Annotated in this window: 49 protein-coding genes, 1 other RNA gene and 1 pseudogene (2 of these 51 only partly in view); 34 read left to right on the forward strand and 17 right to left on the reverse strand. The window is 71.8% G+C overall.

The genetic code is table 11. The annotated features are described in order from the left end of the window. The 12 genes from ACT80S_RS03645 to ACT80S_RS03700 form a co-directional block, all read left to right on the forward strand. Positions 1-826 carry the 3' portion of a TolC family outer membrane protein gene (locus ACT80S_RS03645; RefSeq protein WP_377412743.1) on the forward strand. 536 nt of this gene lie to the left of the window's left edge, so only the last 826 of its 1,362 coding nucleotides appear in the window; the start codon falls outside the window, past its left edge; the stop codon is at positions 824-826. A 164-nt stretch (positions 827-990) separates the two neighbouring features. Then, on the forward strand, positions 991-2,058 hold the full coding sequence (locus tag ACT80S_RS03650; protein ID WP_377412746.1) for a glycosyltransferase family 4 protein: 1,068 nt from the start codon (positions 991-993) through the stop codon (positions 2,056-2,058). Positions 2,059-2,126: 68 nt separating this feature from the next. After that, entirely contained in the window at positions 2,127-3,017 is an 891-nt protein-coding gene (gene argB / locus ACT80S_RS03655; RefSeq protein WP_377412748.1) for an acetylglutamate kinase, read from the forward strand. Between the two features lie 63 nt (positions 3,018-3,080). Further along, the gene (locus tag ACT80S_RS03660) at positions 3,081-3,785 is read left to right on the forward strand and encodes a response regulator (RefSeq protein WP_377412750.1); all 705 of its coding nucleotides are present in this window, start codon (positions 3,081-3,083) and stop codon (positions 3,783-3,785) included. 41 nt (positions 3,786-3,826) lie between these two features. Further along, positions 3,827-5,212 carry a sensor histidine kinase gene (locus ACT80S_RS03665; RefSeq protein WP_377413870.1) on the forward strand — a complete coding sequence of 462 codons (1,386 nt, stop codon included), beginning with the start codon at positions 3,827-3,829 and terminating at the stop codon, positions 5,210-5,212. 80 nt (positions 5,213-5,292) lie between these two features. After that, entirely contained in the window at positions 5,293-5,943 is a 651-nt protein-coding gene (gene slmA, locus ACT80S_RS03670; protein ID WP_377412752.1) for a nucleoid occlusion factor SlmA, read from the forward strand. A 129-nt stretch (positions 5,944-6,072) separates the two neighbouring features. After that, a complete protein-coding gene (locus tag ACT80S_RS03675) occupies positions 6,073-6,705 on the forward strand; it encodes a TetR/AcrR family transcriptional regulator (protein ID WP_377412756.1) in 633 nt (210 codons plus the stop codon). Between the two features lie 48 nt (positions 6,706-6,753). Further along, complete coding sequence (locus ACT80S_RS03680) at positions 6,754-8,550, forward strand: acyl-CoA dehydrogenase C-terminal domain-containing protein (protein ID WP_377412758.1); 1,797 nt, start codon at positions 6,754-6,756, stop codon at positions 8,548-8,550. Continuing rightward, complete coding sequence (locus ACT80S_RS03685) at positions 8,547-10,946, forward strand: 3-hydroxyacyl-CoA dehydrogenase/enoyl-CoA hydratase family protein (protein ID WP_377412760.1); 2,400 nt, start codon at positions 8,547-8,549, stop codon at positions 10,944-10,946. The genes ACT80S_RS03680 and ACT80S_RS03685 overlap by 4 nt, the downstream gene beginning before the upstream one ends. Positions 10,947-10,964: 18 nt before the next feature. Beyond that, positions 10,965-12,173, forward strand: coding sequence for an acetyl-CoA C-acyltransferase (locus ACT80S_RS03690; protein WP_377412761.1), 1,209 nt, complete (start codon positions 10,965-10,967; stop codon positions 12,171-12,173). Between the two features lie 29 nt (positions 12,174-12,202). Then, positions 12,203-12,967: an enoyl-CoA hydratase gene (locus tag ACT80S_RS03695; protein ID WP_377412763.1), complete on the forward strand. Its 765-nt coding sequence runs from the start codon at positions 12,203-12,205 to the stop codon at positions 12,965-12,967. A gap of 43 nt (positions 12,968-13,010) precedes the next feature. Then, a complete protein-coding gene (locus tag ACT80S_RS03700; RefSeq protein WP_377412765.1) occupies positions 13,011-13,484 on the forward strand; it encodes a VOC family protein in 474 nt (157 codons plus the stop codon). Positions 13,485-13,554: 70 nt separating this feature from the next. Here ACT80S_RS03700 and ACT80S_RS03705 read toward each other — a convergent pair whose 3' ends face one another. The 3 genes from ACT80S_RS03705 to ACT80S_RS03715 form a co-directional block, all read right to left on the reverse strand. After that, the gene (locus ACT80S_RS03705; protein ID WP_377412767.1) at positions 13,555-14,073 is read right to left on the reverse strand and encodes a helix-turn-helix domain-containing protein; all 519 of its coding nucleotides are present in this window, start codon (positions 14,071-14,073) and stop codon (positions 13,555-13,557) included. Between the two features lie 204 nt (positions 14,074-14,277). Beyond that, entirely contained in the window at positions 14,278-15,372 is a 1,095-nt protein-coding gene (locus tag ACT80S_RS03710) for an AI-2E family transporter (RefSeq protein ID WP_377412769.1), read from the reverse strand. 27 nt (positions 15,373-15,399) lie between these two features. After that, entirely contained in the window at positions 15,400-15,855 is a 456-nt protein-coding gene (locus ACT80S_RS03715; protein ID WP_377412771.1) for an acyl-CoA thioesterase, read from the reverse strand. Positions 15,856-15,897: 42 nt separating this feature from the next. Here ACT80S_RS03715 and ACT80S_RS03720 point away from each other — a divergent pair, with 42 nt between their 5' ends. The 7 genes from ACT80S_RS03720 to ACT80S_RS03750 all read left to right on the forward strand — a co-directional run bounded on the left by ACT80S_RS03720 (position 15,898) and on the right by ACT80S_RS03750 (position 23,556). Continuing rightward, positions 15,898-17,733 carry an ABCB family ABC transporter ATP-binding protein/permease gene (locus ACT80S_RS03720; protein WP_377412774.1) on the forward strand — a complete coding sequence of 612 codons (1,836 nt, stop codon included), beginning with the start codon at positions 15,898-15,900 and terminating at the stop codon, positions 17,731-17,733. 9 nt (positions 17,734-17,742) lie between these two features. After that, complete coding sequence (locus tag ACT80S_RS03725) at positions 17,743-18,687, forward strand: LysR substrate-binding domain-containing protein (protein ID WP_377412776.1); 945 nt, start codon at positions 17,743-17,745, stop codon at positions 18,685-18,687. A 93-nt stretch (positions 18,688-18,780) separates the two neighbouring features. Next, positions 18,781-20,202, forward strand: coding sequence for an aspartate ammonia-lyase (locus ACT80S_RS03730; RefSeq protein ID WP_377412778.1), 1,422 nt, complete (start codon positions 18,781-18,783; stop codon positions 20,200-20,202). Positions 20,203-20,315: 113 nt separating this feature from the next. After that, positions 20,316-21,215: a transporter substrate-binding domain-containing protein gene (locus ACT80S_RS03735; protein ID WP_377412780.1), complete on the forward strand. Its 900-nt coding sequence runs from the start codon at positions 20,316-20,318 to the stop codon at positions 21,213-21,215. Between the two features lie 104 nt (positions 21,216-21,319). Continuing rightward, a complete protein-coding gene (locus tag ACT80S_RS03740; protein WP_377412782.1) occupies positions 21,320-22,042 on the forward strand; it encodes an amino acid ABC transporter permease in 723 nt (240 codons plus the stop codon). 89 nt (positions 22,043-22,131) lie between these two features. Next, positions 22,132-22,800: an amino acid ABC transporter permease gene (locus ACT80S_RS03745; protein ID WP_377412783.1), complete on the forward strand. Its 669-nt coding sequence runs from the start codon at positions 22,132-22,134 to the stop codon at positions 22,798-22,800. Between the two features lie 18 nt (positions 22,801-22,818). After that, positions 22,819-23,556, forward strand: a complete 738-nt coding sequence (locus tag ACT80S_RS03750; RefSeq protein ID WP_377412785.1) for an amino acid ABC transporter ATP-binding protein — start codon at positions 22,819-22,821, stop codon at positions 23,554-23,556. A gap of 32 nt (positions 23,557-23,588) precedes the next feature. On the opposite strand, the gene ACT80S_RS03755 is transcribed toward ACT80S_RS03750, so the two are convergent. The 5 genes from ACT80S_RS03755 to ACT80S_RS03775 form a co-directional block, all read right to left on the reverse strand. Continuing rightward, positions 23,589-25,289, reverse strand: coding sequence for a SulP family inorganic anion transporter (locus ACT80S_RS03755; protein ID WP_377412787.1), 1,701 nt, complete (start codon positions 25,287-25,289; stop codon positions 23,589-23,591). A gap of 205 nt (positions 25,290-25,494) precedes the next feature. Next, positions 25,495-26,523 (reverse strand): DctP family TRAP transporter solute-binding subunit, encoded by a 1,029-nt coding sequence (locus tag ACT80S_RS03760; RefSeq protein WP_377412790.1) that lies wholly within the window; start codon positions 26,521-26,523, stop codon positions 25,495-25,497. Positions 26,524-26,562: 39 nt separating this feature from the next. Beyond that, positions 26,563-27,861 (reverse strand): TRAP transporter large permease, encoded by a 1,299-nt coding sequence (locus ACT80S_RS03765; protein ID WP_377412792.1) that lies wholly within the window; start codon positions 27,859-27,861, stop codon positions 26,563-26,565. Continuing rightward, entirely contained in the window at positions 27,858-28,409 is a 552-nt protein-coding gene (locus ACT80S_RS03770; protein ID WP_377412795.1) for a TRAP transporter small permease, read from the reverse strand. Before ACT80S_RS03770 ends, ACT80S_RS03765 begins: the two co-directional genes overlap by 4 nt. 252 nt (positions 28,410-28,661) lie before the next feature. After that, positions 28,662-29,627 carry a class I SAM-dependent methyltransferase gene (locus tag ACT80S_RS03775; protein WP_377412797.1) on the reverse strand — a complete coding sequence of 322 codons (966 nt, stop codon included), beginning with the start codon at positions 29,625-29,627 and terminating at the stop codon, positions 28,662-28,664. 130 nt (positions 29,628-29,757) lie between these two features. Here ACT80S_RS03775 and pyrC point away from each other — a divergent pair, with 130 nt between their 5' ends. From pyrC to ACT80S_RS03795, 4 genes are all read left to right on the forward strand, one after another. Next, positions 29,758-30,792, forward strand: coding sequence for a dihydroorotase (pyrC, locus tag ACT80S_RS03780; protein ID WP_377412799.1), 1,035 nt, complete (start codon positions 29,758-29,760; stop codon positions 30,790-30,792). A gap of 62 nt (positions 30,793-30,854) precedes the next feature. Continuing rightward, positions 30,855-31,595, forward strand: a complete 741-nt coding sequence (locus ACT80S_RS03785; RefSeq protein ID WP_377413872.1) for a DUF3025 domain-containing protein — start codon at positions 30,855-30,857, stop codon at positions 31,593-31,595. A gap of 105 nt (positions 31,596-31,700) precedes the next feature. Continuing rightward, positions 31,701-32,570: a protease HtpX gene (htpX, locus tag ACT80S_RS03790; RefSeq protein ID WP_377412801.1), complete on the forward strand. Its 870-nt coding sequence runs from the start codon at positions 31,701-31,703 to the stop codon at positions 32,568-32,570. Positions 32,571-32,682: 112 nt separating this feature from the next. Then, positions 32,683-34,413, forward strand: coding sequence for a cation:proton antiporter domain-containing protein (locus ACT80S_RS03795; protein ID WP_377412803.1), 1,731 nt, complete (start codon positions 32,683-32,685; stop codon positions 34,411-34,413). Positions 34,414-34,431: 18 nt separating this feature from the next. Here ACT80S_RS03795 and ACT80S_RS03800 read toward each other — a convergent pair whose 3' ends face one another. Both ACT80S_RS03800 and ACT80S_RS03805 read right to left on the reverse strand, forming a co-directional pair. After that, positions 34,432-36,075, reverse strand: a complete 1,644-nt coding sequence (locus ACT80S_RS03800; RefSeq protein WP_377412805.1) for an NAD(P)/FAD-dependent oxidoreductase — start codon at positions 36,073-36,075, stop codon at positions 34,432-34,434. A 68-nt stretch (positions 36,076-36,143) separates the two neighbouring features. Next, entirely contained in the window at positions 36,144-36,869 is a 726-nt protein-coding gene (locus ACT80S_RS03805) for an RNA pseudouridine synthase (RefSeq protein ID WP_377412807.1), read from the reverse strand. A 50-nt stretch (positions 36,870-36,919) separates the two neighbouring features. Between ACT80S_RS03805 and rnpB the strand changes: the two genes are divergently transcribed. Continuing rightward, positions 36,920-37,256, forward strand: an RNA gene (rnpB, locus tag ACT80S_RS03810) — RNase P RNA component class A. Between the two features lie 61 nt (positions 37,257-37,317). On the opposite strand, the pseudogene ACT80S_RS03815 reads toward rnpB, so the two are convergent. From ACT80S_RS03815 to ACT80S_RS03825, 3 genes and pseudogenes are all read right to left on the reverse strand, one after another. Further along, a pseudogene (locus ACT80S_RS03815) lies at positions 37,318-38,319 on the reverse strand (M48 family metallopeptidase); the annotation flags it as partial. After that, positions 38,309-39,502, reverse strand: a complete 1,194-nt coding sequence (locus ACT80S_RS03820) for a YjgN family protein (RefSeq protein WP_377412809.1) — start codon at positions 39,500-39,502, stop codon at positions 38,309-38,311. The pseudogene ACT80S_RS03815 and the gene ACT80S_RS03820, both read right to left, overlap by 11 nt. Positions 39,503-39,556: 54 nt before the next feature. After that, entirely contained in the window at positions 39,557-41,191 is a 1,635-nt protein-coding gene (locus ACT80S_RS03825; protein WP_377412811.1) for an MBL fold metallo-hydrolase, read from the reverse strand. A 28-nt stretch (positions 41,192-41,219) separates the two neighbouring features. On the opposite strand from ACT80S_RS03825, the gene ACT80S_RS03830 reads away from it, so the two are divergent. Beyond that, complete coding sequence (locus tag ACT80S_RS03830; RefSeq protein WP_377412813.1) at positions 41,220-42,215, forward strand: tripartite tricarboxylate transporter substrate binding protein; 996 nt, start codon at positions 41,220-41,222, stop codon at positions 42,213-42,215. 49 nt (positions 42,216-42,264) lie between these two features. On the opposite strand, the gene ACT80S_RS03835 is transcribed toward ACT80S_RS03830, so the two are convergent. Next, positions 42,265-42,804 carry a carboxymuconolactone decarboxylase family protein gene (locus tag ACT80S_RS03835; protein ID WP_377412815.1) on the reverse strand — a complete coding sequence of 180 codons (540 nt, stop codon included), beginning with the start codon at positions 42,802-42,804 and terminating at the stop codon, positions 42,265-42,267. Positions 42,805-42,881: 77 nt separating this feature from the next. Between ACT80S_RS03835 and dapF the strand changes: the two genes are divergently transcribed. The 3 genes from dapF to ACT80S_RS03850 are packed head-to-tail and all read left to right on the forward strand — an operon-like array spanning position 42,882 to position 45,369. Next, positions 42,882-43,739: a diaminopimelate epimerase gene (gene dapF / locus ACT80S_RS03840; RefSeq protein ID WP_377412817.1), complete on the forward strand. Its 858-nt coding sequence runs from the start codon at positions 42,882-42,884 to the stop codon at positions 43,737-43,739. Then, positions 43,736-44,428 (forward strand): DUF484 family protein, encoded by a 693-nt coding sequence (locus tag ACT80S_RS03845; protein ID WP_377412819.1) that lies wholly within the window; start codon positions 43,736-43,738, stop codon positions 44,426-44,428. The genes dapF and ACT80S_RS03845 overlap by 4 nt, the downstream gene beginning before the upstream one ends. Before the next feature lie 11 nt (positions 44,429-44,439). Further along, positions 44,440-45,369, forward strand: coding sequence for a tyrosine recombinase XerC (locus ACT80S_RS03850; protein WP_377412821.1), 930 nt, complete (start codon positions 44,440-44,442; stop codon positions 45,367-45,369). A 1-nt stretch (position 45,370) separates the two neighbouring features. Here the strand turns inward: ACT80S_RS03850 and ACT80S_RS03855 are convergent, their stop codons facing one another. The 3 genes from ACT80S_RS03855 to ACT80S_RS03865 form a co-directional block, all read right to left on the reverse strand. Beyond that, positions 45,371-46,168 (reverse strand): hypothetical protein, encoded by a 798-nt coding sequence (locus tag ACT80S_RS03855; RefSeq protein WP_377412823.1) that lies wholly within the window; start codon positions 46,166-46,168, stop codon positions 45,371-45,373. Beyond that, on the reverse strand, positions 46,165-47,124 hold the full coding sequence (locus ACT80S_RS03860) for a hypothetical protein (RefSeq protein WP_377412825.1): 960 nt from the start codon (positions 47,122-47,124) through the stop codon (positions 46,165-46,167). The genes ACT80S_RS03855 and ACT80S_RS03860 overlap by 4 nt, the downstream gene beginning before the upstream one ends. Before the next feature lie 166 nt (positions 47,125-47,290). Then, the gene (locus tag ACT80S_RS03865; RefSeq protein ID WP_377412827.1) at positions 47,291-48,469 is read right to left on the reverse strand and encodes an ABC transporter substrate-binding protein; all 1,179 of its coding nucleotides are present in this window, start codon (positions 48,467-48,469) and stop codon (positions 47,291-47,293) included. Positions 48,470-48,528: 59 nt separating this feature from the next. On the opposite strand from ACT80S_RS03865, the gene ACT80S_RS03870 reads away from it, so the two are divergent. From ACT80S_RS03870 to hslU, 6 genes are all read left to right on the forward strand, one after another. Next, positions 48,529-49,713, forward strand: a complete 1,185-nt coding sequence (locus tag ACT80S_RS03870) for a class I SAM-dependent rRNA methyltransferase (RefSeq protein ID WP_377412830.1) — start codon at positions 48,529-48,531, stop codon at positions 49,711-49,713. A 69-nt stretch (positions 49,714-49,782) separates the two neighbouring features. Then, on the forward strand, positions 49,783-50,835 hold the full coding sequence (locus tag ACT80S_RS03875) for a CobW family GTP-binding protein (protein ID WP_377412833.1): 1,053 nt from the start codon (positions 49,783-49,785) through the stop codon (positions 50,833-50,835). A gap of 758 nt (positions 50,836-51,593) precedes the next feature. Then, entirely contained in the window at positions 51,594-52,355 is a 762-nt protein-coding gene (dksA, locus tag ACT80S_RS03880; protein WP_377413875.1) for an RNA polymerase-binding protein DksA, read from the forward strand. 31 nt (positions 52,356-52,386) lie between these two features. Continuing rightward, positions 52,387-54,069 carry an STAS domain-containing protein gene (locus tag ACT80S_RS03885; RefSeq protein ID WP_377412836.1) on the forward strand — a complete coding sequence of 561 codons (1,683 nt, stop codon included), beginning with the start codon at positions 52,387-52,389 and terminating at the stop codon, positions 54,067-54,069. A 52-nt stretch (positions 54,070-54,121) separates the two neighbouring features. Beyond that, positions 54,122-54,673, forward strand: a complete 552-nt coding sequence (gene hslV / locus ACT80S_RS03890; protein WP_377412839.1) for an ATP-dependent protease subunit HslV — start codon at positions 54,122-54,124, stop codon at positions 54,671-54,673. A gap of 7 nt (positions 54,674-54,680) precedes the next feature. After that, positions 54,681-55,726, forward strand: partial view of an ATP-dependent protease ATPase subunit HslU gene (hslU, locus tag ACT80S_RS03895; RefSeq protein WP_377412842.1) — the 5' portion only. 262 nt of this gene lie beyond the right edge of the window; only the first 1,046 of its 1,308 coding nucleotides appear in the window; the start codon lies at positions 54,681-54,683; its stop codon lies off the right edge, out of view.

The raw sequence follows: 55,726 nt of genomic DNA on the forward strand, positions 1-55,726 counted from the left end.
CGCGCAGCGCAGCCTGCAGGCCGGCGTGGGCACGCGCACCGATGTCGACGACGCCCGCGCGCGCCTGGACATGACCGTGGCCCAGGAGCTGGAGCTGACCCAGGCGCTGGACCTCGCCCGCCGCGAGCTCTCGCTGACCATCGGCGAGCCCGCCGGCGCGCTGGCCGCGCTGGACCCGCGCAAGCTGGTCCTGGCGCCGCCCGAGCCCGCGGGCATGGACGCCTGGGTCGAGCGCGCCGAGACGGCCAGTCCCGAGCTGCGCGCGCTGCGCGCCCGCCTCGAGGCCTCGCGCGAGGAGGTGGCCAAGGCCAAGGCCGGCCATGCGCCCACCGTCGACGCCTTCGTGCAGCGTTCGCGCAGCGAGAGCGAGAACGTCACCCGCATCAGCAGCATCTACGACCAGCGCCAGGTCGGCGTGCAGGTCAACATTCCCCTCTACCAGGGTGGCTACGTGAACTCGCAGATGCGCGAGGCCATCGCCCGCCGCGACCAGGTCGAGAGCCAGCTCGAGGCCGCCCGCCGCGACCTGGGCGTGCGCGTGCTGCGCGAGTTCCGCGGCGTCTCCGAGGGCGTGCTGAAGGTGCGCGCGCTGGAGCAGGCGGTGCGCTCGGCCGAGGAGCTCGTCACCTCCAACCAGCGCTCCTTCCAGGCCGGCGTGCGCACCCGCGTGGACATCCTGAACGCCGAGCAGCAGCTGGCCACCGCCCGCCGCGACCTGGCCCAGGCCCGCTACGTCTACCTCGCCTCCAAGGTGCGGCTCGCCGCCCTGGCGGGCCAGGACAGCACGGCGGCCATCGCCGACGTGTCGAAGGCCCTGGCGCCCTGAGGTCCCGAGGGCCGGCCTGGGGTGGCCGGCCCCGTGCGGCCAGCCCGGCCAGCCCGGCCACCCCGGCCACGCCGGATTCCGGCCGCGCCCGGGGCCTGCGGCGGCCCGGCCCCCGCGGCCCGGCCGGCGGTGCGAAAATCGCCCGCTCTGCTCCAGCCCGCCGCATGCTCCTTCCCCTCATCCTCAGCTGCGTCATCGCCTCCCTGGCGTGCGCCTTCCTGCTGAGGTTCGGCGCCGCCAGCGCCTCCCGCTACAGCCTCGCCATGCCCCAGCGCTTCCACGCCGGGGACGTGCCCCGCATGGGCGGCGCGGCGATGCTGCTGGCCTGCGTCGGCGGCTGGGCGCTGCTGGGGCTGCCGCCCGGCGTGGCGCTGGCCTGGTGGGCCGTGGCGGTGATCGCCGCCGGCACCGGCCTGGCCGAGGACCTCACCCTGCGCGTGCCGGTGCGCTGGCGCCTGCTGCTCACCCTGCTGGGCGGCGCGGTGGCCACCCTGTCGCTGGACCTGCACATCGGCCCGCTCGGCCTGCGGGCCCTGGAGTCCCTCTGGATCGCGGCGCCCTGGCTGGGCACGCTGCTGGCGGTGGTGGCGGTGGGCGGCCTGCCCCATGCCTTCAACCTCATCGACGGCTACAACGGCCTGGCCGGCAGCGTCGCCCTGATCTGCTGCGGCGCGATCGCCCTGGTGGCGCTGCAGCTGGGCGACGCCCAGCTCGCCGGCATCGTGCTGGTGGCCGCGGGCGCCACGGCCGGCTTCCTGGCCTGGAACTACCCCCGCGGCCTGATCTTCGCGGGCGACGGCGGCGCCTACCTCTGGGGGGCGGTGATCGCCGTCGCCTCGGTGCAGCTGGTGCAGCGCCATGACGCGGTCTCGCCCTGGTTCCCCGCGCTGCTGCTGATCTACCCCGTGTGGGAGACGGTGTTCTCCGCCTACCGCAAGCTGGCCCGCGGCCAGTCGCCGGGACTGGCCGATGCGCTCCACCTGCACCAGCTGGTGTTCCGCCGCATCGTGCGCGGCGTCGACCACGAGGACCCGGCCGTGCGCATGCGCCTGCGCAACAACCGGACCGCGCCGTACTTCTGGGCCCTGGCCCTGCTGGCGGCCGTGCCGTCCACGCTGTTCTGGCGCTCGACGCCCGTGCTCATGGCGTTCTGCGCGCTCTTCATCGTCTCCTACGTGGCGGCCTACCTGAGCATCGTGCGCTTCAAGGTGCCCGGCTGGCTGCGGCGCTGAGCGCCTGGCCGGGGTGCCGGGGCTGGCACAATTTCGCATCCTTTTTCCGTCCGCCCGACTGCCCTCCCATGCCCGACGCCACCCCCATCGCCCCCCGTGACAAGGCCGAGATCCTCGCCCAGGCCCTGCCGTACATCCGCAAGTTCCATGGCAAGACCATGGTCATCAAGTACGGCGGCAATGCCATGACCGACCCGGCCCTGCAGGCCGCCTTCGCCGAGGACGTGGTCCTGCTCAAGCTGGTGGGCATCAACCCGGTGGTGGTGCACGGCGGCGGCCCGCAGATCGAGACCGCGCTCAAGCGCCTGGGCAAGAAGGGCGAGTTCATCCAGGGCATGCGCGTCACCGACGCCGAGACCATGGAGGTCGTCGAGTGGGTGCTGGCCGGCGAGGTGCAGCAGGACATCGTGGGCCTGATCAACCAGGCGGGCGGCAAGGCCGTGGGCCTGACCGGCCGTGATGGCGGCCTGATCCGCGCGCGCAAGCTGCGCATGGTCGACCAGAACGACCCGACCCGGGTGCATGACGTCGGCCAGGTCGGCGACATCGTGCGCATCGAGCCGGCGGTGGTGAAGGCCCTGCAGGACGACCAGTTCATCCCCGTCGTGAGCCCGATCGGCTTCGGCGAGCACAACGAGAGCTACAACATCAACGCCGACGTGGTCGCCGCCTCCCTGGCTACCACGCTGCAGGCCGAGAAGCTCCTGATGCTGACCAACATCCCCGGCGTGCTCGACAAGCAGGGGCAGCTGCTGCCCGAGCTGGACATGCCCCGCATCGACGCCCTGGTGGCCGACGGCACCATCTCCGGCGGCATGCTGCCCAAGATCGCCGGCGCGCTGGACGCGGCCCGCAGCGGCGTGAACGCCGTCCACATCATCGACGGCCGCGTGCCGCACGCCCTGCTGCTGGAGATCCTCACGGACCAGGCGTTCGGCACGATGATTCGCGCCGCTTAATTCAAAATGACTCTTTTCTGACGCCGACTCGTCTGCTACTGTAGTGCGAAAGGAGGGGTGGTCATGAGACTCCTGCTGGTGGAAGACGATGTCATGGTGGCCAGCGGCATCAAGCTCGGCCTGACCGACGCGGGCTATGCGGTCGACTGGGTCGGCAGTGGCGAGCGGGCGGAGGAGGTGCTGCGCACCGACACCTTCGACTGCGCCATCATCGACATCGGCCTGCCCAACATGGACGGGCTGGAACTCACCCGCCGGCTGCGCAAGCCGGAGACGGCCAACGCCTCGATGCCGGTGATGATCCTCACCGCCCGGGATGCGCTGCACGACCGCGTGCAGGGCCTGGACCTCGGGGCCGACGACTACATGGTCAAGCCCTTCGAGCTGCCCGAACTGCTGGCCCGGCTGCGCGCGCTGCTGCGCCGCTCGCAGGCCGCCACCTCCTCGGTGCTGAGCTTCGGCCCGATCGAGCTGGACACCGCGACCCGCCGCGCCGGCGCCCGCAAGGACGCCGAGACCTTCGTGCCCATCGAGCTCGGCCCGCGCGAGTGGAAGGTGATGGAGTACCTGCTGCTCAACGCGCCCAAGCCCGCCAGCAAGGAGAAGATCCTGCAGGCCCTCACCGGCTGGGACAAGGAGATCACGCCCAACGCGGTCGAGGTCTACATCTCGCGCCTGCGCGGCAAGCTGGAGCCGCACGGGGTGGCGCTGCGCTCGATCCGCGGCTTCGGCTACCGGCTCGAGACCGTCGAGACGCCGACGCCGTGAGGGCCACGCCCGTCGCCGCGGCCGGTGGGGGCGGCGGGCACATGCTGCTGGGCCTGCGCCGGCGCCTGCTCATCATGATCATCGGGCCGCTGCTGGCCCTGGCGCTGCTCAACGCCTGGTTCGAGTACGAGTCGGCCGACAACGTCGCCGAGCTGCAGGACCAGCGGATGGCCGAGCTGCTGCCCCTGCTGGCGGACTCTGTCATTCCCAGCCCCAGCGGGGGCGAGCACGCCTCGGTGCTGCTGCTGGTGCCGGCGGTGGAGCAGTTCCTCGAGGCGCGCCGCAACACCTCGGCCTACGCGGTCATCGACGCCGACGGCCGTGTCATGCACGGCAGCGCCTGGCTGGCCGGGCTGCCGCTGGCGTCGTCGGGCACCGAATTCCATTCCGAACCCTACGCCGGGGTGAACTGGCGCATTGCCCGCGAGCGCCAGCAGACCGTGGTGGGCGAGGTGGTGGTGGCGCTGGCCGACGGCTCCAACCCGCAGCAGCAGTGGCTGCGCTCCATCCTGTTCAAGGTGCTGCTGCCGCACCTGTTCATGGTCGCCGCCGCGGCCTTCACCGTGCGCTGGGCGGTCGACTGGGCGCTGCGTCCCCTGCTGGCGCTGACCGACGTCGTCACCCGCCGCTCCCCGCACGACCTCAGCCCCATCGATGACCAGTTCTCGCCGGTCGAGGTGCGCCCCATGGTGGCCGCGCTCAACCGTCTGCTCGGCCTGGTCGATGCGCAGGCCGAGAGCCAGCGCCGCTTCATCGCCGACGCGGCCCACCAGCTGCGCACCCCGCTGGCCGGCCTGCAGGCGCAGGTGGAGGCCTGGGCCCAGGCCGCCCGCCGCATCGCGCCGCCGGGCGGGCCGGGCACCATGCTGCTGCCGGTCGAGCAGATCGAGAAGCTGCGCGGTGCGACCCGCCGCACCTCGCAGCTCGCCAACCAGCTGCTCGCGCTCTCCCGGGCCGACTCGCGCGTCATGGCCGCCCAGCCCATGCAGCCGGTGGAGCTCAAGGCGCTGTGCGAGTCCATCCTGGAGGCGCACCTGGACGCCGCCAGCGCCAAGTCCCTGGACCTCGGCCTGGAGGCCGCCCCCTGCAGCGTCCCGGGCCACGAATGGCTGCTGCGCGAGCTGCTGGCGAACCTGGTCGACAACGCGGTGAAGTACACCCCGCCGGGCGGCACCGTCACCATCCGCTGCGCGCCGGTGGGGCGGGGCGCCTCGCTCGAGGTGGCGGACGACGGCCCCGGCGTGCCCGCCCAGGAGATGCCGCACCTGATGCAGCGCTTCTACCGCGTGCCCGGCACGCCGGGCGAAGGCAACGGCCTGGGCCTGGCCATCGCGCAGGAGATCGCCCGCGTGCACCGCAGCCAGCTGCGCCTGCACCAGGGCGCCGGCGGGCGCGGCCTGAAGGTGAGCCTGCTGCTGCCGGGGTGAGGTCTTTCCCAGGTAAGCGGGCGCTCGCTCCTGTCATCTGGCTGTGCGAGAATGCCGCGAACCCATCCGCTGAGCCCGCCATGTCCGACGCCGAAACGCCCAGTCTGCCTGCCGCTTCCGACGACGCTCCCGCCGCGGCCGAGCCCGCGCGCAAGCGGCCCAAGCCGGGCGAGCGCCGCGTGCAGATCCTGCAGGCGCTGGCCACGATGCTGGAGCAGCCGGGCGCGGAGCGCATCACGACCGCCGCGCTCGCCGCCAGGCTGTCGGTCAGCGAGGCCGCCCTGTACCGGCACTTCGCCAGCAAGGCGCAGATGTTCGAGGGACTGATCGATTTCATCGAGCACAGCGTCTTCTCCCTCGTCAACCAGATCCAGGAGCGCCACGCCAGCGAGCCGGCGCGCGCCGCCGCGGCCATCGCCGCGATGCTGGTGCAGTTCGCCGAGCGCAACCCCGGCATGACGCGGGTGATGGTGGGCGACGCCCTGGTCTTCGAGAACGAGCGCCTGCAGCAGCGCATGAACCAGTTCTTCGACAAGATCGAGGCGGCCCTGCGCCAGTGCCTGCGCGGCGAGGGCGTGGGCGATGACCCGGCCACGCCGTCGGTGAATGCGCAGGTCAAGGCCTCGCTGCTCACCGCCTTCCTCGCGGGCCGCCTGCAGCGCTTTGCCCGCTCCGGCTTCCGCCGCCTGCCCTCCGAGCACCTGGACGCCTGCCTCGCGCGCATCGTCTGAGAGATCGGTGCCCTCGGCGCGGCAGCCGCCCGGCATCCGGGTGTAAATCCCTAGGAAAAGTTCGCCCCAGCCCATGGGGCGACTCTTTTTTTGCCAGAAAATAGAACGACCGTTCGTTTTATAGCCACCATGTCCGACCGATCCCTCCCCAAAGGCCAGCAGACCAAGGCCGCCATCCTCGACGCCGCCCTCTCGCTGGCCGGCAACGTGGGCCTGGAGGGCTTGTCCATCGGCGCGCTGGCCGAGGTCACGGGCATGAGCAAGTCGGGCGTGTTCGCCCACTTCGGCTCGCGCGAAGAGCTGCAGATCTCGGTGATCCGCGAGTACCACCGCCGTTTCGAGGACGAGGTGTTCCGCCCCGCGCTCCAGGCCCCGCGCGGCCTGCCGCGCCTGCGGGCGCTGTTTGCGCGCTGGATGCAGCGCAGCTCGCAGGAGATCGACTCGGGCTGCATCTACATCAGCGGCGCGGTGGAGTTCGACGACCGGCCCGGCCCGGTGCGCCAGGCGCTGGTCGACACCGTCAACACCTGGCTGGCCGCCCTGGGCCGCTGCATCGCCCAGGCCAAGGCCGAGGGGCACCTGCGCGAGGACACCGACGACGCGCAGGTGCTGTTCGAACTGCACGGCCTGATCCTGGCGCTGCACTACGAGGCGCGCTTCCTGCGCGCGCCCGGCTCGGTCGCCCGCGCCGAGTCCGGCTTCGAGAACCTGTTGCGCCCGCGGCTCGCGCCGGGCGAGGCGCCGCCCCCGGCGCGCCCATGACCCGCCCCTGATCCCCACCCCGATCCCCACCCACTCCGGAGACTGTCCATGCCCACCTACACCCCGCCCTTGCGTGACATGCAGTTCGTGATGCACGAGGTCCTGAAGGTCGCCGACGAATTCAAGGCCATGCCCCGGCATGCCGAGACCGACGCCGACACCATCAACGCGATCCTGGAGGAGGGCGGCCGCTTCGCCAGCGAGGTGGTGCAGCCGCTCAATGCGGTGGGCGACGCCGAGGGCTGCCGCCTGGACCGCGAGACCCACGAAGTCACCACGCCCACCGGCTTCAAGGAGGCGTACGCGAAATACGTCGAAGGCGGCTGGCCCTCGCTCGCGGCCGACCCTGCCTACGGCGGGCAGGGCCTGCCGGTGGTCGTCAACGAGTGCTTCTACGAGATGCTCAATAGCGCCAGCCAGGCCTGGACCATGTACCCCGGCCTCACGCACGGCGCCTACGAGTGCCTGCACGCGCACGGCACCGAGGCGCAGCAGCGCCTCTTCCTGCCGAAGCTCACCTCGGGCGAGTGGACCGGCACCATGTGCCTGACCGAGCCGCACTGCGGCACCGACCTGGGCCTGCTGCGAACCAAGGCCGAGCCCCAGGCCGACGGCACGTACCGCCTCACCGGGCAGAAGATCTTCATCTCTGCGGGCGAGCACGACTTCGTCCCGAACATCGTGCACCTCGTGCTGGCGCGCCTTCCCGACGCGCCCCCGGGCAGCAAGGGCATCAGCCTGTTCGTGGTGCCCAAGTTCCTGGTCAATGCCGATGGCTCGCTGGGCGCGCGCAACGGCATCCACTGCGGCGCCCTCGAGCACAAGATGGGGATCCATGGCAACGCCACCTGCCAGATGGTGCTCGATGGCGCCGTCGGCACCCTGGTGGGCCAGCCGCACAAGGGCCTGCAGGCGATGTTCGTGATGATGAACGCGGCCCGCCTGGGCGTGGGCATGCAGTCGCTGGGCCTGACCGAGGTGGCCTACCAGAACGCGCTGGCCTATGCGAAGGACCGCCAGCAGATGCGGAGCCTGTCCGGCCCCAAGGCCAAGGGCCAGCCGGCCGACCCGATCATCGTGCACCCCGACGTGCGCAAGATGCTGCTCACCGCCAAGGCCTACGCCGAGGGCGGCCGCGCGCTGAGCCTGTTCTGCGCGCTGCTGCTCGATCGCGAGAGCGCGCACCCCGACGAGAAGGTGCGGCAGGACAGCGCCGAACTGGTGGCGCTGCTCACGCCCATCGTGAAGGCCTTCCTCACCGACAACGGCCACATCGCCACCCATGCCTGCCTGCAGGTGTTCGGCGGCCACGGCTACATCCGCGAGTGGGGCATGGAGCAGTTCGCCCGCGATGCCCGCATCAACATGATCTACGAGGGCACCAACACCATCCAGTCGCTCGACCTGCTGGGGCGCAAGGTGCTCGCGAACAACGGCGCCACGCTGAAGAAGTTCGGCCGCCTGGTCGCGCAGCTGGTGGAGGAGGAGGGCGTCAACGAGAAGATGGCCGAGTTCATCAACCCGCTCGCGTACCTGGGCGACCAGATGACCAAGTTCACCACCGAGATCGGCTTGCGCGCCTTCCAGGACCCCGATGAAGTGGGCGCCGCGGCGGTGGACTACCTGCGCGTCGCCGGCCACCTGGTCTTCGGCTACTTCTGGGCCCGCATGGCGCAGGTGGCGCTGCGCCAAGTCCAGGCCGGCAACCCCGACCCGTTCTACCGGGCCAAGCTGCAGACGGCGCGCTTTTACTTCGCGCGCCTGTTCCCCGAAACCGCGACGCTGGTGCGCACCGCCCGCAGCGGCGCGCGCGTGCTGCTCGATACCCAGGAGGCCCTCGCATGAAGCGATTCCAGGTGAAGAAGGTCGCCGTGCTCGGCGCCGGCGTGATGGGCGCGCAGATCGCCGCCCACCTCGTGAACGTGCAGGTCCCGGTGGTGCTGTTCGACCTGCCGGCGAAGGAAGGGCCGAAGAACGGCATCGTCACGCAGGCCGTCGAGGGCCTGAAGAAGCTCAAGCCCTCGCCCCTGGGCCTGGCCGACGACGCGGCCCTGATCCAGGCCGCCAACTACGAGGAGCACCTGGAGCTGCTGAAGGACTGCGACCTGGTGATCGAGGCCATCGCCGAGCGCATGGACTGGAAGCTGGACCTGTACCGAAAGATCGCGCCCTTCGTCGCGCCGCAGGCCATCGTGGCCTCCAACACCTCGGGACTGTCGATCACCAAGCTCGCCGAGGCGCTGCCGGCGTCGATCCGCCCGCGCTTTTGCGGCATCCACTTCTTCAACCCGCCGCGGTACATGTTCCTGGTGGAGCTGATTCCCACGCCGGCCACCGACCCCGCCATCCTCGACGACCTGGAGACCTTCGTCACCACCGGCCTGGGCAAGGGCGTGGTGCGCGCCAAGGACTCGCCCAACTTCATCGCCAACCGCGTCGGCGTCGCCGGCATGCTCTCGGTGATGAGGGAGGCGCAGGCCTTCGGCCTGGGCTTCGACGTGGTGGACGACCTCACCGGCCGCAAGCTGGGCCGCGCCGCCAGCGGCACCTTCCGCACCGCCGACGTGGTGGGCCTGGACACCCTGGCCCACGTGATCCGCACGCTGCAGGACAACTTCACCGAGGCCACCGACCCGTTCTACGCGAGCTATGCCACGCCCGAGGTCCTGTCCACCCTGGTCGGCCTGGGCCACCTGGGGCAGAAGGCCAAGGCCGGCTTCTTCCGCAAGGCGGGCAGCGACATCCTGCGCTTCGACGCGTCCCGCAAGGACTACGTGCCCGCCGGCGAGAAGGCCGACGAGGTCTATGCCCGCATGCTGAAGAGACCCGCCGCCGAGCGCCTGAAGCTGCTGCGCGAGTCCGAGGGGCCGCAGGGGCAGTTCCTCTGGGCCATCCTGCGCAACGGCTTCCACTACGCCGCGGTCCACCTGGCCGCCATCGCCGACACCGCGCGCGATGTCGACCTCGCCATGCGCTGGGGCTTCGGCATGCAGCAGGGGCCGTTCGAGCTGTGGCAGGAGGCGGGCTGGCTGCAGGTGGCGCGCTGGGTGCAGGAGGACATCGACGCCGGCAAGGCGCTGTCGCGGGCGCCGCTGCCCGCCTGGGTCTTCGAAGGCCCGGTGGCCGAGGCCGGTGGCGTGCACACGCCGCAGGGCTCGTGGAACCCCACCACCGGCCGCTTCGAGCCCCGCCGCCTGCTGCCGGTGCATGCGCGCCAGCATTTCCCCGAGAGCGTCCTGGGCAGCCAGGCGCCGCGCTTCGAGGCCGCGGGCCGCACGCTCCATGAGGACGCCGGCCTGCGCCTGTGGACGCTCGATGGCGAGGTGCTGGTCGCCAGCCTCAAGACCAAGATGCACGTGATGGGTCCCGAGGTGCTCGCCGGCCTGGACCGCGCGGTCGACCTCGCGCAGGCGCAGTTCCAGGGCCTGGTGGTCTGGTCCGGCGACGAGCCGTTTTCCGCGGGTGCCGACCTGCAGGCCCTGATGCCGGCCTTCATGGCGCGCGGCGTCGCGGCCATCGACGAAGCCGAGCGGTTCATGCAGCAGACCTTCCTCAAGGTGCGCTATGCGCAGGTGCCGGTGGTGGCCGCCATCCGCGGCATGGCCCTGGGCGGCGGCTGCGAACTCGCGGTGCACTGCGCGCGCCGCGTCGCGGCCATGGAAAGCTACGTGGGCCTGGTCGAGGTCGGCGTGGGCCTGGTGCCCGGCGCCGGCGGCCTGACCTACATCGCCCGCCGCGCCGCGGAGAACGCGCGCCTGTCGACGGGCAAGGACCTGCTGCCTTTCCTCACCGAGGGCTTCACTGCCGCGGCCATGGCCAAGGTGGGCACCAGCGCGCTGGAGTCGCGCCAGCTGGGGTACCTGCTGGAGTCCGACGTGATCGTCCCGAACAAGGACGAACTGCTGCATGTGGCGCTGCAGCAGGTGCGCGCCTTGGCCGACGCCGGCTGGCGCCCGCCGCAGCGCCGGCCCTTCCCGGTGGCAGGGCGCGGCGCCAAGGCCACCATCCAGGGCCAGCTGGTGAACATGCGCGACGGCGGCTTCATCAGCGCCCACGACTTCCGCATCGCCAGCCTGATCGCCCATGTGGTCACCGGCGGCGACGTCGACGCCGGCACCCTGGTCACCGAGGAGTACCTGATGGCCCTGGAGCGCCAGGCCTTCTGCCAGCTCGTGACCCACCCCAAGACCCAGGAGCGCATCCTGGCCATGCTGTCCACCGGCAAGCCGCTGCGGAATTGAGGAACGGAGGGACCCGAGATGACCAAGCAACTGCAAGACGCCTACATCGTCGCCGCTACCCGCACGCCGATCGGCCGCTCGCACCGCGGCTACTTCCGCAACACCCGGCCCGACGACCTGCTGGCCACCGTGATCCGCGCCGCGCTGGCGCAGGCCCCGGGGCTGGACCCCGCAGCCATCGAGGACGTGGTGTGCGGCTGCGCCATCCCCGAGGCGCAGCAGGGCCTGAACGTGGCGCGCATCGGCGCGGTGCTCGCCGGCCTGCCCAAGACCGTGGGCGGCATCACCGTCAACCGTTTCTGCGCCTCGGGCCTGTCGGCGATCCAGATCGCCGCGGACCGCATCCGCGTGGGCGAGGCCGACGTGATGCTCGCGGCCGGCACCGAGAGCATGTCCATGGTGCCGATGATGGGCAACTCGCCCTCGCTCTCGCCCGCCATCTTCGCCAACCCCGACGACCTCGAAAGCTACGGCATCGCCTACGGCATGGGCCTGACCGCCGAGAAGGTGGCGCAGCAATGGAAGGTGGGCCGCGAGGCGCAGGACCGCTTCGCCTTCGACTCGCACATGAAGGCCGTCGCCGCCATGAAGGCCGGCGAGTTCGCCGACGAGATCACGCCGGTGGAGGTGCAGGAGCGCGCGGTGGACCTGGCCGCCGGCAGCGTCGCCGTCACCGCCCGCACGGTGAGCCTCGACGAGGGCGCGCGGCCCGACACCACCCTCGAGGGGCTGGCCAGGCTCAAGACCGTGTTCGCTGCGCGCGGGACCGTCACTGCAGGCAACAGCTCGCAGACCTCCGACGGCGCAGGCGCGCTGCTCCTGGCCAGCGAGGCCGCGATCAAGCGCTTCGGCCTGGTGCCGCTGGCGCGCTTCGTGAGCTACGCCAGCCGCGGCGTGCCGCCGCACATCATGGGCATCGGCCCGGTCGAGGCGATCCCGGTGGCGCTGCGCGCCGCCGGCCTGAGGCAGGACGACCTCGGCTGGATCGAGCTGAACGAGGCCTTCGCGGCACAATCGCTGGCGGTCATGAACACGCTGGGCCTGGACCCGGCACGGGTCAACCCGCTGGGCGGCGCGATCGCCCTGGGCCACCCACTGGGCGCCACCGGCGCGATCCGTGCGGCCACGGTGGTCCACGGCCTGCGCCGGCGCAACCTGAAATACGGCATGGTCACGATGTGCGTGGGGATGGGGCAGGGCGCTGCCGGCATCTTCGAGCGCGTGTGACCCTGCCACAGACAACGAAACGACACGACATGAGCGACATCCTCGTCCACGCCGAATCCGGCGTCTTCACCATCACCTTCAACCGCCCGCAGCGCAAGAACTCCATCACCGCCGCGATGTACGCTGCCCTGGCCGACGCGCTGGAGGCCGCGCGCGCTGACGAGGCCGTGCGGGTGGTGGTGTTCCAGGGCAACGAGACGGTCTTCTCCGCGGGCAACGACATCGCCGACTTCCTGGAGACGCCGCCGTCCTCGCACGACGCCCCGGTGTTCCGCTTCCTGCGCGCGCTGGCCGGCTTCCCCAAGCCCGTGGTCGCCGCGGTGTGCGGGCCGGCCGTGGGCATCGGCACCACGATGCTGCTGCACTGCGACCTGGTCTACGCCGGCGACAACGCGATGTTCTCGCTGCCCTTCGTGAACCTGGGCCTGTGCCCCGAGGCCGCCTCCAGCCTGCTGCTGCCCCGCCTGCTCGGGCACCAGCGCGCCGCCGAGGCCCTGATGCTCGGCGAGCCCTTCATGGCCGAGGCGGCCCTGGAGGTGGGCCTGGTCAATCGCGTCGTGCCGCCCTCCGAGGCGGCGGCCCTGGCCCAGGCCCAGGCGCGCAAGCTGGCCGCCAAGCCGCGCACCTCGCTGCAGGAGACCAAGCGCCTCATGAAGCAGGGCCAGGCCGCCCTCGTCGCGCAGCAGATGCAGGAGGAAGGTGCTATCTTTGGCCGCATGCTCACCGAGCCCGCGGCCAAGGAGGCCTTCGGCGCCTTCCTGGACAAGCGCAAGCCCGATTTCTCCCGGGTCTGAAGCGCCCGCCACCGGGCGCGCCGGCGGGCAGGAAAGGCCGGCCATGCCCCACACCCGCTGCTGCCTGTGGTTCGACACCGAGGCCGAGGAGGCCGTGACGCACTATGTCTCGGCCTTCCCCAATTCCCGAGTCACCGCCGTCACCCGCCACGGCGCGGGCGGGCCGCTGCCGCAGGGCGCGGTGCAGACGGTGGATTTCGAGCTGGACGGCCAGCCCTTCGTGGCCCTGAACGGCGGCCCGCCTGCCGGCTTCACGTCAGCCCTGTCCCTCGTGATCGACTGCGATTCGCAGGACGAGGTGGACCACTACTGGGCGCAGCTGTCGGCCGACCCGGCCGCCGAGCGGGGCGGCTGGCTCCGGGACCGCTGGGGCGTGTCCTGGCAGGTCGTGCCCACCGAACTGCGCGAGATGCTGCAGCACCCTGACGCGGCGCGCCGCCAGCGCGTGCTGGCGGCGGTGCAGGCCATGGGAAAGCCCGACATCTCCCGGCTGCAGGAGGCCTTCGACATTCCCTGACCCGGCCCGCCGGCACCGGGACCCGCCAGGAATGGCAAGGGGCGCCGAGCGCCCCTTGCGTGAACCTGCGTCAGTGGGTGACCACCGGCGGCGCCTCGTCGGGCTCGTCGACGTGGTTCATCTCGGCGAGCTTGGCGGCGGCCTCCCGCTTGCCGAGCTTGCGCGCGGCGGCAATGGCCTGCAGCTGGCTGGCCCGGGGACGGGCCTTGCCGTCCTCCCATTTGTAGACGGACTGCGCGGTCACCCCCAGCAGGGCACCCATGGCCGCGGCGGACAGGCCCAGGCGCTGGCGCAGCTTGGCGAAGCCCTTGGCGGAAAACCGCAGCGGGTGGGCCTCGGCCTCGCTCGGGTCGATCTCCACCAGCGCCTTGGGCCGCGGCGCGCGGGGCGCACGCGGGGGCAGGGCCTTGGCCGGTTCATCGCGCAGTCGCTCCAGCAGGCGCTCGAGCATCTCGACGCGGCGCTGGAGGGCGGCGATCTCTCGGTGGTAGCTGGCGGTGGCTTTCTTGAATTGCTGCGCCTCGTCGCGCAGGGCCTTGTGGGCCACCAGGGTGATCTCGCTCTTGAGAGCGTTCGCCAGATTGGTCATGTCAGGGCCTTTCCTTTGTCTGGTATGTAGCCGCTTCGGTCTAGGAGGCAGGTCAACAACAGATTTGTGGAACGTTAAGTCTGACCCAATGATAGACGAGATCACATGATCATGGGGATGGCGTGGGCGAAAAATCGCCCCTTCGATGACAGTTACGAAGTAGTCAAGGCCGGCGCTGCGACGGCCGTGCAGGCCGCTTTCCGGTCAGGCGCCGGGGCTGCCGCCGTCCGGGCGGCGGCGCAGGCCGGAGAGGAGGTTCCAGGCCACCAGGAACATGGCGGCGATCACCGGCCCGATCACGAAGCCGTTGATGCCGAAGACGGCGATGCCGCCCAGGGTGGCCACCAGCACCAGGTAATCCGGCATCCGGGTGTCCTTGCCCACGAGGATCGGCCGCAGGAAGTTGTCGACCAGGCCGATCACGAGCACGCCCCACAGGGTCAGCCCGAGGGCGGACAGGACCTGCCCGTTGAAAACGAACCAGGCCGCGACCGGCCCCCAGACCATCGCCGCGCCCACCGCCGGCAGCAGCGACAGCAGGGCCATCAGCGTCCCCCACAGGAGCGCACCGGGCAGGCCCAGGAAGGCGAAGGCCACGCCGCCGAGCAGGCCCTGGACCAGGGCGATCAGGAGGTTGCCCTTGACCGTGGCCCGCACCACGGTGACGAACTGCGCCATCAGCTGCCGGACATGGTCGTCCTCCAGCGGCGCGGTGCGCACGATCCGCGCGGCCAGCTGGCGGCCGTCCCGCAGCAGGAAGTACAGCACGTACAGCATGACGAACAGGGCCACGACGAAGTCCAGCGTGCCCTGGCCCAGGCCCACCAGGTGGGTGGTGATGAACTGGCCGCTGCCGGCCAGCAGGGTGGACAGCTGCCGCTGCAGCGCCGCGAGGTTGAACAGCCCGAACCGGTCCATGATGGAACGCACCCAGGCGGGCAGGGCATCGAACAGGGCCTGGATCTGGCCCGCGAAGTCGATCTGGCCTGAGCGCACCCGCTGCACCACGTCCGCCGTCTCCTGGACCACCGCGGTGGCCACCATGATCAGGGGCAGGATCACGATCAGCACCACCAGCGTGAGGGTGAGGAACGCCGCCAGGTTGGGGCTGCGCCCGCCCACCTGCTGCTCCACGCGCCGGTGCAGCGGGTCGAAGACGATGGCGATGAACACCGCCCAGAGCACCGCGCCGAACAGGGGCCAGACGATCAGGACGAAGCCCGCCGACAGCGCCATGGCCAGCCAGGCCAGGTTGCGGTGTTCCAGGGACGGCGGGCTGTGGGGGTCGGGGCGGGACATGGCCGGCAGTATCGGGCAACCGGGGCGTCAGGCGGCCGGGGCGGCCGGCAGGGGCCGCGGCTGGCCGCGCTCGTCGATGGCCACGTAGGTCAGCCGCGCCTCGGTCACCTTGACGAAGCGGCCCTGGGCGCCGAAGGCCTCGGCATAGACCTCGACCTTGATCGTGACCGAGGTGCGGCCGGTGCGCACCACCTCGGTGAAGAAGGAGAGGATGTCGCCCACCCGCACCGGGTGCTTGAACAGGAACTCGTTCACCGCCACCGTGGCCATGCGGCCCTGGGTGATGCGCGCGGCGGCCACCGCGCCGGCGATGTCCACCTGCGCCATGACCCAGCCGCCGAAGATGTCGCCGTTGGCGTTGGTGTCGCTGGGCATGGGCGTGACCTTGAGGGCCAGCTCCTGGCCCGTGGGCAGGGGCGCGTAGGGGCGGGCGGTCGGGGGCTCGCCGGGGCGGCCGGCAGGGTCCAGGGGCGGCGCGGACATGGGCACAATCTCCATTCAATTCACCTGAGCAGATTCTCCGCCATGCGCCGCTACGGCGATTCCACCCAAGCCCTTCCCGTCCCCGGCCAGCCGCGCACCCGCAGCGACTGGACGACGCTGCGCCGGCTGGCGCCCTACCTCTGGCAGTACCGCTGGCGCGTGCTGGCGGCCCTGGCCTTCATGGTCGGCGCCAAGCTGGCCAACGTGTCCGTGCCGCTGGTGCTCAAGGACCTGGTGGACACCATGACGCCGAAGCTCGGCCCCGCCGCCGTGATGCTGGCGGTGCCCGCGGGGCTGCTGGTGGGGTACGGGATGCTGCGGCTGTCGACCTCGCTGTTCACCGAGCTGCGCGAGCTGGTTTTCGCCAAGGCCACCCACGGCGCGGCGCGCAGCATCGCGCTGCAGACCTTCGAGCACCTGCACGCGCTGAGCCTGCGCTTCCACCTCGAGCGCCAGACCGGCGGCATGACCCGCGATATCGAGCGCGGCGTGCGCGGCATCGAGTCGCTGATCTCCTACTCCCTCTACAGCGTGGTGCCCACGCTGATCGAGACCGCGCTGGTGCTCACCATCCTGGCGGTGAAGTTCGACCTGTGGTTCGCCGGCATCACGGTGCTGGCGCTCGCGGTCTACATCGTCTTCACCGTGACCATCACCGAGTGGCGCACCAAGTTCCGGCGCGAGGCCAACGAGTTCGACTCCGCGGCCCACACCCGCGCGGTCGACTCCCTCCTGAACTACGAGACGGTCAAGTACTTCAACAACGAGGGCTTCGAGGCCCGCCGCTATGACGAGAGCCTGGAGCGCCTGCGCCGGTCGCGGCTGAAGTCGCAGACCACGCTGTCCATCCTCAACACCGGCCAGCAGCTGATCATCGCGGTGGCCCTGGTGGCGATGCTGTGGCGGGCCACGCAGGGCGTGGTCGAGGGGCGCCTGACGCTGGGCGACCTGGTGATGATCAACGCCTTCATGATCCAGCTGTACATCCCGCTCAACTTCCTGGGCGTGCTGTATCGCGAGATCAAGCAGAGCCTCACGGACCTGGACCGCATGTTCGCGCTGATGGAGCGTGAGCGCGAGGTGGCCGACCGCCCCGGTGCGCCGGCGCTGGCGGGCCTGCACCAGCCCACGGTGCGCTTCGAGCATGTGCGCTTCGGCTACGAGCCGGCACGCGAGATCCTGCACGACGTGAGCTTCGAGATCCCGGCCGGCCGCACGGTGGCGGTGGTCGGGCCCTCCGGCTCGGGCAAGAGCACCCTGGCGCGCCTGCTCTATCGCTTCTACGACGTGCAGGGCGGCTGCATCCGCATCGCCGGCCAGGACATCCGCGAGGTGACCCAGGCCAGCGTGCGCGCCGCCATCGGCATCGTGCCGCAGGACACGGTGCTGTTCAACGACACGGTCGAATACAACATCGCGTACGGCCGCCCCGGCGCCTCGCATGCCGAGGTGGAGGCGGCGGCGAAGGCGGCCCACATCCACGCCTTCATCGCCGCCACGCCCAAGGGGTACCAGACCATGGTGGGCGAGCGCGGGCTCAAGCTCTCGGGCGGCGAGAAGCAGCGCGTGGCTATCGCCCGCACCTTGCTGAAGGACCCGCCGATCCTGATCTTCGACGAGGCCACCTCGGCGCTGGACTCGGCCAACGAGCGCGCCATCCAGGCCGAACTGAAGTCGGCTGCCCGAGGCAAGACGGCGCTGGTGATCGCGCACCGGCTGTCCACGGTGGTCGACGCGCACGAAATCCTGGTGATGGACGCCGGCCGGATCATCGAGCGCGGCACCCACGCGCAGCTGCTGGCGCTGGGCCAGCGCTATGCCGCCATGTGGGCGCTGCAGCAAAGCCAGCGTGAGCAGGGCCAGGAGGCCGAGGCTTAACATCCGGCCATGGAAACCAAGTGGCTCGAGGACTTCGTCAGCCTGGCCGAGACGCGCAGCTTCAGCCGCTCCGCGCAGCTGCGGCACGTGACCCAGCCCGCGTTCTCCCGGCGGATCCAGGCGCTGGAGGCCTGGGCCGGCTGCGACCTGGTGGACCGCAGTTCCTACCCCACGCGGCTGACCCCCGCCGGCCAGACCCTGTACGCGCAGGCGCTGGAGATGCTGCAGACGCTGCAAAGCACCCGCGCCATGCTGCGCGGGCAGTCGGCCGCGGGCAAGGACGTGATCGAGTTCGCCGTGCCCCACACCCTGGCCTTCACCTTCTTCCCGGCCTGGGTCTCCAGCCTGCGTGAGCGCTTCGGCCCCATCAGGAGCCGGCTGATCGCGCTGAACGTGCACGACGCGGTGATGCGCCTGGTCGAGGGCGGCTGCGACCTGCTGATCGCCTACCACCACGAGGCCCAGCCCCTGCCGCTGGACGCCGACCGCTACGAGATGGTCAGCCTCGGCCAGGAGATCCTGGCCCCCTTCTGCAAGCCGGACGATCAGGGCCTGCCGATGTTCCCGCTGCCCGGGCGCGCCGGCCACCCGCTGCCCTACCTGGGCTATGCGCCCGGCGCCTACCTCGGCGGGGTCGCCGACCTGATCCTGAAGAATGCGCCCACCCCCGTCCACCTGGACCGGGTCTACGAGACCGACATGGCCGAGGGCCTGAAGGTGATGGCCCTGGAGGGCCATGGCGTGGCCTTCCTGCCTGCCAGCGCGGTGCGCCGCGAGCTGCGCGAGCGGCGGCTGGTGCATGCCGCGCCGCCGGGCGAGCCGGCGGCGCTGGAGATGGCGATGGACATCCGCGCCTACCGCGAGCGCCCCGCGGCCGGCCGCGAACCGGCCAAGCGCAGCGCGCAGGGCCTGTGGGACTTCCTGGCCGAAGGCGGGGGCGCGGCGGCCCGATAACCTTCCGGCATGGGGGGCAGCCGAAGCGGCATTGGCCAGCCGGTCCGGGCGGGCCTACAGTTGCCTCACCGGCCAGCACGGAGGTGGCCCGCCATGACCCAGAACCCGCCCGCAGGCTTTCGCATCGAGCACGACTTCCTGGGCGACAAGCCCATCCCCTCCAGTGCCTACTGGGGCGTGCACACCGCCCGCGCAGTGGAGAACTTCCCGATCTCCGGCACCACCGTTTCGGCCATGCCGGACCTCATACGCGCCTTCGGCCACGTGAAGAAGGCGGCGGCGCGCGCCAACCTGCAGCTGCGGGTGCTGGACGAGGCGCGGTGCTGGGCCATCCTGCACGCCTGCGACCGCCTCATCGCCGGCGAATTCCACGACCAGTTCGTGGTCGACGTGATCCAGGGCGGCGCCGGCACCTCCACCAACATGAACGCCAACGAGGTCATCGCCAACCTCGCGCTGGAGAAGATGGGGTTCGAGAAGGGGCGCTACGACGTGCTGCACCCCAACGACCACGTCAACGCCTCCCAGAGCACCAACGACGTCTACCCCACCGCGGTGCGGCTGGCGCTGTGGGCCGGCATCGACCGGCTCCTGGTGTCGATGGCCGACCTGCGCCAGGCCTTCGAGGCCAAGGCGGAGGAATTCAAGGACATCCTCAAGATCGGCCGCACCCAGCTGCAGGACGCGGTGCCGATGACGCTGGGCCAGGAGTTCTCCACCTATGCGGTCATGCTCGAGGAGGACGAGGACCGCCTGCGCGAGGCGCGCGCCCTGATCCAGGAGATCAACCTGGGCGCCACCGCCATCGGCACCGGCATCAACGCGCCCCACGGCTATGCCGACCTGGCCTGCAGCCTGCTCGCCGAGGTCAGCGGCATCCCGGTGGTGAAGTCGAAGAACCTGGTCGAGGCCACGCAGGACACCGGGGCGTTCGTGCAGCTGTCCGGTGTGCTCAAGCGGGTGGCCACCAAGCTGTCCAAGACCTGCAACGACCTGCGCCTGCTGTCCAGCGGGCCGCAGGCCGGCTTCGGGGACATCCGCCTGCCGCCCCGGCAGGCCGGCTCGTCGATCATGCCGGGCAAGGTCAACCCGGTGATCCCGGAGGTCATGAACCAGGTGGCCTTCGAGGTGATCGGCAATGACATGACCGTCACCATGGCCTCCGAGGCCGGCCAGCTGCAGCTCAATGCCTTCGAGCCGATCATGGGCTGGAGCCTGTTCAAGAGCATCGAGCACCTGGCCAATGCCTGCCGCACGCTGCGCGAGCACTGCGTGGTGGGCATCGAGCCGAACCTGCCGCTGCTGGAGCGGCGGGTGCGTGACTCGGTGACGCTGGTGACGGCCCTGAACCCCATCATCGGCTACGAAAAGGCGGCCCTGATCGCCAAGACCGCCATCGCCACCGGCCGGCCGATCGACGAGATCGCCGAGGCGCTGGGCATCCTCACCCGTGCCCAGGTCGAGGCCCTGCTGGTGCCCGAGAAGCTCACCCAGCCCTTGCGGGACGAGGGGTGATCGGGCCAGGGTGAACCAGGGGGATCGAGGCACGACTCCTGCTATAAGCTTGCGGTTCTTTCCCGATTCCGCCGGTTGCCGCGGATATCGAACGTTCCTACTAGGAGAAGATGATGAAGAAGCAGATCCTCGCCCTCGCAGTGGCCACCCTCGCCACCGGCGCGGCCTTCGCCCAGGCCAACGACACCCTGGCCAAGGTCAAGGCCTCGGGCGTCATCACCATGGGCGTGCGCGATTCCTCCGGCGCGCTGTCGTTCACCCTCGGTGACGGCAAGTACGCGGGCTACCACGTGGAGATCTGCCAGCGCATCATCGGCAACGTGGAAAAGGCCGTGGGCCGCAAGCTGGACGTGAAGTACCAGCCGGTCACCTCGCAGAACCGCATCCCCCTGGTGCAGAACGGCACCGTCGACATCGAGTGCGGCTCCACCACCAACAACGCCACCCGCCAGAAGGACGTGGCCTTCGCCCTGACCACCTACGTCGAGGAAGTGCGCATCGCGGTCAAGGCCGCCTCCGGCATCACCTCGATCGCGCAGCTCAAGGACAAGAACGTCGCCACCACCACCGGCACCACCTCCGTGCAGCTGCTTCGCAAGCACGAGCGCGCCAACAACGTCGACTTCAAGGAGGTCTTCGGCAAGGACCATGCCGACAGCTTCCTGCTGCTGGAGTCCGGCCGCGCCGATGCCTTCGTGATGGACGGCCAGATCCTGGCCGGCAACATCGCCACCGCCAAGAACCCGGGCGAGTTCCGCATCGTCGGCGAGGTCCTGAGCGTCGAGCCCATCGCGATCATGCTTCGCAAGGACGACCCGGCCTTCAAGAAGGTGGCCGACGACACCATCCGCGACCTGGCCCGCACCGGCGAGATCGCGAAGATCTACGACAAGTGGTTCATGCAGCCGATCCCCCCGAAGAACACCCGCGTGGGCCTGCCGGCCAGCGAGGCCACCAAGTCGGCCTGGGCTGCCCCCAACGACAAGCCCGTCGAGGACTACGCCAAGAAGTGATCCTGGCCTGACCCGCGAGCCGAGGCCCCGCCCGCCACTTGCGCCGGCGGGGCTTTTTGTTTCCACTCCATACACGACGGACGCCCCGACGGAGGCCAGAGCACATGACATGGGATTGGCAGGTATTCCTCAATGACGACGGCAGCGGCCGCACCTACCTCGAGTGGATGTTCGAGGCCTGGCGCTGGACCCTCGCGGTCGCCGGCTGCGCCTGGGTGGTGGCCGTGGTCACCGGCGCGGTGATCGGCACGCTGCGCACGCTGCCGAACAGCCCCTGGCTGGTGCGCCTGGCCAATGCCTGGGTCGAGTTGTTCCGCAACATCCCGATCCTGGTGCAGCTGTTCATCTGGTACTTCGTGCTGCCCAAGGCCTTCCCGGCGTTCCAGCAGGTGCCGGGCTTCCTGCTGGTGGTCTTCGCCCTGGGCTTCTTCACCTCGGCGCGCATCGCCGAGCAGGTGAGGGCGGGCATCCAGGCCCTGCCGCGCGGCCAGCGCTATGCCGGCATGGCCATGGGCTTCACCACCTGGCAGACCTACCGCTACGTGCTGCTGCCGATGGCGTTCCGCATCATCCTGCCGCCGCTGACCAGCGAGTCCATGAACCTGCTGAAGAACTCCTCGGTGGCCTTCGCGGTGTCCATCGCCGAGCTCACCATGTTCGCCATGCAGGCGCAGGAGGAGACCTCGCGCGGCATCGAGATCTACCTGGCGGTGACCGGCCTGTACGCGCTGTCGGCCTTCGCTGTGAACCGGGTCTTCGCCTTCGTCGAGAAGCGGCTGGCCATCCCCGGCTTCATCGTCGCCGGCGGCACCGGGGGAGGGCACTGACATGAGTCCCCACGCTCGCCACTTCGTGTGTTTCGCTGCCCCCCGGGGGGGCGCAGGCCTGCCTTGGGGCGGCCCTACGGAGGCCTGACATGGGCAACCTCGACCTGAGCTTCGTGAGCTGGGAGGTCATCTCCAAGTTCGTCGTCAACGGCTTCATCTTCAGCGTGCAGCTGACGGTGATCGCCACGCTGGGTGGCATCTTCTTCGGCACGCTGCTGGCGCTGATGCGGCTGTCCGGCCGCAAGGCGCTGGAGATCCCGGCCACCATCTACGTCAACGGCATGCGCTCCATCCCGCTGGTGATGGTGATCCTGTGGTTCTTCCTGCTGGTGCCCCTGATCATCGGCCGCCCGGTGGGCGCCGAGGCCTCGGCCATCATCACCTTCATCGCCTTCGAGGCGGCCTACTTCAGCGAGATCATGCGCGCGGGCATCCAGTCGATCCCGCGCGGCCAGGTGTTCGCCGGGCAGGCCCTGGGCATGACGTACGCGCAGAACATGCGTCTGGTGGTGCTCCCCCAGGCCTTCCGCAACATGCTGCCGGTGCTGCTCACGCAGACCATCATCCTGTTCCAGGACACCTCGCTGGTCTACGCCATCGGCGCCTACGACCTGCTCAAGGGCTTCGTCACCGCCGCCAAGATCTACGGGCGGCCCGAGGAGGCCTACCTGCTGGCGGCACTGGTCTACTTCGCCGTCTGCTTTGGCCTGTCGACCCTGGTGCGCCGCCTGCAAAAGCGCATCGCCATCATCCGCTGAGACCGGAGCTTCGCAAACATGATCGAGATCAAGAACGTTTCCAAGTGGTACGGCCCGGTGCAGGTGCTCAATGAGTGTTCGGTGAGCATCGCCAAGGGCGACGTGGTGGTGGTGTGCGGGCCCTCGGGCTCGGGCAAGTCCACCCTGATCAAGACCGTCAATGCGCTGGAGCCGATCCAGAAGGGCACCATCACGGTGGACGGCGTGCAGGTCAACGACCCCAAGACCGACCTGCCGAAGCTGCGCAGCCGCGTGGGCATGGTGTTCCAGCACTTCGAGCTGTTCCCGCACCTGTCGGTGACCGAGAACCTCACCCTGGCCCAGGTCAAGGTGCTGGGGCGCAGCCAGGACGAGGCCAAGGCACGCGGGCTGAAGATGCTCGATCGCGTGGGCCTGATGGCGCACAAGGACAAGTTCCCCGGGCAGCTCTCGGGCGGCCAGCAGCAGCGCGTGGCGATCGCACGCGCGCTGTCGATGGACCCGGTGGTGATGCTGTTCGACGAGCCCACCTCCGCGCTCGACCCGGAGATGGTGGGCGAGGTGCTGGACGTGATGGTGGGCCTGGCCAAGGAAGGCATGACCATGATGGTGGTCACGCACGAGATGGGGTTCGCGCGCAAGGTGGCCAACCGCGTGATCTTCATCGACGTGGGCGGCCGCATCCTCGAGGACTGCACGAAGGACGAGTTCTTCGGCAACCCCGAGGCGCGCCAGCCGCGCACCAAGGAATTCCTGGCGAAGATCCTGGCGCACTGAGGCCGCCGCCGGCCGCGGTCAGCGTCGCGGCCTCACGCGGCCAGCGTGGCCAGCGTGGCCAGCGCCGCCTCGGCGCTGGCGAAGCGGGGCCGCTTCGTCAGCGCGGGTGCCGCCAGGTGCAGCCCCCGCAGCGGCCGGCCGGCGCGGTCCACCCCGCACAGCAGGGTCTCGATGCCCTGGACGGCGATGCGCTCCATCGCGTGGTCGAGGGCATGGAGGGCGGTGAGGTCCAGGTAGTGCGTGCGCGAGAGGTCCATCACCACGTGCGTGGTGCCCGCGGGCAGCCGCGCCAGGGCCTGCGTCAGGCCGCTGACGTTGCCGAAGAACACCGCCTCCCCCACCCGCAGCACCTGCACCTTCGCGCGGCCCAGCCCGGTCATCACCGCCTCGCAGGCCGCGAAGCGGTCGCGCCAGCGCCGGCCCGCCGGCGTGCCGGCCGGGTGCCGGCGCGGCAGGTTCCACAGGAACAGCAGCACCTCCAGGGCCAGGCCCAGGCCGATGCCCAGCACCACATGGCCTGAGACGGTGAGCCCCGCGACGGCGGCGATGACGCCCAGGTTGGCTGCCGCCTGCCAGCGCGCCGGCCCGCGCCACGCCCGTCCCGCCAGCGCGGCGATGCGGCTGTCGATGGTCCGCGCGCCGCTGACCACCAGCACGCCCGCGAAGGCCGCCAGCGGCAGCTGCCCGATCGAGCCGGTGGCCGCCACCGCCGCGACGAGCAGGAAGCCGCAGGCGAGCACCGCCAGGCGCGGATAGGGCGCGAAGCGCACCGCCAGCAGCGACAGCGGCGCGTTGGTGCACACCGGCAGGGCGCCCAGGCCGCCGCACAGCACATTGGCCACGCCCTGCGCCTGCAGCACCCGGTACAGGTCGGTGCGGGTGGCGAGCACGGTGCCCAGCGAGGCGGCGGTCACCGCGCCGTTCATCGCTGCCTGGAAGGCCAGCACCAGCGCGAAGGGCAGCACCTCCAGCAGCGCCGGGCCGAGCCACTCGGGGGACGACAGGTAGGCCGGCAGCACCGCCGAGCTCCAGGCCAGGCCGGCGGCCAGGTCCACGCTGCCCAGGGTCGGCCCCACCCAGGGCAGCGGACCGGGCAGCCCGTCCAGCGCGTGGTGCAGCGCGGTGCCGGCCGCCAGCGCCGCCAGCGGCCCGTAGGCGCCATGGCGGTGGCGCGGCGCGCGCCAGGTGATGAGGGCCGCCACCCCGCCCACCAGCAGCGCGCCCGGGCGGATCGACCCGGCCGCCGCCGCCAGCGCCGCCCCGTCCTGCAGCAGCCCGGGCCGCCCGCCCAGGAGCGAGGGCACCTGCGTGTCGATCACGAGCAGGCCGATGCCGCTGATGAAGCCGATGCTCACCGGCAGCGGCAGGTAGTGGACCGCGTCGCAGGCCCGCAGCGTGCCGGCCAGGATCAGCAGCATCCCGCAGACCACCACGCACAGCGACAGCAGGGCCCAGACCTCCGGCGCCGGCCGGCCGGCGAGGGTCGCAGCCAGCCCAGCGTAGATCACCGCGATCGAGGAGGAGGGGGCGGTGACCTGGGCCCGCGGCGCGGCCAGCAGCGTCACCAGCAGACCGCCGGCCAGCGCCGAGACGATCGCGGCGGCCACGCCCACCGGGGTGAGCGCCGGCCCGAGCGGACCGGCCGCGAGCGCCCCCACGCCCAGCATCCAGCACAGGGTGATCAGCGCCATCGTGCCGGCGCCGACCACGGCCTTGTGCACATCGACCTGCATGCCCACCTCCTCGGACGGGCGGGTCTGCGGAATGCCGCGGCGTGCGCCAGCTACCCCCGTCAAATTGATGAGCTTATGGGGCGGCGGAGGGGGCGGATGTAGGACGGCTCCGACTGAAGGCGACCCTGCCCGGCGGGGCCTCGCCGTCGTGCCGCGCCATGAAAAAAAGCCCCGCGATGCGGGGCTTTCCAGGGATGCGGCGCGATCAGCGCTTGCGGGCGGCGATGGCCTTCTCGGCGGCGTTCACCAGGTCGGCGCCGATCTGCGGCTTCCACTTGTCGTACACGCCGCGGGTGGCCTTGACGAAGGCCTCGCGCTCGGCGGCGGACAGCTCGGTCACGGTCACGCCGGAGGCGGCCACGTCCTTCAGCAGCGGCTTGCCGGCTTCCACCAGGCCCTTGCGGGCCAGGGCGATCTGCTCCTTGGCGGCGTCCAGGGCGGCCTGGCGCACGATGGCCTGGTCGGCCGGGGTCCAGGAGTTCCAGACGTCCTTGTTCACCACGAACACCAGCGGGTCGGCCATGTAGCCCCACATCGTCAGGTGCTTCTGGCCCACGGTGGGCAGCTTGGCGGCGATGAAGATGGACAGCGGGTTCTCCTGGCCGTCCACCGCCTTGCTCGCCAGCGCGGGCTGGGCGTCGGCCCAGCTCATTTGCGTGGGGTTGGCGCCCAGGGCGGTGAAGGTGTCGATGAACAGGGGCGAGCCGACCACGCGGATCTTCATGCCCTTCAGGTCCTCGGGCTTGCGGATGTCCATCTTGGAGTTGGAGATCTCGCGGTAGCCGTTCTCGCCCCAGGCCAGGGGCAGCACGCCGGCGCTGTCGATGGCCTTGAAGATCTGCGCGCCCACCTCGCCCTGGGTCAGGGCGTCGACGGCGGCGTAGTCAGGCATCAGGAAGGGCAGCGAGAACAGGTTCAGCGCCTTGACCTGGGGCGACCAGTTGATGGTCGAGCCCACGGCCAGGTCGATCACGCCCTGGCGGATGGCGGTGAACTCGCGGGTCTGGTCGCCCTGGACCAGGGAGGTGCCCGGGTACAGCTTGATGTTGATGCGGCCCTGGGTGCGCTCGCGCACCTTGTCGGCCCAGATCTCGGCGCCCTTGCCCCAGGGGAAGGCGGTGCTGACCACGATGGACAGCTTGTACTCGGGCTTGTAGGTCTGGGCCGGGGCGACGGCGCTGGCCGCGAGGGCCACGGCCGCCAGGGCAGCTTTCAGGAAGGAACGGGTCTTCATGGGTTTCGGTCTCCTTGGGTCAAGAAAGGGTCACGGGACTCAGTAGCCGAGGGCGCGGGGCAGCCACAGGGCCAGCGGCGGCCAGGCGATCACGGCCACCATCACGAGGAACATCGAGAACAGCATCCAGCCGACCCAGGGCACGGTCTGCTCCATGCGCACGCGGGCGATGCGGCAGGAGACCATCAGGTTCACCGCCAGCGGCGGGGTGAACTGGCCCAGGGCCACCTTGAGGGTCAGGATCACGCCGAACCACACCGGGTCCCACTGGTAGTGGTTCACGATCGGCATCAGCAGCGGCACGAAGATCAGGAAGATGGACACGCCGTCGAGGAACATGCCCACGGTGATCAGCATCAGGATCAACAGCGCCATCACGCCCCACTCGCCGAGGCCCGAGTTGACGATGGCCTTGGTGATGGGGTCGATCACGCCCAGCGTCGACAGCGAGTAGGCGAAGATGCCTGCCAGCGAGACCACGATCAGGATCACCGCCGACAGCTCGCCCGACTCGCGCAGGATGGTGAACAGGTCGCGTACCTTGATCGTGCGGTGGATCACCATGCCCACGAACAGGCCGTAGAACACCGCCACCACGGCGGCCTCGGTGGGCGTGAACCAGCCGGCGCGCATGCCGCCGAGGATCAGGACCGGCGCGGCCAGGCCCCAGATCGCCTCGACGAAGCTTTTCAGCAGCGGCGGGCGGGGCAGCGAGGCCTCCAGCGCGCCCATCCTGTGGCGGCGGGCCATCCAGACGGCGGGGATGATCAGCGCCAGGCCGGCCAGCACGCCCGGCACCATGCCGGCGGCGAACAGCGCCGGCACCGAGGCGCCGGGCACCAGCACCGAGTAGACGATGAAGGCCACCGAGGGCGGGATCAGGATGTCGGTGGCGGCGGCGGCGCCGACCACGCTGGCCGAGAACGGCGCCGGGTAGCCGGCGCGGCTCATGGCGGCGATCATCACCCCGCCGACGGCGGCGGCGTTGGCCGGGCCCGAGCCGGAGATGCCGCCCAGGAACATGGCCACGACGATGGCCACCAGGGGCAGCATGCCGGGGCCGCGGCCCACCAGCGCGATGGCGAAGTTCACCAGGCGCAGGGCCACGCCGGAGCGGTCGAAGATGGAGCCGACCAGCACGAACATCGGGATCGCCAGCAGCGGGTACTTGCCCAGGCCGGCGTAGAAGTTCTGCGGCACGGCCAGCAGGCCGAACCACTGCGTGCCGGCGTTGGCCAGGCCGATGGCGGCGGCGCCGGCAATGCCCAGGGCCACGCCGATCGGCACGCCCGCCAGCATCATCGCGATGAACAGGACGAACAGGAGGGTCGCGATCATCGGGCGTCCTCCCCGGCCTCCGCGGCCCGGCGGCCGCGGCGCACGAACAGGCCGATGGCCCGGCCCATGATGGCGAAGGACACCAGCGGCAGCCACACCGAGTACCACCACTGCGGCACGCCGATGCCCGGCGAGGTCTCCTCGAAACGGAAATCGTCCCAGACCACGCGCACGCTGAGGACGCCGATCAGGCCGAACAGCAGCGCCACCATCGCCGCCGAGAAGCGCACCAGCCGGCGCTTGCGCTCGGCGCTGCCGCCCTCGGTGAAGTACTCGATGCGGATGTGCTGGTCGCGCGCGAAGGCGGCCGAGCCGGCCACCAGGGCCAGCAGGATCATCAGGAAGACCGAGATCTCCTCGGTCCAGGCGAAGGAGGCGCTGGTGAAGTAGCGCACCAGCACGTTGGCGAAGGTGATCAGGGCCAGGGCGGCCATGATGATCACGGTCAGCCAGTCTTCGATCGCCAGGGGCACTCGGGCGGGCTCGTCGGGGAATTCGACGACGGGTTCGGCAGCGTCGCCGGGTCTTTCTTCTTCGGGGCGGGACATCGGGGCGTGTGGGGCTGGGGGCCGGCCGGCGCTGGCGCCGGGCAAGCTGATGAGTATACGAACCGGGTCTGGCCCGGACGGCGGCCGCTCGGCCGTGGCCTGCCGCTGCGCCTGGCCGCACCGCCGCCGCCCGTTCCCCGCCCGTTCCCCGCCCGTTCCCCGCCCGCCACGCCCGCCACGCCCGCCACGCCCGCCACGCCCGCCACGCCCGCCACGCCGGTCGATGTCCTGTCCGGGCGCCCTCGCGCCGCGTCAGGTGGCCGCGTAGACCGCGTCGAGCAGGGGCCGGGGGGCGCCGAAGGCCGAGGCGGTACGCTTTTCCTCGGCGCGGGCGGCGTGGCGGCGCCAGGCGTGGCCGTCGCGCAGCCGCTCCCACAGGTAGCGGTGCCAGCGGCGAGCCTGCTGGGCCTGGCGCAGCGCGTCGCTCGGGGCCCAGGGCGCCTCGGGCGCCGGCGCCGGGGACCGGCGCAGCACCACCCGCAGGTTGCCCCGGCTGGCGAAGTTGTCGGCCTCCACCTCGAAGCCCGCGGCGTGCGCCACGGCGCGCAGCGAGTGCGGGCTGAAGTACAGCGTGTGGGCCCGGAAGAACGTGTTGCGCGGCGCGCTGGTCCCGGCCGCGTCCGGCACCTCGATGAACAGCCGCCCCTGCGGGGCCAGCAGCCGGGCGATCGCCCGCAGCGTACCCAGCGGGTCCGTGAGGTGCTCCAGCACGTGGAACATGCTCACCAGCTCGAAGCCCCCGTCGGGCAGGTCCGGCAGGTGCTGCTGCAGGGTGCCGGCGGCCACGTCCAGGCCCAGCGCGTCCCGGGCAAAGCGCGAATAGCCGGCGTGCGGCTCGATGCCGCGCGCCGCCACCCCCCGCCGGCCGAGCAGGTAGACGAACTCGCCGCTGGACGCGCCGATGTCCAGCGCCCGCGCCGGCGGGGTGAAGCCGGGTCGGGCCGCCAGCCAGTCCCAGCGCGCCCGCGCGATCCGGGCCGCCCGCAGCACGTGGCGCAGGTGGGGTACCTCGGCGGCCTTGTAGTCCTGCCGGTACTGGTGCGTGTACCAGGCTTCCAGCGTCTCAGCGGTCGGCATCGGGTGCACATGGCCGAGGCCGCAGCCGCCGCACTCGACCACGGTCAGCGGTTCCCCGGTCTTGCCGTCGCGGTCGCTGAGCACATGACCCCGGTCGGCCCCGCAGGCCGGGCAGGAAGTGCGGACGAGGGTTTCCGTCATGCTTACAATTTGTAAGGAATTGAGGCCGCGCAGGATAGCGCGGCCGTATGACGCCCTGAGGCGTCGCCGGGAATGCCCATGGCCGGTCGGCGACAATCCCCGGGTTTTCCCCTGACCCACCGGACCCGGCATGACCCAGCAGCTCACCATCACCCGCCCCGACGACTGGCACCTGCACCTGCGCGACGGCGACGCCCTTGCCACCACCGTGCCCCACACCGCGGCGCAGTTTGCCCGCGGCATCGTCATGCCCAACCTCAAGCCGCCGGTGACCACCGCGGCCCAGGCCGTGGCCTACCGTGAGCGCATCCAGGCCCAGGTGCCGGCCGGCGTGGCCTTCGAGCCGCTGATGACGCTGTACCTGACCGACAACCTGCCGCCCGATGAGATCCGGCGCGCCAAGGACGCCGGCGTGGTCGCCCTCAAGCTCTACCCGGCCGGCGCCACCACCAACAGCGACGCCGGCGTGACCGACCTGCGCAAGACCTACGCCACGCTGGAAGCGATGCAGCGCGAAGGCGTGCTGCTGCTGGTGCATGGCGAGGTGACCTCGAGCGACATCGACCTGTTCGACCGCGAGGCGGTGTTCATCGAGCAGCAGCTGATTCCCCTGCGCAAGGACTTCCCGGGCCTGAAGATCGTGATGGAGCACATCACCACCCGCGAGGCCGCGCAGTACGTGGCCGAGGCGGGCCCCCTCACCGGCGCCACCATCACCGCGCACCACCTGCTGTACAACCGCAACGCCATCTTCACCGGCGGCATCCGCCCGCACTACTACTGCCTGCCGGTCCTCAAGCGCGAGGTGCACCGCCAGGCCCTGGTGGCCGCGGCCACCTCGGGCGATGCGCGCTTCTTCCTGGGCACCGACAGCGCCCCGCACCCGGCGCACCTGAAGGAGCACGCCTCCGGCTGCGCCGGCTGCTACACCGCGCCGGCGGCGATGGAGATGTACGCCGAGGCCTTCGACGCCGTCGGCAAGCTGGACAAGCTCGAGGGCTTCGCCAGCTTCTTCGGCGCCGACTTCTACGGCCTGCCGCGCAACACCGGCACGCTGACGCTGCGCCGCGAGGCCTGGCAGCTGCCCGAGGCCTATCCCTTCGGCCAGGCCGAGATCAAGCCGCTGCGCGGCGGCGAGTCGCTGCCCTGGAAGGTCGTCGCCTGAGCCCGCACGAGGCGGCTGGCGCGGCCGGTGCAGCCGGCCTCCCCGGGGGGCGGGTGGAGGGCCTGGACGTGGATTGGTCCGCGCCCTGGTACCTGCCGTGGCGCGAGGCGGGGGAGGGCCCGGCCCGCGCCGTCGCCGCCGGCCGGCCCGTGCACGCGGCGCTCGATGCCTGGCCCGGCGCGCCGGTGCGCTTCGTGCCGCAGGACGCCCTGCCCGAGGGCCGGGCCTACGAGGACTTCATCTTCTCCAGCGGCCAGTGCCCCACGCGCGACAACGCGCACGACTTCTTCAACGGCCTGTGCTGGCATGCCTTCCCGCGCACCAAGCGCCGGCTGAACCAGCTGCAGGCCGCCGAGATCGCCGCGCGCGGCGTCGGCGCACAGCGCGGACCGGTGCGCGACGCGATCACCGTCTTCGACGAGAACGGCGCCCTGCTCCAGGCGCCGCCGGTGCTGTGGGAGGCGCTTCTGGCGCGCCAGTGGCGGCGGCTGTTCGTGGAGCTGCGCCCGCTGTGGGCGCAGGCGCGGCTGGTGGTGTTCGGCCACGCGCTGCTGGAGAAGCTGGCCGCGCCGCGCAAGGACATGACGGCCCATGTCTGGCGCGCCGACGCCCCGCTGGCCCGCCTGGCCGACGCCGACGCCTGGCTGGCCGGCGAGCTCTCGGCGCCGGCGCTGGCGGCCAAGCCCTTCACGCCGCTGCCGGTGCTCGGCGTTCCGGGCTGGTGGCCCGGGAATGCCGACGCGGCCTTCTACGACGACGCGCAGGTCTTCCGGCCGCCCCGCGCGCCGGCGGCAAGACCGTAGACTGCGTCCGTGAATCGGCGGCCCCCTCTTGCAAAGCCCGGCCGGGCCCTTATCTTCGCGCCGGGTGATCCTTCGCCCCCCTGACTTCCACTCTCCGGAGCCTGAATGAAACGCATCTTCCTGTTCGTCGCCACCAACCTCGCTGTCGTGGTGGTGCTGGGCATCGTCGCCAGCCTGCTGGGCGTCAACAAGTACCTCACGGCCAACGGCCTGAACCTCGGTGCGCTGCTGGGGTACGCGCTGGTCATGGGCTTCGGCGGCGCGATCATCTCGCTGCTGATGTCCAAGACCATCGCCAAGTGGTCCTCGGGCGTGCACCTGATCACCGGCCAGGAAGGCCCTGACGAGCGCTGGATCGTCGAGACCGTGCGCGGCTTCGCCGACAAGGCCGGCATCGGCATGCCCGAGGTCGGCATCTTCGAGGGCGAGCCCAACGCCTTCGCCACCGGCGCCTTCAAGAACAGCGCCCTGGTGGCCGTGTCCACCGGCCTGCTGCAAGGCATGACCCGCGAGGAGGTCGAGGCGGTGATCGGCCACGAGGTGGCCCACATCGCCAACGGCGACATGGTCACCATGACCCTGATCCAGGGCGTGATGAACACCTTCGTCGTGTTCCTCTCGCGCGTGATCGGCTACGCGGTGGACAGCTTCCTGCGCCGCGGCGACGACCGCTCCAGCGGCCCGGGCGTGGGCTACATGGTCACCACCATCGTGCTGGACATCGTGCTGGGCTTCCTGGCCGCCATCATCGTGGCCTGGTTCTCGCGCCAGCGCGAGTTCCGCGCCGACGCCGGCGCCGCCCAGCTGATGGGCCGCAAGCAGCCCATGATCAACGCCCTGGCCCGCCTGGGCGGCATGGTCCCCGGCCAGCTGCCGCAGGGCCTGCAGGCCTTCGGCATCACCTCGGGCGTGGGCAAGCTGTTCTCCACCCACCCGCCGATCGAGGAACGCATCGCGGCGCTGCAAGGCGCCTGAGCGGGCCGCCGGCCCGTCCCGCGAACCAGGCCGCCTCCGGGCGGCCTGTTCGTTTGGGGCCCCCCGCGCCGGCCGGGGCACTATGCTCGAGCGGTTCAACCCGACCCGCGCGATGGAGCATTCGACCCCCCTTCCTTTCCTCAGCGAGACCCTGCTGTTCCTCGTGCTCGCAGGGCTGCTGATTCCCTTGCTCCAGCGCTTTCGCATCAACCAGGTGCTGGGGTTCCTCACCGCGGGGCTGCTGCTGGGGCCGCACGCGCTGGGCGCGCTGGTGCCGCAGGCGCCCTGGCTGAAGCACCTGACCTTCACCGAGGTCGGCGGGGTCCAGGCCCTGGGCGAGCTGGGGGTGGTGTTCCTGATGTTCCTGATCGGCCTGGAGCTCTCGCCCGAGCGGCTGTGGGCGATGCGCCGCTGGGTCCTCCTGGGCGGGGGCGTGCAGGTGGGCGCCACCGCCGTGGTCCTGGGCCTGCTGGCATGGGCCTTCGGCAACACCGTGCCGGCCGCCATCGTGCTGGGCCTGGTGCTGTCGCTGTCGTCCACCGCGGTGGTGATGCAGCTGCTGTCGGAGCGGCGCGCGCTGGCCACGCCGGTGGGCCAGGCCGGCTTCGCCATCCTCATGCTCCAGGACTTCGCCGTCGTGCCGGTCCTGATCCTCGTCGACCTCCTGGGCCAGCCGACCTCCTCCGGCTTCGCCCTCGTGCTGGGGACGGCCGCCCTGAAGTCGGGCATCGCCATCCTGCTGATCTTCCTGCTCGGGCGGCGGGTGCTGGTGCCGGTGTTCCGCTACTTCGCCGACCGCCGCCAGCCCGAGGTCTTCATGGCCTTGACCCTGCTCGTGGCCCTGGGCACGGCGGGCGCGACCGGGGCCGCCGGCCTGTCGCCGGCGCTGGGTGCTTTCCTCGCCGGCCTGCTGCTGGCGGAGACCGAGTACCGGCACGAGGTCGAGGTGACGATCGAGCCGTTCAAGGGCCTGCTCATGGGCTTGTTCTTCATGTCGGTGGGCATGGGCATCGACCTGGCCGAGGTGGGGCGGCACCCGGGGTGGATCCTGGCGTCGGTGCTCGGCCTGATGGCGATCAAGGCGGTGGTGGCGGCCGGGGTCCTGCGGGCCGGCGGGCTGTCGTCCGGCCGCGCGGTCGAGGGCGGCCTGCTCCTGAGCCAGGGCGGCGAGTTCGCCTTCGTGGTGATCGGCGCGGCGCTGGGCACAGGCCTGCTGGAGCGGCCGGTCGGCCAGTTCATGCTGCTGGTGGTGGGCTTCAGCCTGATGCTCACGCCGGCCGCCAGCCGCCTGGGCCGGTGGTGGGGGCGGCGGCTGGATGCCCGGGCGCCGGCACCGCAGGACGCCGGGGCCGGGGAGGCCGACCTGCCGGAGACGCTGGCGGGCCATGTGGTGATCGCCGGGTTCGGCCGCGTCGGGCAGCTGCTGGCGGACGTGCTGGAATCGCAGGGCGTGGCCTATGTGGCCGTGGAGCAGGACGCGCGCGCCGCCGCCCGCCTGCACCGGGAGGGGCGGCCGGTGTACTACGGCAACGCGTCGCGGCCGGAGATGCTGGTCAAGTTGCACACCCGCGACGCGGCGGCCCTGCTGGTCACCATGGACCAGCCCGCCGCCGCGATGCATGCGTTGCGTTGCGCCCGCGCTGCCTGCCCGGACCTGCCGATCTACGTGCGCTCGCGCGACGAGCGCCACGCCCGCGAGCTGCGCGAGGCCGGCGCCACCGGCGTGGTGCCGGAGACGCTGGAGGCGGGGCTGCAGCTGTCGGCGATGGCGCTGCAGGCCGCCCGGGTGCCGTCGGCCCGGGTCGCGGAGGCGCTGGTGCGGGAGCGGGAGGCGCGGACCTAGCGCGGGCCTGGGGCGGACCTAGCGCGGGATGGCGAGCGCCACCGCCTCGCCGACCTTGATGCCGTCGACACCGGCCGAGAGGATGCCGCCGGCATAGCCCGCGCCTTCGCCGGCGGGGTACAGGCCCTTGACGTTCAGGCTCTGGAAGTCCTCGCCGCGCGTGATACGCAGGGGCGAGGAGGTGCGTGTCTCCACCCCGGTCAGCACCGCGTCATGCCGGTCGAAGCCCTTGATCTTGCGGCCGAAGGCCGGGAAGGCCTCGCGCATCGCCTCGATGGCATAGGGCGGCAGCGAGGGATGCAGGTCACCCAGCTTCACGCCCGGCTTGTACGAGGGGACCACCTCGCCCAGCGCGGTGGAGGGGCGGCCGGCGATGAAGTCGCCCACCAGCTGGCCCGGCGCCTCGTAGTTGCCGCCGCCCAGAACGAAGGCGCGCGACTCCAGCTCGCGCTGCAGGCGCATGCCCGCCAGCGGGTCGGTGCCGGGGTAGTCGGCCGGGGTGATGCCCACCACGATGCCGGCGTTGGCGTTGCGCTCGTTTCGCGAGTACTGGCTCATGCCGTTGGTGACCACGCGCTCGGGCTCCGAGGTCGCCGCCACCACCGTGCCGCCCGGGCACATGCAGAAGCTGTAGACGGCGCGCCCGTTGGCCGCGTGGTGCACCAGCTTGTAGTCGGCGGCGCCGAGCAGCGGGTGGCCGGCATGCTTGCCCCAGCGGGCGCGGTCGATCATGCCTTGCGGGTGCTCGACCCGGAAGCCGATGGAGAAGGGCTTGGCCTCCAGGTACACGCCGCGCTCATGCAGCTTCTCGAAGGTGTCGCGCGAGCTGTGGCCCAGGGCCAGCACCACGTGGTCGGCGCGCAGCTCGTGCGACTGGCCGGTGGCCTGGTCCAGCACGGTCAGGCCGCGCAGCTGGCGGCCGGCGGGGCCGTCCTCGATGTGGAAGTCGGTGACCTTCTGCTGGAAGCGCACCTCGCCGCCGAGGGCGATGATCTGCGCGCGCATGTTCTCCACCACCTTCACCAGCTTGAAGGTGCCGATGTGGGGGTGGGCGACGTAGAGGATCTCCTCGGGCGCGCCGGCCTTCACGAACTCGCCCATGACCTTGCGCCCCAGGTGGCGCGGGTCCTTGATCTGGCTGTAAAGCTTGCCGTCCGAGAAGGTGCCCGCGCCGCCCTCGCCGAACTGCACGTTCGACTCCGGCTGCAGCACGTGCTTGCGCCACAGGCCCCAGGTGTCCTGCGTGCGCTGGCGCACGGTCTTGCCGCGTTCGAGCACGATGGGCCTGAGGCCCATCTGGGCCAGCACCAGCGCCGCGAAGATGCCGCAGGGGCCGAAGCCGATCACCACCGGGCGGGGCTCGGGCGCGCGGTCGGCCAGTACCGGCGGGCGCCAGGTCATGTCGGGCGTGGCGGCGACATGCGGGTCCTTCTCGTGGCGGGCGAGCAGGGCGGCCTCGCGGGACGGGTCGGCCAGGGTGATGTCGACGATGTAGACGGCCAGCAGGTCGGCCTTGCGCGCGTCGAAGCTGCGCTTGAAGACATCGACGCGTTCGATGTCGGCGGGCTGCAGGGACAGCACCGCGCAGGCGGCCTCGCGCAGGGCGGCGTCGGGGGATTCGGCGGCGGCCAGGGGCAGCCGGAGCTCGGACAGGCGGATCATGGTCTTGCGGGCCCGTGTCGATCGGGCCAAAGCCGTTGCAGGAAGGCCGGGATTATCGCCGGCGCGGCTCAGAAGCGCTCGTGAGGCTGCAGCGCGCGCCACTGGCCTGCCGGCAGGCCTGCCAGCGGCAGCCGCCCCAGGCGCAGGCGCCGCAGCTGCGTGACCTGCAGGCCGACCTGCTCGCACAGCCAGGGCACGGCCTGCGGCGGCAGCGCCTTGAAGGCGAGCCGCAGCCGCCGCTCGCTTTGCCAGCTGGCCTTCACCGGGGGCAGGGGGCGGCCTTCCATCGGCAGGCCCCGCGCGAGCCGCGCGAGGCCGCCCTCGGCCAGGGTGCCGGTGACGTCGGCGACCAGCTCCTGCTCGATGAACGCCGCATCCTCGGTGAGCCGGCGCAGGATGCGCCGGTCCTGGCTGTAGACCGCGAGGCCGCCCGCGCCGCCGGGCAGCGGCATCAGCGGCTGGAGCTGGCGCAGCTGGCCGCGGGTGACGCGCTGGCCGCCGGCCTCGTGCGGCCAGCGGTTGTCCAGCGTGGGCAGCAGCGGCGGCTCGCCGGCGGGCTGGTGCAGCAGCACCGTCAGCGGCGCCAGGGCCAGCAGGCTCGCGCCCGGGTCGAGGGTGACCGCCTGGTGCGGCTCGACGCGGGCCTGGGGCTCGTCCACCACCGCGCCGTCGACGCGCACCCAGCCGCCGTCGATGTAGCGCTCGGCGTCGCTGCGCGAGCACGGCACCAGGGCGGCGACGCGCTTGGACAGGCGGACCGCGTCGGGCGGGTTCGGGGAGGTGGGGACGGACATGTCGGCGGCGCGCGGCGCGTGGCGTGGTCGGGCGGCGATAATAGCCCCGTGGAGCCCGCCAGACCGCCGCTGGTGCAAGGCCCGAAAGGGTGCACTGGAGGAACGTCCGGACTGCGCAGGGCAGCGTAGCAGGTAACACCTGCCCACCGTGAGGTGAGGATCAGAGCAACAGAGACGAGTCCTCACGGGGTCTTCGGATCCCGCGAGGGGTGAAACGGGCAATCTCTACGCGCAGCAATACCAAGTAGGCCAGCGTCGACCTGTGTCCCGGGGAGCTGGCGGGTAGGTAGCATCGAGCCGTTGCGGCGACGCACGGCCCAGAGGAATGGCGGTCACGTCACGGGCAACCGTGATGCACAGAATCCGGCTTACCGGCGGACTCCACACTTTCTTCCAGGCGCTGGACGCGCTCCCCCGTGCCGGGGTGCGTCGAGAGCCATCCCGCGAGCCGGGCGCGGGGCTTGTCGTCGAGGCGAGCCAGCAGGCGCGCCAGGGGCTGCGGCGGCACGCCGGCGCGGCGCATCAGCGCCCGGCCGTAGCAGTCCGCCTCGCGCTCATGTTCGCGCCGGTACGACAGGTGGGCCAGCGTGGACGCGGCGGTCGTGAGCGCGCCGGCCACGTCCCCCATCACCAGCGTGCTGCCCGCCGCCATCACGACCTGCTGCACCAGCAGCTGCGTGCCGTGGCGGTGCATGCCGTGGCCGATCTCGTGCGCCATCACGCCGGCAATGGCCTCGTCACCGAGGCCGAGCCGGTCCGCCTCCTGCACCAGTCCGTCGGTGACGATGACCGTGCCTCCCGGCAGCGCGAAGGCATTGGCGCCCAGGCCGCGGCGCCAGTGCAGGACCCAGTGCGGCCGGTACCCGCTCCCTGGTGTGCCGGCGTGCGCGAGCAGGGCCTCGAAGCGCGCCTGCAGCGCCGCCTGCCGGTCCGCGGGCAGGCGTGACGGCAGCAGCCACGCGCCATCGAGATGCGCGAGGGCCTGCCGCGACAGCGCCTGCTCCCAGGCGGCAGGCACCTCGTGCGCCACCCGCGCCGCCACCCAGGGCAGGCCCCAGCGGTACAAGGCCAGCAGCAGCGCCGCTGCCGCGGCCGCGGTGGCCAGGAGCAGCGGCCAGCGGGCCTGCAGCCGCTGCGCGATCGAGGGAGCCGCGCCGGCGGCGGCCACCGCGGCCTCCCAGGCCGAGGCGTCGGGCAGGTGCAGGCAGCCCTGGCCGCGCAGTTCCAGCACCAGGGCCCGGGGCCGCGCGCTCACGCAGGGCCAGGGCTCGGGCCAGTCGACCGCCTTCCCCTCGAACTGCGCCAGCAGGGGGCAGCGCCCCTGCGTCGCGTGCAGGCGCAGCTGCGGGCCGCGCGCGCCCCGGGCCAGGGCCACGAGGACCGGCCGGCCGCGGCTGCTGCGGCCGTCGAACCAGCGGCCGGCGAGCAGCGCGGGGACTTCAACCGACAAGTTCCAGCCCCATCAGCTCGGCCACCGCATCGCCCAGCGCCTCCTGCTGGCGCTCGAGGTCCCCGGTGATGTGGTCCAGGCCGCCCTTGACGTGGAGCGTCACCGACTCGACGCGCATGCGGTATTGGCGCACCGCGGCCCACGGCGACCACAGGCCCAGCGTCACCGCGCAGAGCATGGCGTTGCGCACGCACAGGCGCACGTAGGGGCCGGCCTCCAGGTCGCAGCGCACGCGCGCGACGGAGCTGATGGCCAGGTGGTCCCAGGTCAGGCGGAAGATGCGCGCGCGGCGCAGGCCTGCGGCGGCGGCCCAGCTCGCCCAGGCCACCGGCAGGCTGGCCATGGCGGCGATGACGCCCAGGGTGCCGGGCGCGGCCCGGCCCGTGAGCGCCAGGCCGGCGAGGCCGGCGCCGACGAAGATCACCAGGAAGGCCGCGAACTGCAGGACGGCGAACAGGGCCGCCGCCTGCAGCCAGGCGCGCAGGAAATCGGTATAGCGCGGCGCGCCCGGCCGCCAGTGGCAGGGGAGGTGGCCGACCTGGGTACGCTGCACGAGGAGCCGGGTGCCGTTGCAGTCGAGGCGGGCGGCCAGGAGCAGGAGCAGCGCGAGGCCGCCGGCGAAGGTCGCCACCAGGGGCGCGGCCCGCATCGCCCCGGCCTGGGACGACTCGACGAAGTGCTGCGCCAGCAGCGGCGTGAACAGCAGCAGCGCCGCCAGCGGCAGCAGCGGCCACAGGGCGAAGTAGGTCTCGGCCCAGGTCGCGGTGAAGCGCAGGCGGATGCCGCGCCAGCGCGTGTGGGCCAGGCGGAACCGCCAGCGGCTGCCCCAGGCCCAGGGCGTGAGCAGGGCGATACCGGCCAGCAGCGCCTGCACGGCGCCCGCCTGGCCGCTGTGGCTGGCGATGCTGTAGGCCAGGTACAGCCCGGCCACGACGAGGAAGCCCTTGAGCATGCTGCGCCAGGGGCCGGTGAATTCCAGCGGGCTGCCGGCGACCTCGGTGAGGCCCAGGAAGTAGCGCAGCCGGCGGCGGCGCGCGAAGGGCGTGTACAGGCCGAAGGTCAGGACCGTGAGGATCAGGTTGGTCGACCAGATCCTGCGGTACTCGTGTTCGCTGCCTTCGAAGCGGACGGCGAACGACTCGATCGGCTCGTCGGCCGGGGTGTCCAGGGGTGGGTTGTGCATGCGGCCTCCGCGTCCCGGGATGGGACGAAAAGGCGCGAGGCTATTGCTTTGGTATTAATGCGCCAAGCCCAGCGTCAGCAGGCGATCAGCGTGGGCCTGCAGCGAGCGGCGCGCCACGGGCCAGAGGGCGGGCGCGACGTCGTCGTAGGCCAGGGGCAGCCAGTCGTCCAGGCTGCCGCCGGGTCGCGCGCGCATCGCGGCCAGCACCTTGGCCTCGCGCTGCAGGCGGTGGGCCTTGAGCCGGGCGATCGCCTCGGGCGCGCCCCCCAGCACGTGACCATGGGCCGGCAGGATGAAGCGGATGCCGTGCGTGCCGCACAACCCCGCGAGGCGGTCGAGCGAGTCGAGGTAGTGCGTCATGTCGCCATCGGGCGGGGCGACGACGGTGGTGCTGCCATTGAGGATGTGGTCGCCCGAGAACAGCAGGCCGTCCTCCTCGAGCACCAGGCAGACATGGTTGGCCGCGTGGCCCGGCGTGTGGACGGCGGACAGGGTGTGCGTGTGCCCGTCGCCGGCGAGCACGAGGCGCTCGCCGTCGGCCAGGACGCGGTCGGGCGCGAAGGCGCTGTAGGCGCGGGCGGTGGGCCGCGAGGGCAGGCCGAGCACCGGGGGCCGGCCCGCGCAGCGCGCCTGCAGCGGCCGGGCGGCGGGTGAGTGGTCGGGGTGCGAGTGGGTGCAGACGATGGCGCGCACGTCGCCGCCGGTGGCCTGCACGATGCGCTCCACGTGGGCCGCGTCGTCCGGTCCGGGGTCGATCACGATCCAGCCGCAGCCCGGCTCGCCCACGAGGTAGGTGTTGGTGCCGGGCCCGGTCATCACGCCGGGGTTGGCGGCGGTCAGCCGCTGCACGTGCCGCAGCAGGGGCACGGGCTGCGCGTGCTGCCAGTCCAGCGGGTGCAGGGGCTGGCCGTCGGGGCAGACGAGTTCGAGCTCGCCGAAGGCCGGCTCGTGCTCCATCAGGCGCACGCGGCGGCCGCCGCGCAGGCCGCTGCGCGGGCAGCTGGTCCACAGGGGCAGCTCGCCGGAGCAGGCGTCGAGCACGTCCTGCACGCTGCGCCAGCCTTGCAGGCGCTCCAGTGTGCGTACCGTGGGGAAGATCATGGCGAAACCGCCCTGCGCATGGCGGGCCAGGGCGTCGGCGGGGCGTACCCACACCGGCTCGAACTGCTCGCCCTCGTCGGCCACCGGCTCCTGGCCCGCGGGCATGCGGGCCACCAGGAAGGGGACATCGAACCGCTTGGGTTCGTCGCGGTCGGCGATCCAGCGCGCGAGCTTGAAGACCTCGTCGGCGGCCAGGGTCAGGCCGCGCGCGGCGCACTGGGCGAAGAAGTCGCCCTGCCGGTCGAGGGCGGCGATGTCGGCATCGGTGGCCATGCGGCCGGAGGCATCGCGCGCGAGCAGCACGCCCAGCTCCTCGAAGCTCTCGCGGATGGCGGCGATGCACTCGGTGAGCAGGTCGTCGGGCTGGGTGGGGCGGCGCGCGGCCAGCGCGTGGGCGCGGGCGTCGGCCGCATCGATGCCGCCGCCGGGAAAGACATAGGCGCCGGGCGCGAAGCTGGCCTGGTCGGAGCGGCGGGTCATGAGGACCTCGAGTCCGCGGGCGGTGTCGCGCAGGAGGAGGACCGTCGCAGCGAAGCGCGTGGCTACGGGTTCTCGCGGGGGGTGCAGCAGGTGCGTCGCTCGTACCATGCGCGCCATTACAACATGGAGACACGCAGTGAAATTCGCAGTGGCAAGCACGCGGCGGGCCCTCGCCGCCTTCGGCCTGGCCCTCGTCGCCGGCGCCGCCTTCGCGCAGGCCGGGGGCGCGGCGGGTGACTGGCCCCGCCGCCAGCCGATCAAGCTGGTGGCGGTGTTCCCCCCGGGCGGCTCGGTGGACCAGGTGGCGCGCGTGCTGGCGCCGGTGCTGCAGCAGCAGCTCGGGCAGAACGTGATCGTCGAGAACCGCGGCGGCGCCTCGGGCGCCATCGGCACCGCCGCCGTGGCGCAGGCCCCGGCCGACGGCTACACCCTGGCCGTGGTGTTCGACACCCACGCGGTGAACCCCAGCCTGATCCCCAACCTGCCCTTCGACACCCGCAAGGACCTGGTGCCCGTGGCCCTGGTGGGCACCTCGGCGATGGTGCTGGCGACACACACCAGCACCGAGTACAAGACCTTCACCGACGTGGTGGCCGCGGCCCGCGCGAAGAAGCCCCTGAACTACGGCACCATCGGCAACGGCAGCCTGGGCCACCTGGCGATGTCGCTGCTCGGGAAGAACGGCGGCATGGAGTTCACCCACGTGCCGTACCGCGGCGGCGGCCCGCTGATGCAGGACGCGGTGGCCGGCCATGTGCCGCTGGCGATCGGCTCGGTGTTCCTGGTCAAGCCGCACATCGACGCCGGCCGCGTGCGCCCGCTGGCGGTCACCACCCCGCGCCGCGCGCCCGACCTGCCCAACGTGCCCACCATCGCCGAGAGCGGCTTCGCCGGCTTCGAGGCGCCGGCCTGGTGGGCGGTGCTGGCCCCGGCGAAGACGCCGCCCGAGATCGTGCGCCGCCTCAACGAGGAATTGAACAAGGCCCTGAAGAACCCCGAGGTCGCGAAGAAGCTCGACGCCCAGGGCATCGACGTGGTCGGCGGCACGGTCGAATCCGCGCAGCGCTTCATCGACCAGCAGGTCGAGACCTGGGCGCGGGTGGTGCGCGAGAACGGCATCAAGGCGGACTGAGCGCCCTGGCGCCCGCCGGCCCGGCCCGCTCCGGCCGGGCGCCGGCCGTTCAGGCCTCGGGCGTCACGCCCAGGGCCACGAGGAAGCGCGCCACCATGTTGTAGGTGGCGATGGCGGCGGTCAGCTCGACCAGCTCGGTGGTGGAGAAGCGCTGCTTCATCTGCGCGAACAGCGCGTCGTCCACCTTGACCTGCTGGGTCATCTGGGCGGCGTAGCGCACGATCAGCGCGCCGTCGGCGTCCAGGCCGGGCGGCACGGCCCCCGCGGTGTCCTGGCAGAACCGGCCGAGCGCGTCGAGCTCGCCCTGGGTGCCGCCGGCGGCCAGGAAGTCCGGCGCATGGTGGTGGTACTCGTAGTGCGCGCCCGTGAGCAGGGCCACCGCGCAGATGCCCAGTTCGCGCAGCTTGCGGCTGGTGGGCAGGCCGGTGCGCACGTTCTTCAGGTAGGTGTTCCAGCCGCGGGCCACCGGCTCGCTCCAGAGGAGGGCCAGGTCGAGGTTGATGAACTGGCCGCCGCGGCGCTCCAGGATGGCGTCGACCAGGTCCTGGGGCTGGGGGTGGGCTTCGGGGGTCCAGGCGGGAATGCGCATGGGGCGGTGTCTCCTTGGGTGTCTGGTTTCTCGGGGGGCGGTCCGGCGCGAGCATAGCCTGCCGGATAATCCCGGCCATGCGAATCCGCTTCACCAAGATGCAGGGCGCCGGCAACGATTTCGTCGTGCTCGACGAGACCCGCGGCCCGCTGGGCCTGACCCCCGCGCAGTACCGGTGGCTGGCCGATCGACACTTCGGCATCGGCGCCGACCAGATCCTCTGCGTGCGCCCCTCGCCCGCCCCGGGCGTGGACTTCGCCTACGCGATCCACAACGCCGACGGCGGCGAGGTCGAGCACTGCGGCAACGGCGCGCGCTGCTTCGTGCGCTTCGTGCGCGAGCGCGGGCTGACCGACAAGTCGGTGGTCAAGGTACAGACCGTCAACAAGCTGATCGAGCTGCGCATGCTCGAAGACGGCCGCGTCACCGTGGACATGGGCGCGCCGGTCTTCGACCTGCCCGCCATCCCGTTCGACCCCGCCGGCCTGCAGCCGCAGCCCGCGGGGAACTGGCAGCAGTGGCCGGTCGCCGTCGACGGCGCGGCCTGGCCGGTGGCGGTGCTGTCCATGGGCAACCCGCACGCGGTGCTGCTGGTGGACGACGCCGAGGCCGCGCCGGTGACCACGCTGGGCCCGCGCATCGAGACGCACCCGGCGTTCCCGCGCAAGGTCAACGTCGGCTTCCTGCAGGTGCAGGACCGCGGCACGGTGCGCCTGCGCGTGTGGGAGCGCGGCTCCGGCGAGACGCTGGCCTGCGGCACCGGCGCCTGCGCCGCGGTGGTCGCGGGCATCCGCCTGGGCCGCCTGGACCGGCGCGTCGACGTGCACACGCACGGCGGCCTGCTGACGATCGAATGGGGCGGTGAAGGCCACCCGGTGCTCATGACCGGCCCGGCCACCACCGTCTTCGAGGGCGAGGTGGAGATTCCTGAATGAACAACGACCAGATGAACCCGATCACCGAGGACGACATCGCCAACTACCTGGCGAACACGCCCGACTTTTTCCTGCGCCACGCCGAGCTGCTGGCGAGCGTGCAATTGAACAGTCCCCACGGCAACCGCGCGGTGAGCCTGCAGGAGCGCCAGGCCGAGATGCTTCGCGAGAAGATCAAGGTGCTGGAGATGCGCGTCATGGAGATGATGCGCAACGGCAATGACAACATGGTCATCGCCGACCGCCTGCACCGCTGGGCCCGCCAGCTGCTGCTGGTGCGCGATGGCAAGGCCCTGCCCGCCGCCATGGCCGCCGAGATCCGCAGCCAGTTCATGGTGCCGCAGGTGGCGCTGAAGGTGTGGGGCGTGACCGGTCCCTACCTGGACGAGCCCTTCGCCCTGGGCGTGAGCGAGGATGCGCGAAGCTTCGCCTCCTCGCTGACCCAGCCCTATTGCGGCGTGAATTCCGGCTTCGAAGCCGTGGGCTGGCTGGAGGACCCGGCCACCGCGATGTCGGTGGCCATGATCCCGCTGCGCGAGGGGCCGATCACCGGGACCACGCCGGCCTTCGGCATGCTGGTGCTGGCCTCGCCCGACCCGCAGCGCTTCTCCAGCGGCATGGGCACCGACTTCCTCGAGCGCATGGCCGAACTGGCCAGCGCCGCCCTCTCGCGCCTGCGCACGGCGTAACGGGCACCGCCATGCAGGCCGAGGACGCGGCACGGGTCGAGCAGTACCTCGAACACGTGCGCGTCGAAAGGCGCCTGGCGCAGCGCACCGTCGAACTCTATGCGCTGGACCTGCACAAGCTGCAGGCCTTCGCCCGTGACGCCGGCGTGGACCTGCTGCGGGTCCAGGTGGCCCACATCCGGCGCTGGGTGGCCCAGATGCACGGCGCCGGCCGCAGCGGCCGCGGCATCGCCCTGATCCTTTCCGGCTGGCGCGGTTTCTATGCCTGGCTCGGCAAGCGCGGCGAGGTGCCGACCAACCCGGTGACCGGCGTGCGCGCGCCCAGGTCGCCGCGCCCGCTGCCCAAGGCGCTGAGCGTCGACGACGCGGTGCAGCTCGCCGCCTACGACGACGACGGCGCCGATGCCTGGACCGAGGCGCGCGACGCCGCCATCGTCGAACTCATGTACGGCTGCGGCCTGCGCGTGGGCGAGCTGGTGGGGCTGGACGCCGCCGCCAGCGCGCAGGCGCTGGGCTGGGTGGACCGCGAGGCCGGCGAGGCCCAGGTGCTGGGCAAGGGCTCGAAGAAGCGGCTGGTGCCGGTGGGCGCCAAGGCGCTGGAGGCGCTGGACGCCTGGCTGGCGGTGCGCGCCGGGCGCTGCCCGCCGGGCGAGGCGGCGCTGTTCCTCGGCGCGCGGGGCGGGCGCATCACGCCGCACGCGGTCTGGAAGATGCTGCGCGAACGCAGCCTGCGCGCCGGCCTGGCCACGCCGGTGCACCCGCACATGCTGCGCCACTCCTTCGCCAGCCACGTGCTGCAGTCCAGCGGCGACCTGCGCGCGGTCCAGGAGCTGCTGGGGCACGCAAGCATCTCCACCACGCAGGTCTACACCCGGCTCGACTTCCAGCACCTGGCCCAGGCCTACGACGCGGCGCACCCGCGGGCGCGGCGCAAGGGGTAGTTCACCAAGGCGCCGCGGCCTCGGCGACGCAGTCCGCGAAGCCGGCCAGGCGCAGGCGGTCCGCCGGCGGCAGGAAGTCGAGGGCCTGCGCCAGGGCCCGCGCCTGCCGCGCGCATGTCCCGGCCGGCCCCAGCGCCTCCCCGAAGTCGGCCAGCCGCCGCACCTGCCCGGGGGTGGCGCCCGCGGCGATGGCGCCGATTTCCAGCGCAAGGCGGCCGCCCGGGGCGGCTGGCCGTTGCGTGCCGGGGGGGCCGGCCATGCCGTTGGCCCAGTGCGCCCAGGCGAGGGCGTCGACCAGCCGGGCGGCGGTGGCGTCATCCAGCCCCGGCACGGGGTGGGCGAGCAGCTCGAAGCCGGCGTTGAGCCACGTGGCGGCGGCGTCCGCCACGTGCGCGTCGATGGGCCGACCCCCCGCGGTGCCACGACCCCAGGGGGCCTCGCCGTCCAGCGCGAGTGACGCGGCGTGGAGGATCGCAGGCAGCGCCACGGCTACCGGGGCCTCGCGCGGATCGCGGCCGAAGGCCTGCATCAACAGGCACACCAGCAGCGGGCGGAGCAGGGCGCCCCCGAGGGCGGGGGCGCTGCGGCATGGCGCCGCCCAGGCCGCCTGGAGCGCCTCGTGGGCTGCCGCGGGCAGGCAGCTGCCGGCCGCGCGATCGATGAAGCCGGGGTTGGACAGCGTATCGAGCAGGTCGAGCACGGCGTCGCGGCACCACGCCGACCACTGCCGGCGGAAGCCGTCGAAGGCGAGGGCGGCGCCGGCCGGGGCCTGCCCGGGGCGGGGGCGGGCGGCGGTCAAGCTGCGGCCTGCGGGGAGGGGGCGGCTTCGGTGCCGGCTTCGAAGTGCGCCGCGAAGCGCTCCAGGGCCAGCGCGCCGGCGGGTGCGAGCCGTGCCGCGCGCCGGACGGCCTGGTCGCCGCGTGCTCGGGCTTCGGCCCGCAGGGCGGCGCGGTCGGCCGGGCCCGGGTGGCGCAGCCCCGGTTCGCATGAGGCGAAGCGGCCGGCCCCGAGCCGCCGCGTGTCGCCGCGCGCCAGGGCACCCAGGCGCAGCGCCGTGCCCAGGGCGTGGCCTGCGTGCGTCCACCCCGCGCGCCCGGCGCGGTCGACGCCCGCGCACAGCGCGGCGGCGTGGCAGGCCAGCCCGAAGCCCCGGGTCCCCGCGCACAGGCCCAGGTGCCGCGCCAGGGCGGCGGCCGACGTGTCGGCCGGCGGGTGGCCCTGCGCCCACAGGTCCAGCGTGCGGCCGAGGCCCTGCACGAAGAGGCTGCGCGAGAACGCCGCCACCAGCGCGCGCCGCGCCTCCCCCGCAAGGCTCGGGCAGGCGCGCGCGGCGAGGACCGGCGTGAGCTGGCCCAGGTGGCGGGCGAGGGCTGCTGGGTCGGGGTGATCGGCGTGGCCGGGCGTCGCCGCGCGCGGGGCGCCGGCGGCGGGGGCTGGCGCATCGCTGGCGGCATCCAGCAGGAGTGCGGCCAGGTGGTGCAGCTCCACGAGGGCCAGCACGTCGGCATGGCGGGTGGGGTCGGCGCCGAGCGCCTCCATCAGCTGGGCCGCCAGCGCCGGGCGCAGGCGGGCGTCATGCCGCGCGGCCCACTGCGCGAGGGGGACCAGGAGGCCGCGCGCCAGCGTTTCCCGGTGCAGGCCGGGGTGGCGCAGGTCGGTGAGCGAGGCCAGCCAGGCGCCGCCAGGTACCGGCGGCAGGTGCTGCGCCAGCGAGCGTTCGGCCAGCCGGCGCGCGGCGTCCAGGGTCAGGCCCATGCTGCGCGGGCGGCACCGCCGGCGGGTGCGTCATCGATCCATGCGGTCAGGTCGTTCAAGGTCTCCTCCCCGCGCACCTGGCGCATGGGCCGGAGAGGGAGGTTACGGCCCGGGCAGCCTGTCCCGGCCGCCGGACGTCCTAGCCGACGGCGGCGCCCGTCGGCTCTCAGCGTCCCGGGTCGCGCACGCGTTCGAAGCGGTCGAACTCCACGTTCACCAGCTGTCCGCCCACCTTCTCGACCCGGCGGATGTAGACGGTCTGCACCACGTCGCGGGTCGCGGCGTCGATCTCCACCGGGCCGCGCGGGCTCTCGAGGACCAGGCCCCGCAGCGCCGCGACCAGCCGTTCGCCCGAGGTGTCGCCACGGGTCTTCGCCATCGCCGCGGCGAGCGCGCTCATGCCGTCATAGGCGGTGACGGCGAAGTAATTCGGCCGCAGGCCGGCGCCGGCCTCGGCCTCGAAGTTGCGGACGAACTGCCGGTTGCGCGCGGCCGGGTGGGCGTAGGAGTAGTGGTGGCTGGTCACCAGGCCCAGGGCGATGTCGCCGGTGGCCTGCAGGAAGGAATCGTCGGTGGCCTCGCCGGTGGCGAACAGGCGGATGCCCGCGGCGTCCATGCCGCGTTCCTTCCAGGCCTTGAGGAAGGCGGGCGGCATCACGCCCGAAGGGAGGAAGAAGAACACCGCCTGCGGCTTCGCGTCGCGAATGCGCTGGAGGAACGGCGCGAAGTCCAGCGTGGACATCGGGGTGCGCAGGCCCCCTGTGACCTGGCCGCCGGCCGCCTCGAAGGCCTTGCGGAAGGCGGCCTCGGCATCGTGGCCCGGCGCGTAGTCGGCGACCACGGTCCACGCGCGGCGCAGGCCCTGGCGCGCCATCCAGGTGCCCATCGGCGCCGAGACCTGGCCCACGGTGAACGACAGGCGCGCGAGGTAGGGCGAGGCCGCCGGGATGCCCGACGAGGCGGCGTTGAGCACCAGGCCCGCCACCTTCGCCTGCGTGAGCACCGGCGCGACGGCGTAGGCGTTGGGGCTGAAGTCCAGGCCGGCGATCAGGTCCACCTTCTCCCGCACCACCAGCTCCTGCGCGGCGCGGCGCGCCACCTCGGGGGCGGCGCCGGGGGTGTCGCGGCGCACGATCTCCACCGGGCGGCCGGCCAGGCGGCCGCCGTTCTCGCGCAGCCAGGTGGCGATGCCGGCGTCGAACTGGCGGCCGTAGTCGGCGTAGGGGCCGGAGTAGCTGGCCATCAGGCCGATGCGCACCGGCGCAGGCTCCTGGGCCGGCGCCGCCAGGGGCGCCAGCGTGGCGGCGAGCAGGGCGCGGCGTGACAGGTGCGTGGGCATGGTCATGTGGTTCTCCCCCGTGGATCGAGGCCGCGATTGTGGCGTCCAGCGGCGACAATCGGGGCATGAAAGTCATTCGCCTGAAAGAGGGCAAGGAGCGCTCGCTGCAGCGCCGCCATCCGTGGATCTTCGATTCGGCCATCGCCAAGGGCGGCGGCGACGCCGGCGAGACGGTCCGCGTCGAGTCCCACGACGGCCAGTTCCTGGCCTGGGCCGCGTTCAGCCCGGCCTCGAAGATCCGCGCGCGGGCCTGGAGCTTCCGCGCCGAGCAGCGCATCGACGCCGCCTTCTTCGCCGACACGATCCGCCGCGCCGTCGCGGCGCGTGCGCGTTTCCCGATCGCCAGCGACAGCCTGCGCCTGGTGCACGGCGAGTCCGACGGCCTGCCCGGGCTGATCGTGGACCGCTACGGCGACACCCTGGTGGCGCAGTTCCTGTCCGCCGGTGCCGAGCGCTGGAAGGCGGTGATCGCCGACGCCCTGCTGGCCGAGACCGGCCTGGCCCGCCTGTACGAGCGCTCCGACGCCAGTGCCCGCCAGCTCGAGGGCCTGCAGCCCGCCACCGGCTGGCTGCGCGGCGAGGGCGGGACCGCGCTGACCATCACCGAGCACGACTGGCGACTGACGCTCGACGTGGCCACCGGCCACAAGACCGGCTTCTACCTGGACCAGCGTGACAGCCGCCACAAGTTCAGCCAGTACACCCGCCGCCTGGGCTTCCAGCGCGTGCTCAATTGCTACTGCTACACCGGCGGCTTCAGCGTGGCGGCCCTGGCCGGCGGCGCGGGCCACGTGACCTCGATCGACTCCTCCGGCCCGGCGCTGGAGCGCGCCCGCGCCCACGTGGCCCTCAACGGCTTCGACCCGGCCCGTGCCGAGTTCATGGACGCCGACGTCAACGCCTCGCTGCGCCGGTTCATCCAGGAGGGGCGCACCTTCGACGCCATCATCCTGGACCCGCCCAAGCTGGCGCCCACCGCGGCCCACGCCGAACGCGCGGCGCGCGCCTACAAGGACATCAACCGGCTGGCCTTCAAGCTGCTGGAGCCGGGCGGCGTGCTGTTCACGTATTCCTGCTCGGGCGGCATCAGCGCCGACCTGTTCCACAAGATCGTGGCCTCGGCCGCGATCGACGCCGGCGTGGACGGCTACATCACCGAGCGCCTGGGCGGCGCGCCAGACCATCCCATGACCCTGGTCTTCCCCGAGGGCGAGTACCTCAAGGGGCTGGTGGTCCAGGCCAAATCCTGAGCCCGCGGCCGTCACCCGACCCCGGCATTGCCCGCTACACTCCCGCACCTTCGAAAAGCGAACCCGACCATGAGCCTGATCCCCGCCACCATCCTCACCGGCTTCCTCGGCTCCGGCAAGACCACCCTCCTCAAGCGCGTGCTCACCGAGGCGCACGGCCAGAAGATCGCCGTGATCGAGAACGAGTTCGGCGCCGAGAACATCGACAGCGACATCCTGGTGTCCGACACCGAGGAGCAGATCGTGCAAATGAGCAACGGCTGCATCTGCTGCACCATCCGCGAGGACCTGCGCAAGACGCTGCAGCTGCTGGCTGCCAAGAAGCGCAAGGGCCTGCTGGACTTCGACCGCGTGGTGATCGAAACCACCGGCCTGGCCGATCCCGGCCCGGTGGCCCAGACCTTCTTCATGGACGACGAGATCGCCGAGTCCTTCCTGCTGGACTCGGTGCTCACGCTGGTCGACGCCAAGCACGCCGCGCAGCAGCTCAATGACCGCCAGGAGGCGCGCCGCCAGGTGGGCTTCGCCGACCAGATCTTCATCAGCAAGACCGACCTGGTCGCCGCCGACGAGGTGGAGGCGCTGATGCACCGCCTCAAGCACATGAACCCGCGCGCGCCGCAGCAGAAGGTGCATTTCGGCGAGGTGCCGCTGTCGCAGGTGTTCGACCTGCGCGGCTTCAACCTGAATTCCAAGCTGGAGATCGACCCGGACTTCCTGAAGGAGGACGACCACGATCACCACGACCATGACCACGAGCACGGCGAGCACTGCGACCACCCCTCGCACGCCCACGGCGGCCATGGCCACCACCATCACCACGACGACGACGTCAAGAGCTTCGTCTTCAAGTCCGACCGCCCCTTCGACCCGGCCAAGCTGGAAGACTTCCTGGGGGCCATCGTCAACATCTACGGCCCGCGCATGCTGCGCTACAAGGGCGTCCTGAACATGAAAGGAACCGAGCGAAAAGTGATCTTCCAGGGTGTGCACCAGCTGATGGGGAGCGACCTCGGGCCGAAATGGGCCGAGGGCGAGACCCGAACCAGCAAGATGGTGTTCATCGGGATCGACCTGCCCCGGGACATCCTCCTGCAGGGCCTGGAGCAGTGCCTGGACTGACCGGCTGGCTTGAAATAAGGACGCTGCCTAAATTGAGGTAGGCTTGCGCGGTTTCACCGATGGCGGAGGGTTCGATGCTTGTCTCGCTACTGCAAATGATGGGGTTTCCCGCCGGGCAGGAGCGTGGACGGGCCGGTGAGCCCGGCAATCAGGGTATAACTCCGCTTGATCGGACTTTGAAGCCGACGCAAAAGAAACGGCTGGAGGGCGGCACAGGGCAGCCTTCCGGGGCCGAAGCCGCGAGGAGGCAGGAAGTGAAGCCGCAACCCAAGGCCGCCGCAAAGGCGCAGAAACCGGCCCCCAAGGCCAAGACCGTGAAGCCGGCGGCCAAGTCGCCGGCCACGAAGACGAAGGCCACCCAGCCGGCTGCGAAGCCGGCGGCCAGGTCGTCTTCCACGACATCTGCCGCCAAGCCCGCAGCCAAGGCCGCCGCCGCTGCCAAGCCTGTCGCCAAGGCCGTCGCAAAGCCCGTTGCCAAGCCGGCTGCAAAGGCCGCCGCCAAGCCTGTGGCGAAGGCCGCCGCCAAGCCGGTCGCCAAGGCCGCCGGCAAGCCCGCCGCCAAGTCTCCAGCCAAGTCCCCCGCCAAGGCGCCGGCCAAGGCGCCGGCCAAGCCGGCCGCCAAGGCCAGCGCCAAGCCTGCGGCCAAGCCCGCCGCCAAGGCACCCGCCAGGAAAGCCGCCGCGAAGCCCGCGCCGAAGGCGGCCCCTCCTGCCAAGCCCGCCGCCAAGGCGGCCACCGCCGCTGCCCCGGCCCAGCCCGTGGCAGCCAAGGTCCCGGCCAAGAAGACAACCACCGCCAAGAAAGCCACCGCCCCCAGCGCCCCCGTGGCGTCCGCCGCCCCGGCGCAAGCTCCCGTTGCTGTCCCGGCAGTCGCCGTGGCCAGACCCCCTGCCACCCCCGTAGCCGCCCCTGCCATGCCGCCGCGTGCCACCCGGCCCTCGGCCCGCCTGGCCCAGATCACGGTACCGTCGATGGCCCAGGCCGTCGCCTCCACCGCGCCCAAGGCGAGCTACATCCAGACCCCCAGTTCTCCCGTGCTGACACCTCCTCCCTTCGTCGCGGTCAAGAAAGACCCCAAGCTCGCCAACAACTGGAAGACCAAGACGGCCGACCAGCTGCTGGACGCCGAAGTCCTGGCCATGCCGGACTCGGAATACATGAACGACAAGCAATTGGCGTTCTTCCGCCTGAAGCTCGCACAGCTCAAGCAGGACATCCTCAACAGCGCCGGCGAGACCACCGAGCACCTGCGCGAGGACACCGTCATCGTCCCCGATCCGGCCGACCGCGCCACGATCGAGGAAGAGCACGCCCTCGAGCTGCGCACGCGAGACCGCGAGCGCAAGCTGCTCAAGAAGATCGAGCAGTCCATCGCCCGCATCGACGCCGGCGACTACGGCTACTGCGACGAGACCGGCGAGCCGATCGGCGTGGGCCGGCTGCTCGCGCGGCCCACCGCCACGCTTTCGCTCGAGGCGCAGCAGCGCCGCGAGCTGAAGCAGAAGATGTTCGGCGACTGAGGACGGCCCCGGCCGCACCCGGAGACGCGACATGCCAACGCCCAAGGGCGACCACGACGGCCTGTTGTCCAGGGTGGTGAAGTTCGTGCGCAGCTCGACTTCGAGCGCGGGCGAGGCCGACGTGTCCGAGGGCGGCCCGGACAGCGGCTACTCGCGCCAGATGCTCAAGGAAATGATCGAGCGCAAGCGGCGCAACGACTTCGTGCGCAAGCGCGAGTTCGACATGCTGCGCAAGCTGCGGCGTGCCGAACCCGCGCCGCCGCCCGGCGCCACCGCGCGGCCCTCGTTCTTCCAGAGCTCCATGCCCTCGCGGCCCGACGACCGGGCCAGTACCCTCAAGAAGATCGACGAGATCGAGGCCCAGATGTCGCAGCAGTGGTGGAAGACCCGCGGCGGCACCGAGGTCACGCGCCATGGCGGCTTCGACCCGACCGGCACGATGACCCTGGGCGGCTTCGACAGCCCCACGCTGCCGCCCTCCCAGGCCGACGTGGGCGCCGCCATGTCGGCGCTCGCCAGGACCCTGCCCGCCGCGCTGCCGGCGATGGAGCTCGTGCCGCCCACGCTGTCTCCGGGCGACTCGCTCCTCGACGACTCGCCCTCCACCAGCTTCTCCGCCTCCAAGCAGTCCGCGGTCGACGTGGCCGAGTTCGCCCACGACCCGGCCATCGAGGAGGCCGCGATCCGCTTCGCCAACGGTGACGACGCCGGCGCCGAGGCGGCGCTGCGCCTGCTGCTCGCCCCCGGCGCGGCGCGCGAGCAGCACGAGGAGACCTGGCTGGTGCTGTTCGACCTGTACCGGGCCATCGGCGAGAAGGCGCGCTTCGAGGAGGCGGCGATCGCCTTCGCCACCCGCTTCGGCCGCAGCGCCCCGCAGTGGCAGTCGCTGGACGCGGCGACGCCCGCCGGCGAGGCGGGCGAGGCCGTTGCGACGGCCGGCGAGGCCTTCCTGTGGACCTGCCCCGCGAGCCTCGGCCCGTCGCAGGTGTCGGCCCTCGCGGCGCTGGCCGCCCGCTCGCCCGCACCGTGGCGCCTGGACTGGTCGCGGCTGTCCGCGATCGAGCCCGGCGCGGCCATGCCGCTGCAGCAGCTGTTCGCGCAGTGGGCCTCGCAGCCGGTGCGCCTGGTGTTCGGCGGCGCCGAGGCGCTGGCCCGCCAGCTCGCCGGCGCCACGCCCTCGGGCGATGCCGGCCAGGACCCGGCCTGGTGGAGGCTGCGCATGGACGGCCTGCGCCTCATGGGCCGGGCCGACGAGTTCGAGCTCGCGGCCCTGGACTACTGCGTGACCTACGAGGTCTCGCCGCCCGCCTGGGAGCGGCCTCGCGCGCAGGTCGAGTCGCTGGGGCCGGGCGGCGGCCCGGCCTTCTCCAGCACCGTGACCGAAGCCTGGCGGGACTCCACTCCCCGCAGCATGGCGGCGGCCAGCGGCTTCGGCGCGCCCCACGGCGAGCTGGCCGGTGCGGTGCAGGGCGACGCGGCGGGCGCGCTCGCCGCGCTCGACGACCCCCGGGCCGGCCCGGGGCCGCTGGTGGTCTGCTGCGCACGGCTGGCGCGCGTCGACTTCGCGGCAGCGGGTACGCTCCTGAACTGGGCGATCGCCCGTGGCGCCGAGGGCCGGCCGGTCCACTTCACCGAAGTGCACCGGCTGGTGGCGGCGCTGTTCAACGTCATCGGCCTCGGTGCCCAGGCGCGCGTCTCGCTGCGCCGCGACTGAGGCCTTCCACCTTTTTTCTTGCATCGGGGCCGACCGGCCCCACCTCACACCGATGGAACAATTTCATGGCACGACCATCGTCAGCGTGCGCCGCCGCAATGCGGACGGCACCTGGCAGGTGGCAATCGGCGGCGATGGCCAGGTGACCCTGGGCAACGTCGTCGTCAAGGGCTCCGCGCGCAAGGTGCGCAAGCTGTATCGCGACCAGGTGCTGGCCGGCTTCGCCGGGGCCACCGCCGACGCCTTCACGCTCTTCGAGCGCTTCGAGGGCAAGCTGGAGAAGCACCAGGGCCACCTGGTGCGCGCAGCCATCGAGCTCACCAAGGACTGGCGCACCGACCGCGTGCTGCGCCGCCTGGAGGCCATGCTGGCCGTGGCCGACAAGGACGCCTCCCTCATCATCACCGGCAACGGCGACGTGCTCGAGCCGGAGCACGGGATCATCGCCATCGGCTCGGGCGGCGCCTACGCGCAGTCCGCCGCCAAGGCCCTCCTGGACAACACCGAGCTGGGCGCCCGCGACATCGTGAAGAAGTCGCTCGAGATCGCCGGCGAGCTGTGCATCTACACCAACATGAACCACACCCTCGAGACGCTGGGGTAACCACGCCATGTCCGCCATGACCCCCCAGGAAATCGTGTCCGAGCTGGACCGCCACATCGTCGGCCAGCACGAGGCCAAGCGCGCCGTCGCCATCGCCCTTCGCAACCGCTGGCGCCGCCAGCAGGTCGACGAGAAGCTGCGGCCCGAGATCACCCCCAAGAACATCCTCATGATCGGCCCCACCGGCGTGGGCAAGACCGAGATCGCGCGCCGCCTCGCGAAGCTGGCCGATGCGCCCTTCATCAAGGTCGAGGCCACCAAGTTCACCGAGGTGGGCTACGTGGGCAAGGATGTCGACTCCATCATCCGCGACCTCGCCGAGATGGCCGTCAAGCAGACCCGCGTGGCCGAGATGCGCAAGGTGCGCACCCGTGCCGAGGACCATGCCGAGGAGCGCGTGCTCGACGCGCTGCTGCCCGGCTCCGGCACCGACACCGCCAACCCCACCCGCCAGGCCTTCCGCAAGAAGCTGCGCGAGGGCCAGCTCGACGACAAGGAGATCGAGATCGACCTGTCCGAGCCGCGCCCGCAGCTGGAGGTGATGGGCCCCGCCGGCATGGAGGACATGGCCGAGCAGCTGCGCGGCATGTTCAGCCAGTTCGGCAACGGCAAGCGCAAGACGCGCAAGCTGCGCATCGCCGAGGCCCTGCGCCTGCTGGTCGACGAGGAGGCCGCCAAGCTGGTCAACGAGGACGAGATCAAGACCCAGGCGATCCAGAACGCCGAGCAGAACGGCATCGTCTTCATCGACGAGATCGACAAGGTCTGCTCGCGCGCCGAGGGCAGCAGCGCCGAGGTCTCGCGCCAGGGCGTGCAGCGCGACCTGCTGCCGCTGGTGGAGGGCACCACCGTGTCCACCAAGTACGGGCCGATCAAGACCGACCACATCCTGTTCATCGCCAGCGGCGCCTTCCACCTGGCCAAGCCCAGCGACCTGATCCCCGAGCTGCAGGGCCGCCTGCCGATCCGGGTGGAGCTGCAGTCGCTGTCGGTGCAGGACTTCGAGGCCATCCTCACGCAGACCCATGCCTCGCTGGTCAAGCAGTACGAGGC

This window comes from Ramlibacter sp. MAHUQ-53 (assembly GCF_052600055.1).

What these genes read in the sequence shown, in the direction of transcription:
- ACT80S_RS03650 (WP_377412746.1), top strand. Translation starts at nt 991, where the DNA reads ATGCTCCTTCCCCTCATCCTCAGCTGCGTCATCGCCTCCCTGGCGTGC.
- argB (WP_377412748.1), top strand. Translation starts at nt 2,127, where the DNA reads ATGCCCGACGCCACCCCCATCGCCCCCCGTGACAAGGCCGAGATCCTC.
- ACT80S_RS03660 (WP_377412750.1), top strand. Translation starts at nt 3,081, where the DNA reads ATGAGACTCCTGCTGGTGGAAGACGATGTCATGGTGGCCAGCGGCATC.
- ACT80S_RS03665 (WP_377413870.1), top strand. Translation starts at nt 3,827, where the DNA reads ATGCTGCTGGGCCTGCGCCGGCGCCTGCTCATCATGATCATCGGGCCG.
- slmA (WP_377412752.1), top strand. Translation starts at nt 5,293, where the DNA reads ATGTCCGACGCCGAAACGCCCAGTCTGCCTGCCGCTTCCGACGACGCT.
- ACT80S_RS03675 (WP_377412756.1), top strand. Translation starts at nt 6,073, where the DNA reads ATGTCCGACCGATCCCTCCCCAAAGGCCAGCAGACCAAGGCCGCCATC.
- ACT80S_RS03680 (WP_377412758.1), top strand. Translation starts at nt 6,754, where the DNA reads ATGCCCACCTACACCCCGCCCTTGCGTGACATGCAGTTCGTGATGCAC.
- ACT80S_RS03685 (WP_377412760.1), top strand. Translation starts at nt 8,547, where the DNA reads ATGAAGCGATTCCAGGTGAAGAAGGTCGCCGTGCTCGGCGCCGGCGTG.
- ACT80S_RS03690 (WP_377412761.1), top strand. Translation starts at nt 10,965, where the DNA reads ATGACCAAGCAACTGCAAGACGCCTACATCGTCGCCGCTACCCGCACG.
- ACT80S_RS03695 (WP_377412763.1), top strand. Translation starts at nt 12,203, where the DNA reads ATGAGCGACATCCTCGTCCACGCCGAATCCGGCGTCTTCACCATCACC.
- ACT80S_RS03700 (WP_377412765.1), top strand. Translation starts at nt 13,011, where the DNA reads ATGCCCCACACCCGCTGCTGCCTGTGGTTCGACACCGAGGCCGAGGAG.
- ACT80S_RS03705 (WP_377412767.1), bottom strand. Translation starts at nt 14,073, where the DNA reads ATGACCAATCTGGCGAACGCTCTCAAGAGCGAGATCACCCTGGTGGCC.
- ACT80S_RS03710 (WP_377412769.1), bottom strand. Translation starts at nt 15,372, where the DNA reads ATGTCCCGCCCCGACCCCCACAGCCCGCCGTCCCTGGAACACCGCAAC.
- ACT80S_RS03715 (WP_377412771.1), bottom strand. Translation starts at nt 15,855, where the DNA reads ATGTCCGCGCCGCCCCTGGACCCTGCCGGCCGCCCCGGCGAGCCCCCG.
- ACT80S_RS03720 (WP_377412774.1), top strand. Translation starts at nt 15,898, where the DNA reads ATGCGCCGCTACGGCGATTCCACCCAAGCCCTTCCCGTCCCCGGCCAG.
- ACT80S_RS03725 (WP_377412776.1), top strand. Translation starts at nt 17,743, where the DNA reads ATGGAAACCAAGTGGCTCGAGGACTTCGTCAGCCTGGCCGAGACGCGC.
- ACT80S_RS03730 (WP_377412778.1), top strand. Translation starts at nt 18,781, where the DNA reads ATGACCCAGAACCCGCCCGCAGGCTTTCGCATCGAGCACGACTTCCTG.
- ACT80S_RS03735 (WP_377412780.1), top strand. Translation starts at nt 20,316, where the DNA reads ATGAAGAAGCAGATCCTCGCCCTCGCAGTGGCCACCCTCGCCACCGGC.
- ACT80S_RS03740 (WP_377412782.1), top strand. Translation starts at nt 21,320, where the DNA reads ATGACATGGGATTGGCAGGTATTCCTCAATGACGACGGCAGCGGCCGC.
- ACT80S_RS03745 (WP_377412783.1), top strand. Translation starts at nt 22,132, where the DNA reads ATGGGCAACCTCGACCTGAGCTTCGTGAGCTGGGAGGTCATCTCCAAG.
- ACT80S_RS03750 (WP_377412785.1), top strand. Translation starts at nt 22,819, where the DNA reads ATGATCGAGATCAAGAACGTTTCCAAGTGGTACGGCCCGGTGCAGGTG.
- ACT80S_RS03755 (WP_377412787.1), bottom strand. Translation starts at nt 25,289, where the DNA reads ATGCAGGTCGATGTGCACAAGGCCGTGGTCGGCGCCGGCACGATGGCG.
- ACT80S_RS03760 (WP_377412790.1), bottom strand. Translation starts at nt 26,523, where the DNA reads ATGAAGACCCGTTCCTTCCTGAAAGCTGCCCTGGCGGCCGTGGCCCTC.
- ACT80S_RS03765 (WP_377412792.1), bottom strand. Translation starts at nt 27,861, where the DNA reads ATGATCGCGACCCTCCTGTTCGTCCTGTTCATCGCGATGATGCTGGCG.
- ACT80S_RS03770 (WP_377412795.1), bottom strand. Translation starts at nt 28,409, where the DNA reads ATGTCCCGCCCCGAAGAAGAAAGACCCGGCGACGCTGCCGAACCCGTC.
- ACT80S_RS03775 (WP_377412797.1), bottom strand. Translation starts at nt 29,627, where the DNA reads ATGACGGAAACCCTCGTCCGCACTTCCTGCCCGGCCTGCGGGGCCGAC.
- pyrC (WP_377412799.1), top strand. Translation starts at nt 29,758, where the DNA reads ATGACCCAGCAGCTCACCATCACCCGCCCCGACGACTGGCACCTGCAC.
- htpX (WP_377412801.1), top strand. Translation starts at nt 31,701, where the DNA reads ATGAAACGCATCTTCCTGTTCGTCGCCACCAACCTCGCTGTCGTGGTG.
- ACT80S_RS03795 (WP_377412803.1), top strand. Translation starts at nt 32,683, where the DNA reads ATGGAGCATTCGACCCCCCTTCCTTTCCTCAGCGAGACCCTGCTGTTC.
- ACT80S_RS03800 (WP_377412805.1), bottom strand. Translation starts at nt 36,075, where the DNA reads ATGATCCGCCTGTCCGAGCTCCGGCTGCCCCTGGCCGCCGCCGAATCC.
- ACT80S_RS03805 (WP_377412807.1), bottom strand. Translation starts at nt 36,869, where the DNA reads ATGTCCGTCCCCACCTCCCCGAACCCGCCCGACGCGGTCCGCCTGTCC.
- ACT80S_RS03820 (WP_377412809.1), bottom strand. Translation starts at nt 39,502, where the DNA reads ATGCACAACCCACCCCTGGACACCCCGGCCGACGAGCCGATCGAGTCG.
- ACT80S_RS03825 (WP_377412811.1), bottom strand. Translation starts at nt 41,191, where the DNA reads ATGGTACGAGCGACGCACCTGCTGCACCCCCCGCGAGAACCCGTAGCC.
- ACT80S_RS03835 (WP_377412815.1), bottom strand. Translation starts at nt 42,804, where the DNA reads ATGCGCATTCCCGCCTGGACCCCCGAAGCCCACCCCCAGCCCCAGGAC.
- dapF (WP_377412817.1), top strand. Translation starts at nt 42,882, where the DNA reads ATGCGAATCCGCTTCACCAAGATGCAGGGCGCCGGCAACGATTTCGTC.
- ACT80S_RS03845 (WP_377412819.1), top strand. Translation starts at nt 43,736, where the DNA reads ATGAACAACGACCAGATGAACCCGATCACCGAGGACGACATCGCCAAC.
- ACT80S_RS03850 (WP_377412821.1), top strand. Translation starts at nt 44,440, where the DNA reads ATGCAGGCCGAGGACGCGGCACGGGTCGAGCAGTACCTCGAACACGTG.
- ACT80S_RS03860 (WP_377412825.1), bottom strand. Translation starts at nt 47,124, where the DNA reads ATGGGCCTGACCCTGGACGCCGCGCGCCGGCTGGCCGAACGCTCGCTG.
- ACT80S_RS03865 (WP_377412827.1), bottom strand. Translation starts at nt 48,469, where the DNA reads ATGACCATGCCCACGCACCTGTCACGCCGCGCCCTGCTCGCCGCCACG.
- ACT80S_RS03870 (WP_377412830.1), top strand. Translation starts at nt 48,529, where the DNA reads ATGAAAGTCATTCGCCTGAAAGAGGGCAAGGAGCGCTCGCTGCAGCGC.
- ACT80S_RS03875 (WP_377412833.1), top strand. Translation starts at nt 49,783, where the DNA reads ATGAGCCTGATCCCCGCCACCATCCTCACCGGCTTCCTCGGCTCCGGC.
- ACT80S_RS03885 (WP_377412836.1), top strand. Translation starts at nt 52,387, where the DNA reads ATGCCAACGCCCAAGGGCGACCACGACGGCCTGTTGTCCAGGGTGGTG.
- hslV (WP_377412839.1), top strand. Translation starts at nt 54,122, where the DNA reads ATGGAACAATTTCATGGCACGACCATCGTCAGCGTGCGCCGCCGCAAT.